General features: G+C 48.5%; 44 protein-coding genes and 1 pseudogene (1 of these 45 running past the window's edge). 14 read left to right on the top strand and 31 right to left on the bottom strand.

The annotated features are described in order from the left end of the window. Positions 1-179 precede the first annotated feature (179 nt). Positions 180-1,484: pseudogene (locus BM184_RS12200) on the top strand (6-phospho-beta-glucosidase); the annotation flags it as partial. Between the two features lie 118 nt (positions 1,485-1,602). Here the strand turns inward: BM184_RS12200 and BM184_RS12205 are convergent. The 10 genes from BM184_RS12205 to BM184_RS12250 form a co-directional block, all read right to left on the bottom strand. Further along, positions 1,603-2,601 (bottom strand): LacI family DNA-binding transcriptional regulator, encoded by a 999-nt coding sequence (locus tag BM184_RS12205; RefSeq protein WP_086942785.1) that lies wholly within the window; start codon positions 2,599-2,601, stop codon positions 1,603-1,605. A gap of 224 nt (positions 2,602-2,825) precedes the next feature. Then, positions 2,826-3,341, bottom strand: a complete 516-nt coding sequence (locus BM184_RS12210; protein WP_086942900.1) for an NYN domain-containing protein — start codon at positions 3,339-3,341, stop codon at positions 2,826-2,828. A gap of 43 nt (positions 3,342-3,384) precedes the next feature. After that, a complete protein-coding gene (rlmB, locus tag BM184_RS12215) occupies positions 3,385-4,101 on the bottom strand; it encodes a 23S rRNA (guanosine(2251)-2'-O)-methyltransferase RlmB (RefSeq protein ID WP_068561493.1) in 717 nt (238 codons plus the stop codon). 115 nt (positions 4,102-4,216) lie between these two features. Continuing rightward, entirely contained in the window at positions 4,217-4,642 is a 426-nt protein-coding gene (locus BM184_RS12220) for a Mini-ribonuclease 3 (protein ID WP_086942787.1), read from the bottom strand. Then, the gene (gene cysS, locus BM184_RS12225; RefSeq protein ID WP_086942788.1) at positions 4,627-6,039 is read right to left on the bottom strand and encodes a cysteine--tRNA ligase; all 1,413 of its coding nucleotides are present in this window, start codon (positions 6,037-6,039) and stop codon (positions 4,627-4,629) included. The genes BM184_RS12220 and cysS overlap by 16 nt, the downstream gene beginning before the upstream one ends. A 70-nt stretch (positions 6,040-6,109) precedes the next feature. Then, complete coding sequence (gene epsC, locus BM184_RS12230) at positions 6,110-6,640, bottom strand: serine O-acetyltransferase EpsC (RefSeq protein ID WP_086942789.1); 531 nt, start codon at positions 6,638-6,640, stop codon at positions 6,110-6,112. A gap of 77 nt (positions 6,641-6,717) precedes the next feature. Then, positions 6,718-8,187: a glutamate--tRNA ligase gene (gene gltX / locus BM184_RS12235; protein ID WP_086942790.1), complete on the bottom strand. Its 1,470-nt coding sequence runs from the start codon at positions 8,185-8,187 to the stop codon at positions 6,718-6,720. Positions 8,188-8,235: 48 nt separating this feature from the next. Continuing rightward, positions 8,236-9,330 carry a PIN/TRAM domain-containing protein gene (locus BM184_RS12240; RefSeq protein WP_086942901.1) on the bottom strand — a complete coding sequence of 365 codons (1,095 nt, stop codon included), beginning with the start codon at positions 9,328-9,330 and terminating at the stop codon, positions 8,236-8,238. A 26-nt stretch (positions 9,331-9,356) separates the two neighbouring features. Continuing rightward, positions 9,357-10,739 carry a DNA repair protein RadA gene (gene radA, locus BM184_RS12245; protein ID WP_086942791.1) on the bottom strand — a complete coding sequence of 461 codons (1,383 nt, stop codon included), beginning with the start codon at positions 10,737-10,739 and terminating at the stop codon, positions 9,357-9,359. A 104-nt stretch (positions 10,740-10,843) separates the two neighbouring features. Further along, positions 10,844-11,389 (bottom strand): dCTP deaminase/dUTPase family protein, encoded by a 546-nt coding sequence (locus BM184_RS12250; RefSeq protein ID WP_086942792.1) that lies wholly within the window; start codon positions 11,387-11,389, stop codon positions 10,844-10,846. 346 nt (positions 11,390-11,735) lie between these two features. On the opposite strand from BM184_RS12250, the gene BM184_RS12255 reads away from it, so the two are divergent. After that, the gene (locus tag BM184_RS12255; RefSeq protein WP_086942793.1) at positions 11,736-12,845 is read left to right on the top strand and encodes an ABC transporter ATP-binding protein; all 1,110 of its coding nucleotides are present in this window, start codon (positions 11,736-11,738) and stop codon (positions 12,843-12,845) included. A gap of 388 nt (positions 12,846-13,233) precedes the next feature. Here the strand turns inward: BM184_RS12255 and BM184_RS12260 are convergent, their stop codons facing one another. Further along, complete coding sequence (locus BM184_RS12260; protein WP_086942794.1) at positions 13,234-14,733, bottom strand: alpha-amylase; 1,500 nt, start codon at positions 14,731-14,733, stop codon at positions 13,234-13,236. Positions 14,734-15,002: 269 nt separating this feature from the next. Here BM184_RS12260 and BM184_RS12265 point away from each other — a divergent pair, with 269 nt between their 5' ends. Next, positions 15,003-15,992: a VOC family protein gene (locus BM184_RS12265; protein ID WP_086942795.1), complete on the top strand. Its 990-nt coding sequence runs from the start codon at positions 15,003-15,005 to the stop codon at positions 15,990-15,992. A 66-nt stretch (positions 15,993-16,058) separates the two neighbouring features. Here BM184_RS12265 and BM184_RS12270 read toward each other — a convergent pair whose 3' ends face one another. The 6 genes from BM184_RS12270 to BM184_RS12295 form a co-directional block, all read right to left on the bottom strand. Further along, positions 16,059-18,251, bottom strand: a complete 2,193-nt coding sequence (locus BM184_RS12270; RefSeq protein WP_086942796.1) for an alpha-galactosidase — start codon at positions 18,249-18,251, stop codon at positions 16,059-16,061. Between the two features lie 30 nt (positions 18,252-18,281). Beyond that, a complete protein-coding gene (gene gtfA / locus BM184_RS12275; RefSeq protein ID WP_086942797.1) occupies positions 18,282-19,721 on the bottom strand; it encodes a sucrose phosphorylase in 1,440 nt (479 codons plus the stop codon). Between the two features lie 48 nt (positions 19,722-19,769). Next, entirely contained in the window at positions 19,770-20,594 is an 825-nt protein-coding gene (locus tag BM184_RS12280) for a carbohydrate ABC transporter permease (protein ID WP_086942798.1), read from the bottom strand. Between the two features lie 12 nt (positions 20,595-20,606). Then, entirely contained in the window at positions 20,607-21,473 is an 867-nt protein-coding gene (locus tag BM184_RS12285; RefSeq protein ID WP_218151042.1) for a carbohydrate ABC transporter permease, read from the bottom strand. 139 nt (positions 21,474-21,612) lie between these two features. Further along, a complete protein-coding gene (locus BM184_RS12290) occupies positions 21,613-22,887 on the bottom strand; it encodes an ABC transporter substrate-binding protein (RefSeq protein WP_086942799.1) in 1,275 nt (424 codons plus the stop codon). A 480-nt stretch (positions 22,888-23,367) separates the two neighbouring features. After that, positions 23,368-24,210 (bottom strand): AraC family transcriptional regulator, encoded by an 843-nt coding sequence (locus BM184_RS12295; RefSeq protein WP_086942800.1) that lies wholly within the window; start codon positions 24,208-24,210, stop codon positions 23,368-23,370. A 216-nt stretch (positions 24,211-24,426) separates the two neighbouring features. Between BM184_RS12295 and BM184_RS12300 the strand changes: the two genes are divergently transcribed. After that, positions 24,427-25,188 carry a DUF6612 family protein gene (locus BM184_RS12300; RefSeq protein WP_086942801.1) on the top strand — a complete coding sequence of 254 codons (762 nt, stop codon included), beginning with the start codon at positions 24,427-24,429 and terminating at the stop codon, positions 25,186-25,188. 93 nt (positions 25,189-25,281) lie between these two features. Here the strand turns inward: BM184_RS12300 and BM184_RS12305 are convergent, their stop codons facing one another. From BM184_RS12305 to BM184_RS12320, 4 genes are read right to left on the bottom strand one after another with little or no spacing between them, the layout of a single operon-like run. Continuing rightward, complete coding sequence (locus tag BM184_RS12305; RefSeq protein WP_086942802.1) at positions 25,282-27,834, bottom strand: alpha-L-rhamnosidase; 2,553 nt, start codon at positions 27,832-27,834, stop codon at positions 25,282-25,284. Positions 27,835-27,836: 2 nt separating this feature from the next. Then, entirely contained in the window at positions 27,837-29,288 is a 1,452-nt protein-coding gene (locus BM184_RS12310) for an MFS transporter (RefSeq protein ID WP_218151040.1), read from the bottom strand. Positions 29,289-29,309: 21 nt separating this feature from the next. Further along, entirely contained in the window at positions 29,310-30,827 is a 1,518-nt protein-coding gene (locus tag BM184_RS12315) for an NAD-dependent epimerase/dehydratase family protein (protein WP_086942803.1), read from the bottom strand. Positions 30,828-30,834: 7 nt separating this feature from the next. Next, the gene (locus BM184_RS12320) at positions 30,835-33,291 is read right to left on the bottom strand and encodes a beta-glucosidase (RefSeq protein WP_177208654.1); all 2,457 of its coding nucleotides are present in this window, start codon (positions 33,289-33,291) and stop codon (positions 30,835-30,837) included. 144 nt (positions 33,292-33,435) lie between these two features. Here BM184_RS12320 and BM184_RS12325 point away from each other — a divergent pair, with 144 nt between their 5' ends. Further along, positions 33,436-34,611, top strand: a complete 1,176-nt coding sequence (locus BM184_RS12325; protein WP_177208655.1) for a helix-turn-helix domain-containing protein — start codon at positions 33,436-33,438, stop codon at positions 34,609-34,611. A gap of 110 nt (positions 34,612-34,721) precedes the next feature. On the opposite strand, the gene BM184_RS12330 is transcribed toward BM184_RS12325, so the two are convergent. The 5 genes from BM184_RS12330 to BM184_RS12350 form a co-directional block, all read right to left on the bottom strand. Further along, positions 34,722-35,696: an NAD-dependent epimerase/dehydratase family protein gene (locus tag BM184_RS12330; RefSeq protein ID WP_086942806.1), complete on the bottom strand. Its 975-nt coding sequence runs from the start codon at positions 35,694-35,696 to the stop codon at positions 34,722-34,724. 59 nt (positions 35,697-35,755) lie between these two features. Further along, the gene (locus BM184_RS12335; RefSeq protein ID WP_177208656.1) at positions 35,756-36,439 is read right to left on the bottom strand and encodes an alpha/beta hydrolase; all 684 of its coding nucleotides are present in this window, start codon (positions 36,437-36,439) and stop codon (positions 35,756-35,758) included. Positions 36,440-36,517: 78 nt separating this feature from the next. Then, on the bottom strand, positions 36,518-39,259 hold the full coding sequence (locus tag BM184_RS12340) for a family 78 glycoside hydrolase catalytic domain (protein WP_218151041.1): 2,742 nt from the start codon (positions 39,257-39,259) through the stop codon (positions 36,518-36,520). 22 nt (positions 39,260-39,281) lie between these two features. Continuing rightward, a complete protein-coding gene (locus BM184_RS12345; RefSeq protein ID WP_086942808.1) occupies positions 39,282-40,679 on the bottom strand; it encodes an MFS transporter in 1,398 nt (465 codons plus the stop codon). Positions 40,680-40,683: 4 nt separating this feature from the next. After that, the gene (locus BM184_RS12350) at positions 40,684-42,975 is read right to left on the bottom strand and encodes a glycoside hydrolase family 3 C-terminal domain-containing protein (protein WP_086942809.1); all 2,292 of its coding nucleotides are present in this window, start codon (positions 42,973-42,975) and stop codon (positions 40,684-40,686) included. A gap of 114 nt (positions 42,976-43,089) precedes the next feature. Here BM184_RS12350 and BM184_RS12355 point away from each other — a divergent pair, with 114 nt between their 5' ends. The 5 genes from BM184_RS12355 to BM184_RS12375 all read left to right on the top strand — a co-directional run bounded on the left by BM184_RS12355 (position 43,090) and on the right by BM184_RS12375 (position 47,501). Then, positions 43,090-44,277 (top strand): helix-turn-helix domain-containing protein, encoded by a 1,188-nt coding sequence (locus tag BM184_RS12355; protein WP_177208657.1) that lies wholly within the window; start codon positions 43,090-43,092, stop codon positions 44,275-44,277. 162 nt (positions 44,278-44,439) lie between these two features. After that, on the top strand, positions 44,440-44,811 hold the full coding sequence (locus BM184_RS12360) for a GntR family transcriptional regulator (RefSeq protein ID WP_232309336.1): 372 nt from the start codon (positions 44,440-44,442) through the stop codon (positions 44,809-44,811). After that, positions 44,804-45,493, top strand: a complete 690-nt coding sequence (locus BM184_RS12365; protein WP_086942810.1) for an ABC transporter ATP-binding protein — start codon at positions 44,804-44,806, stop codon at positions 45,491-45,493. The genes BM184_RS12360 and BM184_RS12365 overlap by 8 nt, the downstream gene beginning before the upstream one ends. Next, a complete protein-coding gene (locus tag BM184_RS12370) occupies positions 45,490-46,317 on the top strand; it encodes a hypothetical protein (protein ID WP_086942811.1) in 828 nt (275 codons plus the stop codon). Before BM184_RS12365 ends, BM184_RS12370 begins: the two co-directional genes overlap by 4 nt. Positions 46,318-46,331: 14 nt before the next feature. Continuing rightward, positions 46,332-47,501, top strand: a complete 1,170-nt coding sequence (locus BM184_RS12375) for a hypothetical protein (protein ID WP_086942812.1) — start codon at positions 46,332-46,334, stop codon at positions 47,499-47,501. 73 nt (positions 47,502-47,574) lie between these two features. On the opposite strand, the gene BM184_RS12380 is transcribed toward BM184_RS12375, so the two are convergent. The 4 genes from BM184_RS12380 to nrdD all read right to left on the bottom strand — a co-directional run bounded on the left by BM184_RS12380 (position 47,575) and on the right by nrdD (position 52,976). Further along, positions 47,575-48,498: an aldo/keto reductase gene (locus tag BM184_RS12380; protein WP_086942813.1), complete on the bottom strand. Its 924-nt coding sequence runs from the start codon at positions 48,496-48,498 to the stop codon at positions 47,575-47,577. A gap of 355 nt (positions 48,499-48,853) precedes the next feature. Next, positions 48,854-49,786: a nuclease-related domain-containing protein gene (locus tag BM184_RS12385; protein WP_177208658.1), complete on the bottom strand. Its 933-nt coding sequence runs from the start codon at positions 49,784-49,786 to the stop codon at positions 48,854-48,856. Positions 49,787-50,169: 383 nt separating this feature from the next. Further along, entirely contained in the window at positions 50,170-50,730 is a 561-nt protein-coding gene (gene nrdG, locus BM184_RS12390; RefSeq protein WP_086942815.1) for an anaerobic ribonucleoside-triphosphate reductase activating protein, read from the bottom strand. Between the two features lie 23 nt (positions 50,731-50,753). After that, positions 50,754-52,976, bottom strand: a complete 2,223-nt coding sequence (nrdD, locus tag BM184_RS12395; protein ID WP_086942816.1) for an anaerobic ribonucleoside-triphosphate reductase — start codon at positions 52,974-52,976, stop codon at positions 50,754-50,756. A 576-nt stretch (positions 52,977-53,552) separates the two neighbouring features. Between nrdD and BM184_RS12400 the strand changes: the two genes are divergently transcribed. The 4 genes from BM184_RS12400 to BM184_RS15315 all read left to right on the top strand — a co-directional run bounded on the left by BM184_RS12400 (position 53,553) and on the right by BM184_RS15315 (position 56,794). Then, positions 53,553-53,912 (top strand): hypothetical protein, encoded by a 360-nt coding sequence (locus BM184_RS12400; RefSeq protein ID WP_143091140.1) that lies wholly within the window; start codon positions 53,553-53,555, stop codon positions 53,910-53,912. A gap of 391 nt (positions 53,913-54,303) precedes the next feature. Then, positions 54,304-55,983: an ammonium transporter gene (locus BM184_RS12405; protein WP_086942818.1), complete on the top strand. Its 1,680-nt coding sequence runs from the start codon at positions 54,304-54,306 to the stop codon at positions 55,981-55,983. 165 nt (positions 55,984-56,148) lie between these two features. Beyond that, positions 56,149-56,628, top strand: a complete 480-nt coding sequence (locus BM184_RS12410) for a GNAT family N-acetyltransferase (RefSeq protein ID WP_086942819.1) — start codon at positions 56,149-56,151, stop codon at positions 56,626-56,628. After that, on the top strand, positions 56,621-56,794 hold the full coding sequence (locus BM184_RS15315) for a hypothetical protein (RefSeq protein WP_177208659.1): 174 nt from the start codon (positions 56,621-56,623) through the stop codon (positions 56,792-56,794). Before BM184_RS12410 ends, BM184_RS15315 begins: the two co-directional genes overlap by 8 nt. A 128-nt stretch (positions 56,795-56,922) precedes the next feature. Here BM184_RS15315 and BM184_RS12415 read toward each other — a convergent pair whose 3' ends face one another. Next, positions 56,923-57,671, bottom strand: partial view of an ABC transporter permease subunit gene (locus BM184_RS12415; RefSeq protein WP_086942820.1) — the 3' portion only. 73 nt of this gene lie beyond the right edge of the window; the window shows 749 of its 822 coding nt (coding positions 74-822); its start codon lies off the right edge, out of view; the stop codon is at positions 56,923-56,925.

The raw sequence follows: 57,671 nt of genomic DNA on the forward strand, positions 1-57,671 counted from the left end.
GTAAACATAGGTAGTGCCGTTCTTCTTGTTGGTTACATATACTAAACTCATAAAATCACGCCTTTCCACGTTATAATTATAACGTGGAAAGTGCGGAAATTCAATAGGAATAGCCAGAAAATTCCTTTTATATCAACGTTTTTTGCATTCCTCGTTATAATTTACACGGGAATGAAGGTATAACGGGTAAAATAAAACATTTAGAATTTGATGATGAGCACTTTTATCCAGCCAAAGAGGCCATTGATATGTACCATCACTATAAGGAAGATATCGCTTTGTTTGCCGAAATGGGTTTCAAAACTTACCGTTTATCCATTGCATGGACACGTATTTTCCCTAATGGAGACGAAGCGGCTCCAAATGAAGAAGGCATAGCATTTTACGAAGACTTATTCAAAGAGTGCCATAAGTACGGAATTGAACCTTTAGTAACAATTACTCATTTTGATTGCCCCATTCATTTAATCAAACAATACGGGGGATGGAAAAATCGCAAGATTATCGACTTTTACGAAAATCTTGTGCGCGTATTGTTTACAAGGTACAAAGGCCTGGTTAAATATTGGATAACGTTTAACGAAATCAATGTTATTTTACATGCACCATTTATGGGAGCTGGGCTCGTTTTTAATGAGGGCGAAGACAAAGAACTTGCAATGTACACAGCAGCGCATCACGAGCTTTTAGCATCTGCCTTGGCGGTGAAGATAGGACATGAAATTGATCCGGAAAACAAAATTGGTTGTATGATGGCAGCAGGTACGTACTATCCATACTCCTGTCATCCAAGCGATGTTTGGGCAGCTTATGAAGATGGCCGTAAGGAATATTACTTAGTTGATGTCCAGGCTAGGGGATCTTACCCTCCATTCTTTTTAAAACAATTAAAAAGCAAAGGATATGAATCCTTTATTGTAGAGGGAGATTTTGACTTTTTGAAAGAAAATACAGTTGATTTCGTTTCATTCAGTTATTACGCAACGCGTGTTTCCGTTGGGCAAGAAAATACTGAAGTGGAATATACTCCTGGCAATATCGTAAAGTCTGCCAAGAATCCCTATCTTGAATTAAGTGAGTGGGGTTGGCAGATTGACCCCCAAGGTTTCAGAACAACAATAAACAATTTGTATGACCGCTATCAAAAACCATTATTTGTTGTCGAAAATGGCTTAGGTGCAATTGACCTGCCGGATGCTGATGGCTATGTAATCGATGACTACCGAATTGATTATATGGCGAAACACATTGATGCTATGCGAGATGCTGTAAACATAGATGGTGTGGAGATTTGGGGTTATACCTCTTGGGGATGTATTGATCTAGTTTCTGCAGGAACTGGTGAAATGAAAAAGCGTTATGGTTTCATATATGTTGATCGGGATAATGAGGGAAACGGAACTTTGAAGAGAACGCCAAAAAAATCATTTAATTGGTATAAAAAGGTAATTGCAAGTAACGGTGAAGACACCTCCAATAACTGAATGCACGTTTAAAGTATATCCATTGTTTCAGCGATTCATTTGAGAATCACCAATAGCCAGATACACTGCTTTTTATTGCAGGTATCTGGCTATTTTCTTTATTTGTTTGGCGCTATGGTCAATCCTGTTCTATGTAATCATTTATTTTTGGAGTCGTTTTACGCTCAATCAACTTATATTCAAGGTGATGTTGTGGGATATTGGTGTTGTTCAATTGATTATATAGATGAACAAAAGAATTCTCGGCTTGAAGATTTGCGGAATAATCAACAGTTGTTACATGCATCAATCTACTGATATCACTATTATCAAAACCAATCACAGCGACATCCCGGGGGACATTATATCCTAAGTTCTGTAATTCGGAAATAAATTCAACGGCAATAGAATCCGAATGACATGCAAGAGCTTCAGGCTTATCTGTTGCATGATGAAACCAATGCGCAAGTTGGTTGCCATTGTTTTCGGTTGACGTTTCACAGAACAGCCAGTCAACATTCAATAATAATCCGTTACCCTGATAAAAACTATTGATGGCCTTGATTCGAGCTTTAGTATTCCTGTTCTCGGGATTGCCCATAGAGTGGGCAATTTTTTTATATCCCTGCTGATACAGGTAGTTTAAAGAAGCTAAATAGATAGGATAATGATCGATGTGAGAAGAATAAATCTGTTTAGAATTGATTCTGTACCTAGTAGCAATTGGTCCATATGCTGTATAAGACTCAAATACACTCCATTCATTTGATCTGTTAAATACAAAGATACCATCCAGCTGACGATGTTTCATTTGATTCAGAACATCGATTTCTTTGTTTTTATCACCATTCGTAAAATATAAAGTCACATAGTAATCATGCAAATTCGCAATAGCAATAAACGTGCCTAAAAAAGAATTTGGGAATCCGAGAGGGCTATTTGTTATGAATCCGATCGTTTGGGTTTTACCGCTTTGTAAATTTCGAGCGATCAAATTAGGAGAATACGCTAATTCCTGAGCGGCTTGTAAAACCTTCTTTTGCGTTTCTTTACTGACATATCCCTTTCCGGAAATTACTCTAGAAACAGTGCTTACAGACACTTTTGCTAACTTTGCTACATCTGAAATAGTAGACATCGTTCTTTACCTCCAAGATTATATCGCTTTCAGTAAGTATATCGGATTAAGTGGATGAATTCATCCCAACACGACCAAAAGATTTTCTTGTCCGACAATCTGCGTATAGCCAAATCTATCTTCCTGCAATTTTCTTGATAGGCTTGTTCTTCTAAAAAGAAAATACAGCCCCAAAAGATTTCTGTACAAAGAATTCTTTTGGGACTGTATTTTTGATTTATGAACTAATCCAGCATATCCTTATAGATTTCCTTCAGGATCTCCAGTTGGTCATCCGACCAGGTGCCGCGCTGGCGTTGGTCGCGGAAGCGGCGGCTTTCGGTCTCCAAGGCTTTTTTGGAGCGCTTGATGTCCTTGTAGAGTTCGATGGCGGAGATGCGCTGGGCACCTTTCGAAAAGACGAGCTGCTGTTCGGCCAGGTCGCTGGTGGCGACATAGACTTCGGTCAGCACGTTGCGCAGTTTTTTGACGACGCCTTCGATGTAGGTGTCGGCGGTCTCCCCTTGCGCAGTGAAGATGACCTTCACGCGGTATTTGGAGTATTCTTTCGTGATGCCGGGTACGAACTGGGCGTCAAAGACACACCAGACTTCATTCCCTTCATAGTTCTGATAATCGGACAGCGCCTGCAGCAGTTGATCCCTGGCCTCTTCGATGAGGTCCTGGTTCTTCAGCTTCACCAGTTCCGGCCAGGCGCCGATCATATTGTAGCCGTCCACTATCAGGATTTCTTTCTTCAACATGGCCTTCACCTCGCTTCTTCTGGTTCGCAGACGCTACAGATCAAACGTGGCGTTTGCGGAAAACTTCGTACATCATCAGTCCGGCTGCAACGCCGGCGTTCAGGCTCTGGACATGGCCGACCATCGGGATGGTCAACAGGCCGTCAGCGGATTCCTTCAACAGGCGCGAAATGCCTTTGCCTTCGTTGCCGATGATCATCGCCAACGGCAAGGTTGTATCCCACTGGCGGTAATCTTGTCCTGACATATCGGTGGCGTAGATCCAGACGCCGCGTTCCTTCAGTTCTTCGATGGTGCGGTGCAGATTCGTTACGCGCACGACCGGCACATGCTCGATGGCGCCTGTCGATGCTTTGGCGACGGTCGCCGTCAAGCCGACTGCGCGGCGCTTCGGAATGATGACTCCGTGGGCACCGCAGGCATCCGCGGTACGCAGCACGGAACCAAGGTTATGCGGATCCTCGACACCATCCAGGATGATGAAGAACGGATCTTCGTTCTTGGCGGCAGCCGCTTCAAACAGATCATCGAGCACGGCATATTGGAAAGCGGCCGTAGCGGCGATGACGCCTTGATGGACGGCATTGTCGGACAACGTGTCCAGTTTGGACTTCGGCACCGCTTGGATCTGGATCTTGCGGTCTTTCGCCAGCTTGATGATGTCGCCCAATTTTTCTCCGCCCAATCCGTCTTGGATGAACAGTTTGTTGACGTCGCGATCGGAGCGCAGCAATTCCAATACCGGGTGGCGGCCCATCACGAAGTCTTCATTTTCGGGTGTTTCTTTTTCTGCGTCATCGCGTCGTTTTGGCTTTGGTTCCGGTCTGCCCTTTTTCGGTGCATTGCGGCTGTCTTTGAACGCGCGGTTCGGTTTATTTTTCATAATTATTTTCCTCGACTTCTTGGATACACCAACGGATCAACTCTTCAAGCCGTGCTTTTTGCCCGGAAAGATGCAGATAGCCCATCAACGACTCGAAGCCGGTCGCGATGCGGTAGGTCGTTACGTCCGCATTTTTAGCGATTGTATGGCTCTTGCTGTTGCGGCCGCGACGGTACATGTCCAGTTCTTCTTCGCTCAGGAAGCCCTCTTTGGCCAGCATCGCGTGCATCAGCTTCGCTTGGGCTTTAGCGGAAACGAAGAAAGTCGCCCGGCGGTGGAGCTGGTTGGGTTTGGTGTGTCCTTTTTCTAATAAATGCGTTCTGATATAGGTCTCATAAGCGGCATCGCCGACATAGGCCAGGGCAAGTCCGTTCAATAGGCTCCAATTTTGTTCTGTCACTATGCTCTTCTCCATCTGGTGCCCTGTGAAGTGTCATCCAGGATGATGCCCTGATCCTTCAGGTAATCGCGGATTTCATCACTGCGGGCGAAATTTTTGTCTTTTCGGGCTTGTGTCCGTTCATCGATCAGTGTCTGGATATCATCGTCCAGCAAAGACTCTTCCTCCAGCACGACGCCGAAGACGCCGACCATCGCCTTGTACAAAACAAGTGCTTCGTTGATGACTGCTTCGGAAACGGCTTCGCCTTCCGCGTAGATGTTCAGTTCCTTGGCGAACTGGTAAACGACCGACATGGCGTTGTCCGCCTGGAAATCGTCGTCCATTTCGGCGACGAACTGCTGCTGCAGATTCTGGAACAAAACCAGTTTTTCCGCATCATCCGGCAGTGCCGCAACAGCATCCTGCAGGCGATAATGCGCGTTCTGATAGGCAATCTTGACCTTATCCAGGTTGATTTTCGCTTCTTCGATGGCTTTGTCGCTGTACTTGACCGGACGGCGGTAGTGCGCTGTTCCGAGGAAGAAACGCAGCACCTGCGGATCGACTTCCTTCAGGATATCATGCACCGTCACGAAGTTTCCGAGCGATTTGCTCATCTTTTCAGCGTCTTCGCCGATCGTGACGAAGCCGTTGTGCATCCAATAGTTCGCGAAGGTTTTGCCGGTCTTGGCTTCACTCTGGGCGATCTCGTTCTCGTGATGCGGGAAAGTCAGGTCATGGCCGCCGCCGTGGATATCGATGGTGTCGCCCAAGTATTTGGTCGCCATCACGGAGCATTCGATGTGCCAGCCCGGGCGTCCCGGACCCCAAGGCGATTCCCAGGAAACTTCATCCGGCTTCGCTTCTTTCCAAAGCGCGAAATCAAGCTGATCCTCTTTCTTGATGTTCTCTTCCGAGTCCAAGCGTTCGCTGGCGCCGACGATCAGGTCCTTGATCGATTGGTCGCTCAGTTTTCCGTAGTCCTTGAACTTGCCAGTGCGGTAATAGACGTCCCCGTCAGCCGCATAGGCATAGCCTTTATCGATCAAATCGCCGATGAAGGCGATGATGTCCGGGATATTTTCCATCACGCGCGGATTCAGCGTCGCTTTTTCGACATGCAGAGCCGCTGTGTCTTCATAGAAGGCCGCGATGAACTTTTCGGCGACTTCCTTCGCGGAAATGCCCATTTCTTTTGCGGCGCGGATGATCTTGTCGTCCACGTCGGTGAAGTTCGAGACGAAATTCACGTCATAGCCGCGGTATTCCAGATAGCGGCGGACGGTATCGAAAGCCACTGTGCTGCGCGCGTTGCCAATGTGGATGTAGTTGTAGACGGTCGGACCGCAGACGTACATGCCCACCTTATTCTTTTGGATCGGTTGGAATTCTTCTTTTTCGCGCGTCAGGGTATTGTAGATTTTTAACATTGCGCACTCCTTTCCAGCTTCGAAAAAAGGGCTGACGCCCTTTTTCGTTTGCTGATTATTCAGTTTTTTTCTAGTCTTTCAGCTTATGGTTATGGTAACGGACGATTTTTGCCGGTATGCCGACCGCTGTGACATCAGGCGGAATTTCGCTGACGACGACAGCCGATGCCCCGATTTTGGCATTGTCGCCGATTTTGATCGGTCCCAACACCTGCACATGGGCGGAAAGCAGCACGTTATTCCCGATGGTGGGATGGCGTTTGCCGGTATCTTTACCGGTGCCGCCCAGCGTCACGCCATGGTAAATCATGACATCATCGCCTACTTCGGCTGTTTCTCCGATGACGATCCCCATGCCATGGTCGATGAACAGACGCCTGCCGATCGTCGCTCCGGGATGGATCTCGATTCCGGTCAAGAAACGCCCGAGATGCGAAATCACCCGGCTGAAGGTATACCATTTTCGCTTATAAAAAAAATGAGCGATATCATATATAAGGATGGCATGTAACCCCGGGTACGTCAGAACGACTTCCAACGTACTCCTTGCGGCCGGATCATGATCTTTTATGGTTTGAATCGTTTCGCTTAATCTATTCAAGTCATTTCATGCTCCTTTTTGGATTATCCATCTATTATATAGAATCAGCTCATTTTTGCTATACTTTTTTGTCGGTCCTACATTTTTTCCAGTACGCTGTTCAGGTGAGCCAAGCTCTTCTCTCTGCCCAGCACTTCGATGGTCTTACCGATTTCAGGCCCGTGCATTTGTCCGCTGACGGCGACACGGATGGCCATGTAGAGGTTCTTGCCTTTGATTTTGGTTTCTTTTTGGACTGCCTTGATGGCTCCCAGAATTTCGGCTTCTTCGAACGGCTCGATGGCAACCAATTGTTCCTTGAATGCGGCAAGCACGGTCGGCGCTGTTTCGGCAGCCATGATTTCCTGCGCTTCTGCGTCCAGGTTGATTTCATCAGCGAAGAACATTTCGGATAGCGCAACGATCTCAGCGGCATAGCTCATTTGCTCGTGGTACAGACCAATCAGCTTTTTCGCATACTCGCTGTCAGCTTCGCTAGGGTTTTCCGGCAATTTGCCGGCAGCCACCAAATGAGGCGCGGCCAAAGTGACGATTGTATCCAAATCGGCGCTCTTCATGTATTGGTTGTTGATCCATTCCAGTTTCTTCTGGTCGAAGGCGGCTGGCGATTTGCTCAGGCGTTCCGGATCGAACATCTTGATCAGATCTTCTTTCGAGAAAATCTCGTCTTCTCCGACCGGTGACCAGCCCAACAGCGTGATGAAGTTGAACATCGCTTCCGGAAGGTAGCCCAAGTCTTTGTATTGTTCGATGAACTGCAGGATCGTTTCATCGCGTTTGCTCAATTTTTTGCCTGTTTCGCTGTTGATGATCAGCGTCATGTGCCCGAAAACAGGCTCTTTCCATTCGAACGCTTCGTAGATCATCATTTGTTTCGGTGTGTTGGCGATGTGGTCATCCCCGCGCAGGACGTGGGTGATGCCCATCATGTGATCGTCCACGGCAACCGCAAAATTGTAGGTCGGGAAACCGTCGCGTTTGCGGATGATATAGTCCCCGCCGACGCTGCTGGCTTCGAATGTGATCGATCCTTTGACGATATCATCGAATGTGTAGGTGTTTTCGATCGGCACACGGAAACGGATGACCGGCGTAATGCCTTGTGCTTCTTTTTCTGCTTGTTGGGAAGGCGTCAAGTTTGCGCATTTTCCGCCGTAATGAGGCATTTCGCCGCGTGCTCTTTGCTGTTCGCGTTCCGTTTCCAATTCTTCCTCGGTGCAGTAGCACTTGTAGGCGCGGTTGGAAAGAAGCAGTTGATCGATCAACGGATCGTAGATATGCTGTCTTTCGGATTGACGGTACGGTCCGACATTGCCTGGTTTGTCCGGGCCTTCATCCCAGTCCATCCCCAGCCATTTCAAGTTTTGCAGTTGGCTTTCTTCGCCGTGTTCAAGGTTGCGCTTTTGGTCCGTGTCTTCGATACGGATGATGAACTCGCCGTCGTTATGGCGGGCAAACAGATAGTTGAACAATGCAGTACGGGCGTTTCCGATATGCAGGTTACCGGTTGGGCTTGGTGCATAACGTACGCGGATTTTCTTTGTCATATGAAGTATCCCCTTTTCTGTGAAGCTGGTTATGTCGTGCTGGATTTTCTATTTGATTCCTTTTTGTGAATGCGCAGGCTTCGCAAAGATCATGCGGCCGGCAGCTGTCTGCAAGGCACTTGTGACGACGACCTCGATCGTCTCATTCATGTAATGCTGTCCCTCTTCGACGACGATCATCGTGCCGTCATCCAGGTAGGCCACCCCTTGGTTACGTTCCGTTCCGACTTTGATGACGGTGACGACCATGTATTCGCCGGGTATGACGACCGGCTTCACGGCATTGGCCAAGGCGTTGATGTTCAACACCGGCACATTCTGGAACTCGCAGACTTTGTTCAAGTTATAATCGTTCGTGATGACAACACCATCGATCAGTTTCGCCAAACGGATCAGCTTGCTGTCGACTTCAGGAATCTCTTCGAATTCGCCATCGTAGCTTTCCACAACGATGTCCTCTTCTTTTTGGAGTTTGTTCAGGATGTCCAATCCCCGTCTGCCCCTGACGCGCTTCAGGCTGTCAGAGGAATCCGCGATATACTGCAGTTCGCGCAATACGAAGTTCGGAATGACGATGACGCCTTCCAGGAAGCCGGTTTTGGCGATGTCGTAGATGCGTCCGTCGATGATGACGCTCGTATCCAAAATTTTGTATTTGCGGAAAGTATCATCCGCTTTGCGGTCAAGCATCTGCGGCTCTTCCTGCTTTTTCGGTTTCGGTGCGAACAGTTTACGGAATTCTTCGATCCGGGTCGTTCCCACGCGGAATCCCAGATACGCCAGGATTAAGGACAGGATAGCCGGCAGCACGTCGTTGACGACCGGAATCCGCAGTGATGTCAAGGGGATGCCGATCAGCCAAGCCAATACAAGCCCGATGATTGTTCCGATCGAACCGAACAGCATGAAGCTGACCGATAAGGTACTGAAATAATTCTCTATCTTTTGCATGATATCCAAAATCAATTTCATCAATAAAAATGACAATAAATAAAATATAAGTGCTCCAACCCCAAAATTAACAAAAACATTATTGAAAAGATTGTTTCGTATGCCCGCTAATTCCCACAGGTAAGGCAGTGCTGTAATACCGGCGCTGCCGCCCACCATCAGGAAGACGGCCGTAATGATTTTCCGTTTCAAAGGCTTCCCTCTCTTTCCTTCTGTCATCAATTTTTATTCGGAAATACTTTGCGCAGTGTTTCTTGAAGCGTTGCGACAGGAATGATCTGGATGCCCTCCGGGTGCTTCCAGCCAGCCATGTTGTTCTTCGGCAGATATACCTTTGTGAAGCCCAATTTTTGGGCTTCGTTGACGCGTTGCTCGATTCGGCTCACCCTGCGGATTTCCCCGGTCAGGCCGATTTCGCCGATGAAGCACTCGGTCGCGGAAGTCTCGGTGTCCCAGTAGCTTGAAGCGATGCTGACCGCCACTGCCAGGTCGATGGCCGGCTCATCCAGCTTCACGCCGCCTGTCGATTTGAAGTAGGCATCCTGGTTCTGCAGCAGCAAGCCCGCCCGTTTTTCCAGCACGGCCATGATCAGCGAAACCCGGTTGTAGTCCAAACCGCTTGCAGTCCGGCGGGCATTCCCGAAGACCGTCGGCGTGATCAGACACTGGATTTCGGCCAAAATCGGGCGCGTGCCTTCGAGTGACGCAACGACTGCCGATCCGGATGCTCCGGCGAGCCGCTCTTCCAGGAACAGTTCGGAAGGGTTCCGCACCTCGCGCAGGCCGCCCTCGATCATTTCGAAAACGCCTATTTCATCTGTCGAGCCGAAACGGTTTTTGACGGCGCGCAGGATCCGGAAAGCATGATGACGGTCGCCTTCAAAATAAAGCACCGTATCCACCATATGTTCCAGCATCCGCGGCCCGGCGATGGCGCCTTCCTTCGTCACATGACCGACGATGAAGATCGCGATGTCGTTGCTCTTTGCGATCCGCATGAATTCGGCGGTGCATTCGCGCACTTGCGAGACGCTGCCGGCCGTGCTCGTGTTGTCCGGATGGATCATCGTCTGGATCGAATCCACGATGACGAATTCCGGCTTGATCCGCTCGATCGTGTTGCGGATCGCATCGATATCCGTTTCCGGGTAGATGTAGAAATCGGTGCCCTTGACGCCGAGCCGTTCCGCCCGCAATTTGATCTGACTTGCGCTTTCCTCTCCGGAGATGTAAAGGACGCGGTGGCCGCCTTGGTTGATCTGCGCCGAAACTTGCAGCAGCAAGGTGGACTTGCCGATTCCGGGGTCGCCCCCGATCAGGATCAGCGAACCGGGCACGATCCCTCCGCCCAGCACATGGTTGACCTCTTCCATCTGCGTTTTGACGCGCGGCAGGTTCTCGGTCTTGATGTCCTGGATGGCGATCGCCTCAGGAACATTCCCGCTGAAATTGGAACGTTGCTGTTGCTTCACGGCTTTCGTCGCTTCCTTTTCTTCCTCCATTTGGTTCCAAGTGCCGCAGTTCGGGCAGCGTCCCAGCCATTTCGGCGACTCGTATCCGCAAGCCTGACAAACGTATTTCACTGCATTTTTCTTTGCCAAATGAATCTCTCCTTCAAGTATGAACCTACTTATCCTATTTTATCACAAAAAAGCCTGCTCTACGTATAACAATCCGCAAATACCCGCGGATTCGGCTTTTCTTTTTAGGCCTGGCCTGACGAGCCGAAACCACCTGTGCGTTCCGATCCTTCCGCTTCATCCTGGTCGGCTTTCAGGAACTGCAGGAAGATGCCCTGGCCGATGCGGTCGCCCTTGCGGATGACTTTGTCGCGCAAGCCGAAATTCAGGAACTGGAAGTAGATGTGGCCTTCGTTGCCCTCGTTATTGTAATAATCCGCATCGACTATGCCCACGCCATTCGGCAGCACGATGAAATTTTTCAGCGGATTGCTGGAACGGTTCGTCAATTGCAGGTACTCATCTTCCTGCATGTAGGCTTTGATCCCGGTAGGCACCAAAAGCGGACGCAAAAGTTGCTCTTTCTTTTCGAGCGCCTCATCTTTGTCGCTGCCGAACAGTTCCGCCAGATGCGATCCCGCGCTTTGCACGACCGTTTTCCAGATCGCCGGCAAGACGATTTCTTCGGCTGCTTCAAAATCATATCCCGCTGCGTGTTTCGTTGCACGCTTGGGCAATTGGATGTTTTTATCGGCATAACTGCTGATGACTTCAAACCCTCTTTTGCTCATCTATCAAAACCCCTTTTTCTCTCTAGTATCGCTGCATCGATTTCTTATGCATCAAAGAACCATTTTACCAAAACAACGGCGGTTTTTCACGGTTTAGTTGTGCATTTGAGCTTTCCTGAAGCTGCCGGAGCGAGCGCTGTGCAAACTATAGCAATGAATTGAGACTTTTTCATGACTAATTCCTGAGGTTTTTCTAAAAGCTTTCCGCGCCAAGAAAGCGCCTTCGGCAAAGTGCACAAAAACCCGGCGCCTTTTTTGGGCAGTTTCCCGTGGTTATGGAATCCGCTTTCAAATAAGATAAGGACATAAAAGAAAACCAAAAAAATCAAAAGGCAGGTACAAATAAATGGTAGAGATCCAGTTGAACAGCATCCATAAAAAATATGACAATTCCCAAAATTACTCCGTTACAGATTTCAACTTGCATATCCAAGATCGCGAATTCATCGTCTTTGTCGGTCCTTCCGGTTGCGGAAAATCAACGACACTTCGTATGATCGCCGGTCTGGAAGACATTTCCGAAGGCGAATTGGTCATCGGCGATACCGTCATGAACGATGTAGCGCCGAAAGACCGCGATATCGCGATGGTGTTCCAGAACTACGCGCTCTATCCGCATATGACCGTATTCGACAACATGGCTTTCGGTCTGAAATTGAGAAAGTACAGCAAAGACGAAATCAAAAAACGTGTTGATAACGCAGCTGACATCTTGGGCTTGACGGAATACTTGGACCGCAAACCGGCAGCTTTATCCGGTGGTCAAAGACAGCGTGTCGCTTTGGGCCGCGCAATCGTGCGTGATGCAAAAGTCTTCCTGATGGACGAGCCTTTATCCAACTTGGACGCAAAATTGCGTGTGGCCATGCGTGCTGAGATCGCAAAATTGCACCGCCGCCTGAACACGACAACTATCTACGTAACCCATGACCAAACGGAAGCGATGACCATGGCGGACCGCATCGTCATCATGAAGGACGGCTTTGTGCAACAGATCGGCAGCCCGAAAGAAGTCTATGATACGCCAGTGAACGTCTTCGTAGCCGGATTCATCGGATCGCCTGCCATGAACTTCTTCAACGTTACGTTGCAGGATGGCGTCATCACGAACGGCGAAGGTCTTAAATTGACTTTACCGGCCGGAAAACGCAAAGTCCTGGAAGAACGCGGCTACAACGGCAAAGAGTTGATCTTCGGCATCCGTCCGGAAGACATCCAAAGCGAGCAGATCGTTCTGGACACGAACCCTTCATGGGCCGTCAAAGCGGAAGTGGTCGTATCCGAATTATTGGGTGCTGAAACCATGCTTTACAGCAAAGTCGGCAGCACTGAATTCATTTCCCGTGTGGACGCGCGCGATTTCCATTCGCCGGGCGAAATCATTGATTTGGCCTTCAACATGAGCAAGTCCCACTTCTTCGACAAGCAATCCCAAGACGTGATCGCCATCCCTTAACCAGAGGATGGTCAGCATCACCTGAAACACACTTACCAGTTCTAACCTACCCTCCCCCCATAGAAAAAGGCGAGCCTCCATTGGCTCGCCTTTTTCTTATGGATGCAGTTGCGTATTTTGGTCGGAGGAGGGTGCCGGAATATGGGCGCAGCTCCGGCGAAGGACCTTCCAACAGGAGCACACCGGCAATAGTCGCATTCAACTACGGCGAAGCTGCCTTCATCGGAAAACACAGGCAGAATGTAGCAGAACTCCGGCGAAACCTCCGTTCACGGGAGGAGAGAGCTCTCTACCAACAATGAAGGAGGTGCCTCCATGAGACACCTCCTTCATTGTGCAGCTACTATTTTCGCTTCAATCTATTCGCCCGCATTCATTCGGTAAGAAGTTATTCTTCCACCGCGTCTTTATCAAAGGCTTCAGCTGGTGAGATGCCGTCCTTCACCCAGACCGAAATCGAACCGGCATTGACAGGGAAACGCCCGTTGCCGTCCGCACCGATTTCGACTTTGTCTTCGCGGTTGCCCGTGTAGTCGGCGAAAGTCTGGCCGGCGTACTGCTCACCTACATACATGTCCTTGAAGCCTTCTTCGCTGTTGGAAAGCACAGTCGCCAAACCGTAAGGATGCTCCTCGTTCCCGAGACGGGTCCAGCCTACGCAGTTGCCGTGGTCGAAGTAGTCGCGCTGTTCGCCGTAAGCATGGTTGGCGCGCAGATAGAGCAGTTTATCCAGGAACGTTTGCTGGCCATCGACCGGATGCGGGCCTTTGATGCCGTAGTAATCTCCATAGAACAAGCAAGGGAAGCCTTGTTCGCGCAAGAGCGTCACGCCGTATGCCAATGGCGTAAACCAAGGCTCAACATAGGACTGCAGGGCTTGACCCGGTTGCGAATCGTGGTTATCGACAAACGTGACCGCATGGGTCGGGTTCTTGGCGACCAACGTCTGATTGAAAAGATTCCGCAGATCGTAATCCTTGCCTTGTTGGGATGCGACGTGGAAATTTTGGTGCAGGGCGACATCAAAAAGGTCGAATGTGAAGTCGGTCGCTTCCAAGTATTCCTTGATGGCACCGTAACGGTACTTCCAATATTCGCCGACCACATAAAAATCATCGCCATGCTGCGCGCGGATCGTCTGCACGAAATCCTGCACGAACTGGTCATTGATGTGTTTGACGGCATCCAAGCGGAAGCCGTCGACGCCGGTTTCCTTGATGTACCAGTCCGCCCATTTCTTGACTTCCTCGACTACCGCGGGATGGCTGTAATCGATGTCCGCATACATCAAGTAATCGTAATTGCCGTACTCGCTGTCGACGCTCTCGTTTTCCGCCCAGCCTTTTTCGAAGCCTTTGATCATGTAGATGGCTTCCTTGCCGTTCTCGTTGTTGAAGTCCGTCCCGGTGAAATGTTCCCAAGACCATTTGAAATCGGAATATTTGTCGCCGCGGCCCGGGAAAGTGAATTTCGTCCAGCCTTCGATTTCGTATGATTTTGACTCCTTTTCCTGACGATTGTCGGGATTCACTTCATAAGCAAGGAAGCGTTCCGTCTCGTCCGCGCCGGCTTTATGGTTCAGGACGACGTCGGCATAGACGGCGATCCCTTCCGCATGCAAGGCTTCGATCGCAGCCAAGTACTCTTCCTTGGTTCCGTATTTTGTGCGGACGGCCCCTTTTTGGTCGAATTCACCCAAATCATAGAGATCGTAGACGCCGTAGCCTGTGTCATTCGTCCCTGTCGCTTTGTAGGCCGGAGGAGTCCAGACAGCCGTGATGCCCAATCCCTTCAGATGCTTGGCATCCTCCTTCAGGCGATTCCATAATTGACCATCATCATCCAAATACCATTCAAAATATTGCATCATCAATCCATTTCCTGCCATGCGATCACTGCCTTTCATCTCTGTTTAATTTTGTTGTGGTCCACAAAATGCTTTTTGATAAACTCATTATACATGCTTCCCTTCCGTTTGCCTTTTGGGAAGGCTCAGGAGCATTGCATTTTTTGCCGCCGAGACGAAATGCTTGCATCTTGAATCCGGCGCCGGTATACTGACATTAAGTTAGCTGATTGCTGATTTCTTTTTTTGGCCATATATCTCGAATTAGGAATATACGAAACAGAATACATTATGAAATGAGGAACCGATTCATGAACACATTAAGAGGAATCCACCACGTCACCGCCATCACAAGCAGCGCCGAAAAGAATTACGCCTTTTTCACGAACATCCTGGGCATGCGCTTGGTCAAAAAAACCGTCAACCAAGACGACATCCAGACTTATCACCTTTTCTTCGCCGATGACCGCGGTAGCGCCGGCACCGACATGACTTTCTTCGATTTCCCGGGCATCCCGAAAGCCGTCAGAGGGACCAACGAAATCTTCAAGACCGGTCTGCGCGTCCCTTCGGATGAAGCACTGGACTACTGGGTGAAACGTTTCGACAAATACAACGTCACGCATTCCGGTATCTATGAGCAGTTCGGCCGCCGGGTGATCGATTTCCAGGACTTTGACGAGCAGCTCTATCAGTTGGTTTCCGATGAATCGGATACCGGCGTGGCTCCCGGGATTCCGTGGCAAAAAGGTCCAGTTCCGAATGAGTATGGCATCCGCGGCTTGGGACCGATTTTCGTCCGCATCGCTGATTTCAATTTCTACAGGCAAGTATTGGAGACTGTCTTGGGATTCCGCCATGTGGCAACCGACGGCGACGTCCATCTCTTCGAAGTGGGCGAAGGCGGAAACGGCGGCCGCATGATCGTGGAGCACAACGCTTCGATGGGCCAAGCCCAGCAGGGTTTCGGCAGCGTCCACCACATGGCTTTCCGCGTGAAGGACCGCAAAGAATTGGAAGAATGGATCGCGCACATGGGCTCTTACCGCTTCCCGATTTCCGGCTATGTCGACCGTTTCTACTTCGAATCGCTCTACGCCAACATCGCTCAGGGCATCCTGTTAGAATTTGCGACGGACGGCCCGGGGTTCATCGATGATGAAGAGCCTTACGAGACATTGGGCGAACGCTTGGCCTTGCCGCCGAAATTCCGCAACAATCGCGAAGAAATCGAAGGCTTGGTCCGTCAATTCGATACCGTACGCAGCACGAAGACTTTCGCAAAAGAATATTTGGACTGAGAACAAAAAGCAGGAGCCGCCTCGAATCAACGAGACAACTCCTGCTTTTTTTGCGTTTTAAACAGATTATGCTTCCTTCAGCACCAGACAGACGCTCTGATAATCCCCTTGCAGGGCATCCTTCAGGTAGAGTCCGCGGTTCATCAGCTCATCCCCGCCGATTGCCCCTTCATACCCGCTGACGGTGTAGAATTTAACAGGGTCCAAGCCTTTGAAAAGCACTTTTTTCTTCTTCAGGTTGGCCCGGTCGAGAACGCGGTAGTAGAAATAGAGCGCCTCGTCCTGCTCGGGGCTCACAAAGATCCAAGCGGCCTCGTTCTGCGTTTCGAAAGGACTGAGGATGCGGTGGAAAGTCCCGTACTGAATCAGTTTGCGGTATTCCTTGTAGAAGCTGATCTGCTCCTTCATCTCCTGTTTCTCGGCCTCGGACAGCGTCGTCACGTCGAGTTCGTAGCCCAAATTGCCGGCCATCGCCACATCCCCGCGCATCTTCATCGAAGCCATACGATGCGTCTGATGATTCGGGATAGCCGAGACGTGCGAACCCATACTTGAAATCGGCATGACAAGGCTGGTGCCGTATTGGATTTCCAGTCTCGCCACCGCATCGGTGTTGTCACTGGTCCAAGTCTGCGGCATGTAGTAGAGGAAACCAGGGTCGAAGCGTCCGCCGCCGCCCGAGCAGCTTTCAAAGAGGATATGCGGATATTTCGTCACCAATGCCTCCATCACTTCATAAAGACCCAACATGTATTTGTGCAGCACTTCCCCCGGCAGCGTGCCTGGAGCGGCAGTTCCGATTTCGGTCATGTTGCGGTTGTAGTCCCATTTGATGTAGTCGACCGGCACTTCATCCAAGACTTCCATCATCTGCGCCAGGATATTGTCGCGAACTTCCTTGCGGCTGAAGTCGATTACGTATTGGCTGCGGCTGAGCGATTTTTCCCGGCTCGGCGTATGAATGCACCAGTCCGGATGGGCGCGATAAAGCTCGCTGTCTTCGGAAATCATTTCCGGTTCGAACCATAAGCCGAACAGCATGCCCTTCGCTTTGATGTTCTCAGCGAGTTGCTTCAAGCCGGACGGCAATTTCGCGGTATGGACATGCCAATCACCCAGCGAAGAGTAATCATCGTCACGTTTGCCGAACCAACCATCGTCCAGCACGAACAGTTCGATCCCCAAAGTGGACGCTTCATCAGCCATCGCTTCGATTTTGTCAGCTGTGAAATCGAAGTAGGTGCCTTCCCAGTTGTTGATCAGGACCGGTCGCTCCGCAAATTGATGTTGCCCGCGAATCAGATGTTTCTGGTAGAACGGATGCAGCGTCTGCGATAGGCCATTCAACCCGTTTTCGCTGTATACCAATACGACTTCCGGTGTCTGGAACGCCTCTCCAACAGGTAAATGCCATTGGAAGTGGGTTGGATTGATGCCCATCTGGACGCGTGTCTGCGCGTAAGTATCGACTTCGACATTAGCTCGGAATTCGCCGCTGTAGACGAAATGGAATCCGTAGACCGCTCCTTGATCTTCCGTCGCCGTTTTATCGGCCAAAGCCACGAACGGCTGATAGGCATGGCTCGTGGTTCCGCGTTTGCTGTCGAGCGTGTGGATACCGCGGACAAGCGGCGTGCGCACGATTTGGCGTTCCCTTCCCCAGGCACCCGGCAATTGGATCATATCAAAATCAGCATCCGGGAAATCGATGGACATGCTCAAGGCTTTGTTCAGGTGGATAGCTTCAGCTCCGTTGTTACGGAAGCTGGCCGAACGCGTCAGCACCGGATAGTCCTTGAACAAGGTGTAGCTCAAAACGACTTCCACCTTCGTGACGGTATCCTCTAAAGTCAGCAGCAAGGTTTCCGCCGGTTCTTCCTTTGTCTCGTAGGTTTGCGGCAACCCTTGCAGCGGCTGTTTGCCTATCACGATGTCATGGCTCTTGTAGGTCAACAAGCTGACGGTCGTTTGATCGGGATACAGACATTCGAATGCCGATTCGCGGAAATCACCGCTGCCGTTACCCGGGAATTCCTGCGGCAATGTCGCCAGCGAAAATATACGGCCAGGCACTTCGAATGGATTGGGTGCAAAAGCATTGTCTTGGCGCGGATAATCAGCCACCTGGGAAAAGCTGTTGAGCCGCTTTCCCCAATACTGATGGGACACATATTTTTCTTCCTCCAGCGCAATCACATAGCTCACTGATTCATTCTTCAGGTGGAAATATTTCTTTTTTTCATCAAATGTTATCGTCACAGTCATCACTCCTTGGATCTCTTCGTTTTACTAAAATATTTGTTCGTCTCCTGCCGCAGTGCGGTGCAGGACCGAGAATTTGTTCGTAGCCAGGTCGACAGATAGGCTGGCCGATTCTTCGGCAGTGGCCCACGTCAAAGTGAAGGCCCCTTCGTCGAGCATCGTTATCTCCAAGTCGCCGTCGAACGCTTTGGCCGTGTTGCGGAAAGCCAGCAAGCGGAAAAGATCTTTTACGACCGGACGTTCGATTTCCTGATTGATTTCATCCAGGCTATAGTAGTGACGGTTGATGTTGCGGCCTTCCTTGCTGTTCTCCAGCAGTTCCAGATCGTTTTCGCCGGCCAGCAAGCCCACGTAATAGATCTGCGGAATGCCCGGAGTGAAGCACTGGATTGCCCGCGCCAACAGATAGGCGGCATCGTTGTTGCCCAAAGCCGAATAGTACGTGCAGTTGATCTGATAGATGTCCAGGTTGTTGTAGGCTTCCGAGCTATAAATCCGCTTCAAGTTAGCGCCCTTTTCGTAAAGGGCTTCGACCGCGAAGTCCACTTCTTCCTGGGTCAGCAGATCCTTCACATCAACGACACCGATGCCGTCATGCGTGTCCAAGGTGGTGAATTGGTTGCGCGGACAGATTTCCAGCCAGTGCAGCAGCTTCTCGGCTTTGCCGCTGTAAAGGGCGTGCAGCACCAACATCGGCAAGGCGAAATCGTAGACCGGATAGCCTTTTTCCGCGATTTTTTGTTGGATTGTGTAATGCTCATGGATTTCCGGAAGCACCGTCACACCATATGGCTCCAGGATTTCCACTGCGTATTCCAGCATCTCCCAAATTTCCGGTTCAACGAAGAAGCAATTCGTATCCAATTCTTTGATGGCATAGGCGAATGCGTCCAAACGGATGATCGAGGCTCCTTTGTCCGCCAGGAAACTCAAGGTATCCTTGATGAACCGGCGCGTCGCTTCAGTCTTCACATTCAGATCGATTTGCTCTTCCGAGAACGTGCACCAAACTTTTTCCGTCGTACCGTCCTTGAAATGGGCGTCCACGAAAGGCGCTTTGGGTTTGCGTTTATAGATCAGATCGATGTCCGCTTCAGTCGGTCGGTTCTCCGGCCAATAGTCGTTGTAGCGGATGAAGTAGTCTTTGTAGGGAGACTCTTCTTTTTTCTCCAAAAAGTCCAAATAATAGGGCGATTGCGCGGAAATGTGGTTCAGCATGAATTCATACATCATGTAGTATTTTTCGCTGATGCGTTTGATGTCCTCCCAACCGCCGAACCGCTCATCCACTTTCGTGTAGTCCATCGGCGAAAAGCCGCGGTCGCCGGATGACGGGAAGAACGGCAGAATATGCACGCCGCCGACGACCCCTTTCAGATGGGTATCCAGCACATGTTCCAAGTCCTTCAGGTTATTTCCCAGACTGTCCGGATAGGTGATCAGCATTGCTTCGTTTTTTATCTTCATTACAGTTACCTCATTCTCAAATATCGTTAAATTGCGTTCCGTTTTTCCTTACTTCCCACCTGTTGTGGCGATGCCTTCGATGAATTGTTTTTGGAATATGATGTAAAGGATAATCATCGGGATGATCGCGATGACCGAGCCGGCCATCAGCTGCGGGTAGTTGGTCGTAAATTGTCCTTGCAGGCTGGCCAATCCAGCCGAAAGCGTCATTTTATCCTGAGACATGTTGACGACCAAAGGCCACATCAAATCCTTGAAAGCGAACAGCGACGTGAAGATGCCCAAAGCCACCAAGCCGGAACGCGCCAGCGGCATATAGATGCGGTAAAATACTTGCCAGGTAGTCGCGCCATCAATCGTGGCAGCTTCCATCAGTTCGTCAGGCAATTTTATGAAGAACTGGCGCAACAGGAAGGTCCCGAAAGCGGAGACGATGCCCGGGATGACCAAAGCCGGGATTGAGTTCAAAAGACCCAGATTCTGGACCAACAAATATTGCGGCGTCAGATAGATCTGTGAAGGGATCATCATCTGCGTCAGGACGATGCCGAAAAACAGGTTCTTTCCGGGAAAATCCAGTTTCGCAACCGCAAAGGCAGCCATCGCGCTGAAGAGCGTCGAAGTCAACACCCTGAAGACAATCATCAAACCGGTGTTGATGTAAAAACTGACGAACGGCAAGGAATTCCATACCGCTTTGTAGTTCTCGATCTGGAACACTTCCGGGAAAATTTGCGGCGGAATCTGCGTGGATTCGCTGATCGTTTTGCCTGAGGTCAGGACCATCCATAAGAACGGCACGACCATCAGCAAAGATCCGATGATCAGCACGATGTGGATCAGTGCTATCGTTTTATTCATTTTTGTCTGCATGTTTATTCACTCCTAGTCGTAGGTGACCCATTTTTTCTGCGCCAATAGCTGGATGCCGGTAAGCGCCATGATGATCAGCACCAGTGAGATGGCGACTGCTGAACCGTAGCCTTTGTCATTGAGCACGAAGGATTCATTGAAGAACATGTACACCAGTGACTGTGTGCTCTTCAGCGCCAAATTCGTGCGGTCGAACATCATGAAAATGATGTCGAACACCTGCAGCGCACCGATGACGCTCGTCACGGAAACGAAGAACAATTGCGGTGAAAGCAACGGCAGTGTGATCGAGAAAAATTGTTTCAAAGGTCCGGCGCCGTCGACGACAGCTGCTTCGTAATATTCTTTCGGTATTTCCTTCAGACCCGCCAACAGCAGGATCATGTTGTAGCCGACATTCGTCCAGATTCCGACGATGATGATCGACCAGATCGCCACCTCGGGATCCGTGATCCATAAGATGGAGCCGGAATAACCGAGTTTATCCAGCACCGCGTTGAGCAAACCGTATTCCGAATTGAACAACCAGCGCCAAACCATCGCCACGGCAGCCGGGGCGGCAATCATCGGCAGGAAGAAGATGGTCCGGTACAGTCCGACCGCTTTTATCTTCGTGTTCATCAATACCGCAAAGAACAGCGACAGGACTATTGTGATCGGCACTTGGATGGCGGCGTAGAAGAAGGTGTTTTTCAATGATTGCCAGAATTCAGGATCTTGCAGCATCTGCAGGTAGTTATCCAGCCCGACAAAGGTTGAGGTGCCGAACGTACTCACGCTCTGGAAACTCATGTAAAGCGACTGGAACAACGGGATAACGTTCAGGATCAAAAGCCCGATAAAGGTTGGAGCGATAAAAAACCAGCCCCACAGCGCCATTTTTCTTTTGCGTTCTTTTGCGGTCACAGTGCGGAGCGTTTTTTCTTTAGGGATTGTTACATCCGATTTCATCATATTTCACCTCTATAGAATTGAAAGCCACTTATGGGCATATCCCCATAAGCGGCCTTCTATTTTGTTATTTTTCGTTCGCCAAGACTTCTTCAACACCAGCGACGATGTCTGCAGCCACATCTTTAACAGTCGTTGTACCGTCAAATACCGGCATCAAAGCACTGTTTTCAACATCTTCCCAACGGGCTGTCTCTGCTGAATAAGGCTTGATGTATGCATTTTCCATTTGGTCCACATAGACCTGCATATTGAATTGGCTGTATGCTTTTACGAATGTCTCTTCTGTTCCTTCATAAGCCGGGATAGCTGCGCCGTTCTCGCCTTGCAGACGCATCGCTTCCTCTGTTCCCAAGAATTCCACAAATTTCAAAGCCGCTTCTTCATTTTCTGTTGAAGCTGCAACGGAGTTCGCCAAGCCATTAAATAGTGTTGCTGCTTGTTTGCCTTTCGGTAATGGTGCAACATCAGCATTTGCAGCCGTATAGTCGTTGTTGGCCATTTCCCCAGTCATCCAAGATCCGAAGAAGCCCATTGCGCCGCGTCCTGATTGGAAGAAGGAAAGGTTCGTATTTTCAGCAAATTGGCTTTGTGTCGGCGACACGCCATGTTTCACGCTCAGATCCGCGTACCATTGCACGGCTTCGATTGTTTCATCCAAACGGAAACCGGATTCGGTTTTGTCATCGGACAATACGTAGCCGCCGTTCTGGAAGATGAAGTTGTGGTAGCCTTCCTGTCTGTTCAATGGAGCCAGGATACCGTAGACGCCGTTATCGGGATCGTTCAACGTTTGAGCGGCTGCCAGCATTGTGTCCCAAGTCCAAGTTTCATCCGGATAGGCAACGCCGGCTGCGTCGAACAATGTTTTGTTGTACCATAGCCCGATTGTGTCATAGTCTTTCGGGATGCCGTAGAGAGCATCATCAGCGGAATACAATTCGACCAATTCTTCCGGGAAATGATCCAAGGAAGTTAGTTCGCTGTTTGCGTAGGTTTCCGACAAATCCATTAGGACGCCACCATTAGCATATTTCGCGATTTCGTTGGAATGCATCCAGAATACATCCGGCATACTGTCACCTTTTGCGCCTGCTTCCAATTTGGTCCAGTATTGGTCCCAAGGCGTCACTTCCACTTTTACATCAATACCTGGATTCTCCGCTTCGAAAGCTTCTGCGATCGCTTCCATTCCCGGTTGTTGAATTTTGTCCCAGATGCTGTAAGTGATGGTCACATCACCGGAACCGCCTTCCCCATCGGAACCGTTTCCGCATGCACCTAAAACAAGTCCTGATAACAATACTGTAGCCAATGATACTTTCTTCCAATTCTTCAACATCTCTTCTCCACCTTTTCTTTAATCAATAATATTGTATAGTCGGAAACAAAGGAACTTCCAGATAACTGAGCAAAAACACATGAAATGTTCAAAAACAATCGATTTGTAAACGTTTACTTGTTTTGATGTCTTAATAATACCAAATACGGGAGATGACCGATAGATATTCAGCCGTACAAAAACATACCTTTTTGTTGATTTTAAAAACTGCCGTTAAAGATTATAATTGCAACCATCCCTTTACCTGTTTGAACGCCGCATACAGCATCTCCTCACGGATTGACCACTCCTTTCGCCTTCTTTAAGCTGGCTTGTTTTAAATTATAGGCACTTGAAAGCGCATTCCATATAGTGCAATGTTTTAAATATCAGTCAAAATGTTGGATGCTGAATAGATAAGAAAAGGCTGGACCTGCCCGGAACCGATGCAACACCGGTTCCAAGCGGCCCGGCCTTTTTTTTCCGACTTGCCTGATTGCCTTATTTGGTTTTGATTTTCTTGACGTACGCTCGCGGAGAGATCTGCATCTTGCTTTTGAAGATGCGCGTGAAACTCAAAGGATTCTGATAGCCGACCTTTTCGGCGATTTCAGCGATGCTGAGGTCCGTCGTTTCCAGGTATTCCCGGCTTTTCTGGATGCGGAAATCGATCAGATACTCATGCGGTGTCCGGTTTGTCGTTTTATGGAAAACGGCGGTCAAATAGGAGTCGTTCAGAGACAAGTCCTGGCTGATGTCGCCGATCAGAAATTCACTGTCCTGATACCTGTCTTTGATGATTTCGATTGCCCTTTTTGTGTATTCGACACCTTTATTGATTTTCTCGATTTGTTTGATTTCAGCGCCATCCAGATCATGTGCCAGCATGCTCAAAAAGAGGTAAAGCTGCCCTTGCAGACGCAGCCGGGACAACGTATCGAAAGGATTAGCCGCCATGATTTCCTGCAGCATCGCCTTCACTTGCCCGAAGTTCTTCACGTTCCCTACCGGGTGCGAGACCTGGAAACCGATGGCCGTCAGCAACGCTTTCAGATGTTCGCCCCTCATGCCGATCCAGTAATATTCCCAAGGATCCTCCTCATCCGCTTGATAATAAGTCATCACGTTCGGATAGATGATGAAGAATTGGCCTTCCTTCAGATTGAACCGGCTATTGCCAATCTCGAAGTAGCCTTTTCCCTTCATAATGATATGAATCAAAAAATATTCCCGGACGGTCGGGCCGAAACTGTGGTTGGGAGCGCACTGCTCTTTTCCTTTGGTTGTGTAATAAAGATCCTTATAATAGATTTCTTCCTTGAAAAAATCCTCATCCATTTCCATCACCTCGGTCCCTTTTTATTTTTCCTGTTACTCCCATTATAGAAGGCCCCTTCGGCAATGGCAAACCCACGCTTGCCGCAACAACTCTCCTGATAAAAATCCGCCCTTTCGCATTCAACGATTGTTTTGTACAATGGGAAAAGCCGGGCTGATTCGTTCAGCCCCTAAAAACCTGAATAAGCCCATACCTTTACTACAGATTTGGAGGCACCACCCTTGAAAAAAATCATCCTATCTGCGCTGCTCCTTCCGCTTTTCCTGCTTTCCGCCTGCGCGACCGCACTGCCGGGGGAAGAAGTCCTACAGAACCTGATCAACCGTTCCGCCGACCTCGAAAGCTACCACCAGTTCGTCGCTTTCAGAACAACAACCACAAAAGAGGATCTGAATGGCGTAACAACCGTGAACGAGCAGTACACAACCGCCGACGCGACGCTGTTCCCGGAAGAAAAGACCGGCTATGGAAAGCGGATAGACAAAAACAACCCTTATCCCGCAACCAAATCCGAATTCTATGTGACCCCTGAAGTGGGTTACGTCCGGACCGACGATGCCGACTGGACCGCTTATGCCACGCCAGATGTTCCGTTGGCCAGCCTGCAGGTCTATCCGCTGGAGACGTTTATCGAATTGAGCCAAATCATTGAAGAATACGGCACCCTCGAACTCAAAGGGGATGAGTATTTGCTGAGCTTTTCCGGCAGCGATGACGCTCTGAACAAAGAGCTCAACTACCTGTTCCAAACACTGCCAACGGAAAAGACCGATTACGAGATCACTATCCATTTGGATGCCGAAAGCTTTTATTTGACCGATTTCCGTTACCGTTCCACAGCCATTCATCCGGATCAGAAGACGACCGTCACGACGGAACTGACAGGCGAGTTCGACCTGTACGATCAAGCCCAAAAACTGAAGCCCGTGCCTGATTTTGATGCCGCAGATACGACTGCCGCGACGACGGATTCCTCATTTTGACTATCCGAATCTTTCTTGACCAATCGAATAGGACCAATGATGAGTGCGCATGACGCCCATTATTGGTCCTATTGTTATGTAAATGATTGATAGTTATTGACCATACGGCTCGCATATTTCATGATATCCGCTCTTTAACGCAATCTGCTCTCCGGATGGGAAAACTACTTGACATGTTGTGGAAACGGGCACATCGACTGCAATCGTCAGGCTATTTCCTTCGATTTTCCATTCCACTTCGATTTTTCCATAAGGAGTAATAGTGGATCCTTTCGCCCAAGTGATTCCGCCTCCGATCATCGGCTTCACCTGGAAAGAGCGGTAGCCACCCGTTACTGGTTCCAGCCCCAGCAGCCGTTTGTATAGCCAATCCCCTACCGCTCCATTCGCGTAATGATTGAAAGAAACCATGCCTCCTGCCGACTCTTCATTGGACTTTTTCCCTGACAGTTCCTCGATATTCACGGTTCCATCCGGGCGCAAAGCATCCCAACGTTCCCAGATTGTCGTCCCGCCGGCTTTGACTGCGTACAGCCAGGACGGGCACGTTTCTTGCAGCAGGAGCTCGTAGGCTTCCTCCAGCTTACCGTTGTCCGATAAAGCAAAGAGAATGTAGGGAGTGCCTGTGAAACCAGTCGTCAGATGATTTTCCGCCTCTCGGATAAGCCGGCTCAAATTGGCCGCCATCTGCAAAGATTCTTTTCCGTCGACCATATCGAAATGCAACGGCAGAACATATCCTGTCTGAAATTCCTGTTTCAGGTTTCCCTTCTCATCCGTAAAAGCTTTCCGGTAGGCAATGATGATTTTTTCTCTCAACGCTTCATAGTACGCCTGATCTTCTTTCCGGTCCAGCACTTCTGCAATTTGGCCCATGATACGGCAAGAGTTGGCGAAGTAGGCGGTGCCGATCCACTTCCCCTTCTTCAGCCAATCCTTCACTTGTCCCTCGGGAGCAGCCCAGTCACCGAAGTGGAACGGAAACTGCCAAATATGGCTGTTTGTCGGTGAAGTGGCCAAAAACGAAGCCCACCACTTGGCAGCTTTCAAAAATCGTTGCATGGAAGCGTAATGCTCCTCCAGCACCTCCACTCTGCCTCCGGAAAGATACGCTGCCCAAGGAACGAGGATCGCACTGTCTCCCCAACACGAGCTGGCCATGGTCGGCCAATGATCCCCTGCCTTGGGGATCACCATCGGATAACCGCCTCCGCGACCTTGCTCGGAGCGCATATCCACCAGCCATTTATCGAAAAACCTGCTCATATCAAAGTTGTAGCAAGCTGTGGAAGCAAAGACAGCGATGTCTCCCGTCCATCCTTGGCGCTCATCCCGTTGAGGGCAGTCAGTAGGGATGTCCACAAAGTTGGATTTCCCGCCCCAGCGGATATTGCTTTGGAGCTGGTTCAACAACGGATTCGAGCATGCGAACTGTCCGATTTCTTTCAGATCGGAGTGCAAAACAAAAGCTTCCAGCACAAGATCTTCTGGCGCGATACCGGACACGCCAACATAACGGAAGCCCATATAGGTCAGCTTAGGCGAATAGTGCTGCTCCCCATCCTTGCAGATGTAGGTGGCCGTTGCCTTGGCGGTGCGCAGCGATTTGACGAACAGTTCCTGTTCGACAAGCACTTCCGCGTGCCTGAAGACCAGCTTTTGGCCGTCTACCCCTTTTATCCTGGCGGAGATCACGCCCGCAAAATTTTGACCGAAATCATAAATCCATTCCCCGCTTGGTGAGCGCTCCAGGCTGATGGGCCGCATCTTTTCCTGCCTTCTGACCGGCAATCCGTATTGGGCGATGATTTTGGGATCTTTGCGCGGCTTGGTGATGCCGGCACTTTTCCAACCGATTGCGTTTTCGCTGATGCGCGCATCATAAGTCTCTCCATCGTACCATTCGGCCATCCGGTAATTCCCTTCCAGGCTGACCATCCAAGTATCATCGGTAGCGACTGTCCGGGAAGAACCATCTTCATATTCAAGATGGATTTCAGCGAGGAGGGCCTGCCGGTCTGCACTGATTTTATTTTTGCGGATGTAGTTGAAGGCTCCTACTGCCCATCCGCCAGCGACAACAAAGCGGAGCTCGTTCGTCTCCTCCAACAATCCAGTGATTTCATATGTTTGGTACTGGATCTGATTCAAGTAGGAAGTGAATCCTGGTGCAAAATAATCTTCCCCCACTTTCTTCCCGTTGAGACTCACTTCATAGACGCCCAAAGCGGTGCAGTTGATCCAAGCTCTCTTGATTTTCCCGGCAGCCTTAAATGACTTCAAAAAATTCATCGGGAGGGGGGACAATTTTTCGGGAACTTCATAGTCAAGATCCGTAATCCATTTGCCCGACCAAGGCGTATGCAGTCTTCCGGTCTGAAACACGGTAGCTGCCTTTGCGGATGCTCCGGACTTTGTATAGGCTGTCACTTCGACTGTATATTCGGCAAAAGGTACCAAGGGCCCATCGTACCGGTTGTTGATTTGGTCTTTTGTGTTTACCTCCCAATCGTTCACCTTTATAAGCGCATGCGCAAATGCTTCCCCCGGTACATCGGAATACAAGGAAAAAGATAGGATAGGCGCCTTGTCGGTCACGCAACCCTTTTCCAAACCTTCAACTGTCAAACTGCTGATTCGTAGCATCTTTATTGCCTCCTTTCCTCAATCATTTTTTGTTTTTTGGTGATGTCTTTCTCCACGTCAATCAGAAACAACAGAAGAATCATGATGACGCCGGTAACGGTCTCCAGTCCCACAAAACCGAATGTAATGGCATCTTTTACGCCCTCATTCTGGGTCGCCACCAGTCTGCCGAGCTTATCGTAATGAGGAGCGACATAGCCGGAAGCCGAAAGCAGCGCGTTAAAAATGCCCAGGCATATCCCTCCCATGGTTACAGCAATGATGTTATAGACAGACATCGCCACACCATCGCATCTATTGTTTGTCTTCCACTCGAGGTGATCCAAAACATCGGCAAATAGTGCCATGAACGTATAACTTACGGGCAAGACCCCGATATTTTTGATGACCTGGCCTGCCAAAAAGATCGGCATATTTTCCGGGAATGCCCAGCAGATTGCCCCTCCCGCCACAAAAAGGACGGAGCCTAAAATCATCGCATTTCTTTTGCCCATTTTCGTAGCGATCGGCCAAACCACCAACACCCCGATGCCCATCGGGATGCCGCCCAACAAGGAAATCAGCATCTGGGTCTTTCCGTCATTGTAGGTGCCCAGTACATAGTTGCTGAAGTAAACTAGGCTCATATTCTTCATCAAGGCTCCTACCGTAAAAACCAAAAACAACAATAGCGTCGCCAGCATAAATTTGTCCGAAAAAATGGCCTTCAGCTGATCCTTGTAAGAACCCGGGACGGACTGCGATTTGGCCGCCTCCTCGGTGACGCGTTCTTTCGTGAAAAAATACTCCGTCACCGTCAGCGGCAAAGCCAAGATGGAAAGGATACAGATCAGCAGGATCCACAGTTCCCTCTTCAGCCCGATCAGCGGCATGATCACCATCGGGAAAATGAAAGCAACCAATATTCCCGTGATCATCACAGCCGTTATTTGGTTGAAGACAGACAGCTTTCCTCGCTCCGCTGAATTTCGGGTGGAAAGAGGCGCCATCAGGTTATGACTCATATTGAAGATGGTGAACGCGCAGGCATAATAGAGATTGTAAGAAAAAATTATCCAAATCACTTGGACCGTAAGACTGCTCTGCGGCACGACGACCAAAAGGATGCCCGATAACAGCAAAAGTGGCGCCGAAACCAAAAGCCACGGCCGGGCTTTACCTTGCCTGGTCTTCGTCCGGTCGATCCTGTAGCCCATGTAGATATTCACAAAAACATCAAGGGCTTTCGATGCAATCGGAAAAACGACCAGGAACAAGCCTCCCCAAACAGTGGTCAGCTGCAGAACGTCCGTATAGAAAACATTCAAATAGGTAGCCAACACAGCGTTCAGAAGGAGTGCCCCGGCCGGTCCGATAAGGTAGCCGAGAAATTGCTCCTTTTTGCTGATCCGCTCTGTTTTGATTTTGGAATCCAAACCAGGATTCTGGAATAGGCCCAACAGTTTATTCATCATCGTCCTTCTCCTGTATCACTGTCATACTTCCAGCTCGGTCACAACTTTTGGGTACACCCTATCCTCGGACTCATCATGCAGCGGTGTCCAGACTTGTGCAAAAAAAGGATCCACTTTTGCGCGTTCGGCGTAGTTCCAGCTCTTTCTTTCGCAATCCGGGCACCAGTGGCCGGCTTCAAGCACCAGTTTTGGGCTCGCCTCGAATACATGCCCAGAGGCACAACGGAAGGTAAGCTTTTTCTGCCAATCGCCAGTATCCATCTGCGTCGAGAGACAGCTGCCGCCCCTGAATACAGCTGCGCCTTTGACATCATACAAGTCGAGCATTTCCGGTTCCTTTTCTTCGTTATATCCATGATCCAGTTTTATGACATGGTCCCAATCCGTGAAATGCTTGAACGCGCTGAGCTTGGCGGGTATTTTTTCCCATTTGCTCTTGCCGCCCCAGTAAGCATCAATGTGGTCTTCCACGTCTTCCTCGATGAAGCGCACCGTTCCATGCTCGCTGGTGGCCTGCTTCCTCAGCATCTTTTTCATGATGCTTCCCATCATCTTTTCACCGCCGGGAAGGCTGCACATAATCTTGGCTGCTGTCGTTTGCATGCCGAGGTTCTCCAGGTAGCATTTGTAGAAATACTCCATTCCGTCCTGCCGGAAATGCAGATAGTCCTCCAATTTGTCGGAATCCAGATAATATTGGCCATGAAAGTTCCTGGTCGCATACCACTTAGGATCGATGACATGGTCGAGATTTTTGAAGCCGATCGCACCATAAAGAACTTGATACATTTCATAGGTGCTGACCCGACAGGACTCCCCCCCGCCGATATTATAGACATGGTTCCAGAAATGCTCCGGCAGTTCTCCCTTGAACTCGTAGCGGCAAAGGTTGCCCATTAGCCTTCCGGAATCACGGTCTGAGACATACTCCAACACATTGTCGAGACAATTATGGAACATGATGGCATCGACGATTTTACTCATCGCCGGCCCCATGATGCCGGTCTGGCGCAAACTGACCCAGTATTTCAGACCGGATTCTATGACCAACCGCTCCGCTGCTATCTTGGAGACTGCATAATAATCGAATATGCTTGGCTTGAGCGGATCCCCGACTCGTCCCCAGTGAATTGGCGGCATGCGATCGCCCGTTTCCGCGACGGTCCCGATATTGACCAACTTCGTGCGCTGTTCCTGCCCTAATTCAAAAATGGCTTTGATGATGTTCCGTACCGATCCGTAGTTGATTTCCATCGCTTTTTTCGGATAATAGTCCGCAGCTGGAGAGACAAATGCCGCTATGTGGAGAATCATATCAGCTCCTTTGACGCATTTCTTCACCAGTGCGTAGTCCAATAGATCCCCGTAATGGATCGTGACTTCCTTATAGGCAGCATAAGGCTGCAGCGCTTCCCGATCTTTCGGAGAGTCAACGGACAGAATGGTGATGTCGTACAGAACTCTATCGTTGATCATCTGCTTCAGGCTTTGCTGCCCCATGCCGCCGGAAGCGCCTGTGATAAATACTTTCTTTTTCATTGCGTGTTCATCCCCTGTTCTGATTTCTTGGTAATTCGGGCACCTTTATTTTGGTGGCGATTTTCTTTATCCCTTTCAGATACTGACCGTTCAGGATATCGACCAATCCTTGCGCAAGATTATAGCTGAATTTTCCGGAACTGCTGACCGACATCGACCGCAAGCTGTTGTTGGGCATCATCTTCATGATGAACATCCCATTTTTACGGTTCATGTCCTTTTTGGGCGACTCCGGCATTTTCAGTGCTTGTTCATATTGCTTTCTCCCGACGCCGACAACGGCTTTGTGGAATATCCGACCAACGAAAGAATCCTGAAGTTCATCCAGTTTCGATTCGATCGTATAGGCTTTTCGTCCCCCAGTTGCCGGCTCCAATTTCTTGCCCAACAAACACTCAAACTCTTCCCTAGTGACCAAGGAAAGCTTTTCTGCTTCTTGATAATGCGGCAATTGTTCCGTTGCATAGGGCGATGGAACATCTTTCTGATCGGTTATCTCAAAAGCCAGTTTATGGCGGATTTCTGTGCTCGAACTGGCGAGGTACACCGTATAGGCGCCATTCTCCACAACCCAGTCGCCGATTCCGATATTGTAATAAGCCAGCTCCTTCAGCGAAATCCGGAAGGTGACGCGATCCGCTTCCCCCTTGGCAAGATACACTTTGCGGAAGCCGCGCAATTCTTTGAGCGGCTTAAATACAGCCGAACGCGGATTGCCGATGTAAAGCTGCACAATCTCCCCACCATCATAATCCCCGGTATTCTTTATGGTGCAGGAGACGATGATGTGGTCCTTTTCTCTGGTCAACTGTGGCTCCGCATAGGCAAAGGTGGTGTAGCTCAAACCATGTCCGAAAGGATAAAGGCTGTTTTCCGCAGGCAGCTGATCATAGTAACGGTAGCCGACAAACACAGACTCTTTGTAGCAGTCCTCTTTCGAAGTGACATATTCATCTCCGAACGGCACGGCAGCATAAGTCTTCACCCATGTCTCCGCCAGTTTTCCGGACGGCGTTTTTTCCCCGAAGAGCAATTGAGCAGTCGCTTCCCCGCCGGCCTGTCCAGGCAGATACATATTCAGCAAAGCGGATAGTCCGTCCGCAAAGGGCAGCTCGACCGGCGAGCCCCCATACATCACAAAGATGATCTTTTTTCCAGCCCGGAGCAGACGTTCAATCAAACTTGCCTGATTAATCGGCAAGAGGATATTCGGTCTGTCGTAGCCTTCACTTTCGACACAATCGGTCTGCCCTCCGAAAAAGAGAATCTTTTCGTAGTTCTCGGCCCTCATCAGGACCTCTTTTTCCAGCTCAGGTTGAGCATCTGTATCCTCCTCCCGATAGCCTTGCACATATTCAAAGGCAATCTTCCGGGATCGGAAGGCCGCTTCAGGAGTGGTCAATTTGGTAGGATTGATCAAAGAACTGCCCGCTCCTTGGTAGCGCATTTTTTTGAACAGATCTCCCACCACCAAGAAAGATGCCTTCTTGTCCAGCGGAAGGATGCCGGCATTCTTCATAAGGACTGCCCCATCGACGGCGATTTCCTCGGAGATGCGGTTGTGTTTCTCCTCATCAAAATCGGGTTGCACTCCGACAATCTTTGTATCTCCAATCATTTTTAAGATCCGTTTTACGGATTCGTCCAGCACGGATTCCGGCAAACTGCCGTTTTTCACGGCATTCAGAATCTGATTCCTGAAGTAGGCACAATCCCCCGGCATCTCCAGATCCATACCGGCTTTGAGACTGGCGATCCGATCCGACACACCGCCCCAATCACTGATCACCGCCCCCTCATATCCCCATTCGTTTCTTAATATTTTCGTAAGCAAAAGATGATTTTCCGAACAGTAGACGCCGTTCACTTTGTTATAGGCGCTCATCACGGTTGTGGGTTGGCTTTCTTTCACGATTGTTTCGAAGGCTTTCAGGTAGATTTCCCTCAAGGCGCGTTCATCGACGACCGCATCGCCCATGAAGCGATAATCTTCATTGTTGTTTACAGCAAAGTGTTTTACAGAAGTCCCTATACCCTTTTCCTGCACCGCCAAAACAAATGCTTTGCCCATTTCTGCGGAAACCAAGGGATCCTCTGACAAGTATTCAAAATTTCTGCCGCAGCGCGGATTGCGTTTGATATTGACTGCGGGCCCCAAAATCATATTGACGCCAAAAAATTTGGACTCTTCGGCAACGGCTTCACCCATCTTCCGCATATTTTCCGGATTCCAACTGGACCCGAATGTCGCGCCGGTCGGGAAAGATGTCGTTCGTTCACTTTCGTTCAGACCCAGATGATCTCTATTCTCTCCCTGTTTCCTCAATCCACAAGGGCCATCCGTCATATACATCGATGGAATGCCTAGCCGCGGAATGGCATTCGTTTCCCAGAAATCCACACCGCTGACGAGGGCAGCTTTTTCTTCGAGAGTCATTAGCTGCACTTTTTCTTGGATATTCATTAAGCGTATCGCCTCCTCTTTATTTCTCTCCATTATAGAGAAACCGCCAACAACAATATTTCTTATTTGTTTCTTTTTATATATTTTTGTTTTATAGTTGAGAAAAAGACCATTATGTCCCGCACACTCGAAAGGAGTCCGTTTATGCAAAAAATACTGTCAGCATTGAAACATATCCACCAAATGTCAGGTGTCCCGATTTATCTTTATTCCGGCACTCGTATTCTGCATTTCTTTAGCTATGATGGATTCCCTTTTCTGCCATCCAAGCAGTTCATTGACTATTTCCTGCGCAACGACAGAGAACTGGATTACCATTCCACGGACTTTTTCGCCTATTTCGGTTCGGTGAAGGTCCAGCCTGAGCCCGATCTAAGGATCATCATCGGCCCGGCTTTTCAAATGTCCGCTCCGCAGCAAAGTTTCGAGCAGTTGAAAAAAAGCTATGTCGTATCCAAAGAAGAATCCGAACCCTTTTTGGCAGGCCTGGCCCATTTCCCAGTCGTATCTTTCACGCAGTTTTTGAACATTCTGAAGTCCATTGCTTTTTTCATCAATGAAACGGAAATCCATACCCGTGACATACTGAAAACGAAGGATAAGCTGCTGATCGAGTATCAAGCTGCTGTCCGGACTTTCGAAAATCGTGAAAATCTTCATTACAACAATTCTTATGCAGTAGAAAGCCGCGTTTGCCGCTATGTGGAGAACGGCGAGCTGGAAAAAGTCACGGCATTCATCGAAGAATCCTTTGAAATCCATGAAGGGAGAATGTCTCCGGATGAATTGAGGCAAGCCAAAAACACCGCGATCGTGTTCATTACGCTGATCACGCGGGCGGCAATCCGTGGCGGCAGCGATATGGACAGTACTTTTCAATTATCGGACCGCTTCATCCAGCAGATTGAAAGCTACAGTTCCCGCGAGCCTATCCAGCATCTGATGCAGGAGGTTTTGTTCGAACTGACGGATCGAGTGCGAAGGATCAAGATGGGGGAAGTCAACGATCCTGAATTCACGCCATTGATCCGTTATATCAAAAAGAACATCAATCAGCCGCTTTCTGTCACGATGCTGGCCGACGAATTCGGCTACAGCCGCAGCTATCTTTCCACCCTCTTCAAGAAGAAAAACAACATGTCCTTACAGGCCTTCATCACAAAGTGCAAGATTGATGAAGCCAAACAACTTTTGACTTGCACAGACAAACCCATCAGCACCATCAGCAATTACTTGTGTTTTTCCAGCCAGAGCCATTTCCAGACCGCTTTCAAAAAAGCGGCCGGCATATCCCCGGCCAAATATCGTCGCGGGATGTAACTGAATCCGTCCCAATCATTTGATACTCATACACAAAAGAACTGCCCCACTAGTCTGAGGCAGCTCTTTCCCTTCATTTTTCAGTTGTCTTTTGAGGATACAAGTACGTCCTATGACTCTATACATTTACACAAAGTCTCTCTGATCGACTCCAATACATCATGGTTTTTGATTCCCAGTACCGACATCGTTTCTGCAGGATCTACATAAAGGTTTTCCGTTTGGAGTTTCGAACTGACTACCATATGAATGCCGTGCTCCAGGCCAGCTCTTGTGGCATGCTCGTCCAGATTTTCGTAGACTGCCTTCATCTGCTCATAAGGTACGACCGGCACCTGTGTCGATTGCTGCTGCCCCAAGGCATCCACAATCATCTGATAAAATTCCTGGAATTTCATATTTTTTGCGCTGATCGGATAGCTTGTCCGGTGCATTCCTTTTTCCATGGCACCGACAGCCGCTTCCGCAACTTGCTCCACCGTGACCATTGCGGTCCCTCCCTCAAGCGCAGGGAAAATCGGCTGTCCCTTTGCCTGATCCACAAAAACGTTCCAGAGCGGCACTCGACCGGGCATCGTTCCGAAAATATACGGCAACCGCAGAGAAGTGACGGTCATGCCGCCTTCCCCTTCCGCAAAAGCAACCTGCTCCTGCAACAACCGCATATTCGGATAAGCCTGGCTTCTTAACTTGTATTCCGGGAGCCTTTCTGCAAATTCCGCAAAATAGGAGCCGAACAGCACGAATTTTTTTACTCCGGCCAACTTCGCCAATTTTGCCAAGCGCTGCGTGGGCAGGACATTTGCTTCGTAGAAAAATTTCATAGCCGGCTTTTGCGGAACGGTCCGTTCATCCGCCCCCGCGGCATAAATGAACCCTTCACAATCCGATAGGATGCCTATGATTTCTTCATCCTCCAATGCATTGATGTCCCCTAAGGTGCAGTATACTTCTTTTGGTAATAAATCTTCAGTTGGCAGAGGCGGCAAAGCCATCGTTTTGACTTCGTAGCCTTTCGACAGCAGCTCTTTAATGGTGTGATATCCCAGAAATCCCGTCCCACCCAGCACAAATACTTTTGACATAGCAGTATCTCCTCAACAATTTTTTATGGTCAAACAGCTTAATCGGGCAACTCATGCCTTCAAGCCATATATTTGTTCATGAAGCTGACCGCATCATCAAACCAAGATTCCGCCAGCTCGCCTCGGGAGAACCCGCTTCCATGATACCCTTCCGAATATTGGCAAAATTTGCAGGGAATGCTTTTTTTGCATAATACTTCAAAAAGAGCATGACAGTTCTCTGGCGGAACAACTTCATCAGTCACGCAGTTCCATACAAAAGTCGGCGGATAACCAGAATCCACCTGGCTTTCAATGGAATAAGCAAGCTTTAAGGCATGATCAGCCTCCTTACCCAACAACCTTTCCCTGCTCCCTTGGTGTCCAAGAGAGTCTTGCATTGATATGACCGGGTAGGCCAACACGAGGACACTGGGCTTCGGAAACTTATAGTGCTCATAGCCTAGTGCCTTGGTTCCGAACGAGGCTGCCAGATGTCCACCAGCAGAGGGTCCCCAAACCGAAAATTGCTGCCTATCTACGTTCAATTCTTCCGCATTATCAAGAATATATCTGATGGCTCTTGCCAAATCATCCATAGGCTGTGGGGCTTGAGCACCCGCCTTTGTGTGGTAGTACAAGACAAAGGCTGAGTACCCGAGAGCATTTAGCTTCTTTGCATAGGGATCGCCCTCTATTCCGGCAGCAACCATTTCATATCCACCTCCGGGGCAAATAACCACAAAAGGTGATTTCTTTCCCAAGATGTAACTCCTCAATTCATATTTACTTTTCAGCATTAACATCAAGAAACATTTGCCATTGCTCTTCTTCCGTCAGGTTCACGCGATTTCCCTTTCTCTCTCATTTAATTTATTGATGACGAAATGGTACAATTCTGCTCCTTCCGGAGGCATGACGGCTGTCAGCTCCGTGATTGTCATCTTGTGCGCAAACGAAATCAGCGGGTTTTCCAGCATTCCGGGCGCTAACTGATCAAACAATTCAACAGCATAAGCATCAGAGAGAATAAACTCCAGTGTGCTCTCCAAACTGTATTTAGCAATTCTCAAGTCCGTTTCGGTCGCATACTCATAATGATACTTTCCGGAACCCAGTTCTAATTGGTCTGCTTTTTCGGGAAGAATGACCACCGCTGTCGTATTTGCAGGTATTTCGATATCGATGGAAATCATCCCGCTTTCACATTTCCATGCGCTTCTGACTTTGCCATAGGCCGTGTTATAGGAAGCATCCAGCCACGTCAGACCTTTTGTGAGCATTGGTGCGATTTTGATTTTTTTATAACCGGGTGCCAACGGATTGATGCCTGCCAGTTTGCGGTACATCCAATCGCCGATCGATCCGTATGCATAGTGGTTCAGCGAATTCATCCCTGATTCATCAAAACTGCCATCAGGCAAAATGGAATTCCAACGTTCCCAAATGGTTGTGGCTCCCTTATTCACCGCGTACAACCAGGAAGGATAGTCTTCCTGCAGAAACACTTTGGTTGCCAATTCATGTTCACCATTTTCGGACAACACGTGGCAAAGATACGGCGTGCCGACAAAGCCCGTGGACAAATGATTTTTATGCTCAGCCAAGTTGACGATGAGTGTCTTTAATATGCGGGCACGATGTTCTTCTTGGATAAGATTGAAATGCAGCGCCAATACACAAGCTGTTTGCGTTTCGCTCACCAACCGGCCAGTTTCGGTAATATATTCGCTCTGGAATTGCGCCAACACCTCGTGATGAAGGCTGTCATAGTGTTCGGCGTCCGTCTCTTCGCCAATGATCGCAGCTGCTTGGCGCAAGATATCCAGGGAATGAAGATAGTAGGCATTTGCCACAAAGTAACGATCCGTCGCCCCGGTACGGTCTGAGCTCTCTTCCTTATCCAGAGCGAGCCAATCTCCATACTGGAAGCCTGTCTGCCAAAGCCCATTGGCACTTACTTTGGAGGTGATGTAATCCACCCATCCTTTCATGCTGGCGTACTGTTGCTCCAAAACCGTCTTGTCTCCGTAGTTCAGGTACAGATTCCACGGTATGATGGTGGCTGCATCGCTCCAGGCGGCAGCCCCGTCCTGATTACCCAAAATATTCGGTACCACATGTGGTACGCCATGTTCCACAGTTTGCTCGGAAGCCAAGTCCCTGAGCCATTTCTGGAAAAAGCGTTGGGATTGGAAGTTGAACATCGCTGTGTTGGAAAAAATCTGCGCATCCCCCGTCCATCCCAAGCGTTCATCCCGTTGCGGGCAATCGGTCGGGATATCCAAGAAATTGCCGCGTTGTCCCCATTCGATATTGCTTTGCAGCTGATTAATCCCGGCATGCGAACAAGCAAACGTGCCGGTCTGCTGCATATCGGTGTGCATGACGCAGGCGACAAAATCCTCTTTCACGATGTTGTCCAAGCCTTCGATCGCTATGTATCTGAAACCGTGGAAGGTGAAATGCGGACACAGCGTTTGCAGCTCTCCGTTCAAAACGTAAACATCATGGGATGTGGCCTGCCTTAGGGTATCCGGATAGAAGTTGCCGTCTTTGTCCAATGTTTCCGCGTGTTTGATCGTTATCTGCTGGCCTTTTTCCCCTTTAACTTTGAAGGAGACGAAGCCGGACAGATTCTGGCCGAAGTCCAATACCTTTTCGCCCTTCGGTGTTTCAATGTAGCTGACTGCAGGGAACCGTTTCGTTATCCGGACAGGCTCCGATTCCTGCGCAACCATGTTTTCCCTTGGATACTCCGTGATCCGGGCAGTTCCGGCGAACGTTCTCTGGAAGGTAGTGTCCTGCACTTCCCCCAGATATATTTCGCTGCTTCGGATGGAGCCGTATTCTACTTGCCACGTCTCATCCGTTCCGATTATTTCCTTGGTGCCGTCCTCATAGTTCAGGTGGATTTCAGCCAATGCCGCCACCTGATTGCCATAGATGTTCGGCTGCATCGTAAAGCCGAAGATCCCTTTGTACCAGCCGTTCCCGACTGTCAACTCGATGCTGTTTTCTTCATCGAGGAGATCCTCCAAGCCATAGGTTTGATATTGGAGGCGCTTATGGTAATTCGTCCAGCCGGGTGCAAAATAGTGATCCCCCACTTTTTGGCTGTTCAGCTTGATTTCATAGACCCCCAAGGCGGAAGCATAGACGCGGGCACTCGTGACTTTTTTCGGAGCATGGAATTTTTTCCTAAACACCGGACATGCTGTCTCATCATCTTGCTGGTCAAAAGTGATCCAGCGTGCTTGGAAGTTTTCCCCGGACAATAAACCGGTTTCAAACCATGCATTGCTGACAGCCTGGTTGCCATGATTGTCCCAAACCGTCACACCGACTCGATATCTGGTGCTTGGCTCCAACGCAACACCCGCATAAGCAATAGCAACAGAATCAGCAGACTCAACCCTGCCGCTGTCCCAAACTTCCTGATCGTTATCTTCCACAGTAATTTGATAAGCCACTTGCACGGTTTGCTTTTCATCCGCAGACAGCCTCCAATCAAAGGTTGGGCGCCGCGTATCCATTCCGATAGGGTTCATTTGATTTTCAACATATACCTTGTCAATTCTCACCTTTTTTACCTCCCGATTCCGCTTACTGATTTTTTCGATCAGCCAGTTCCGCAATGATTTGTGGATACATTTTCTCTAGTGATTCATATTTTTTGGCAAATATGAATATGATGATGTAAAGAACCAAAGGAATGTAGACAGCTATCGCATAGATGGCATTTATTGCACTTGTAGGTTGCACTGAAAGTGATGCATTATATGCACCCAGCGCCAGTACCCAACCAGTAAGGGATGCTCCTAGACCCACTCCCACTTTTCCGCCAAATCCGGTAACACTGTTGGTCATGCCAAGCAGGCGTTTCCCTGTTTTCCATTCATTGTAATCAACGCAGTTATTCGTCATTACTCCAACCAGTGACATAATCGGAATCATCCCGAATGTAGGTAAAAGCCCTGCAGTGACGGTCAATATAAAGCTTCCGGGTGCAAAGGCACGGATAGCGGTTCCTAGGATGGCGATGGCCATAGATACATAGACTGTTTTAGTTACACCAAGTTTCTTCACCATAGGTCCCACTAATAGAAAACCTGCAAAAGTAGGAATCAAGCCTATCCCTCCAAGAAGGGCCACAAGATTATCATCCCCTAATACCCATTTCGCATAATATGCTCCTGTAGCTCCTGATAACCCAAAGCTTAGCTGACTGAATAGGCTGACCATTAACATGTATACCCAATACTTATTCCGGAATAGGATTTTCACCCCTTCTTTAAATGAAACTTCTTCCACTTCTGAATTATCCTCACTTGAAACGATTTCATTTTTATTGCTGGTTTCTCTTGATTTGTGATAAAGAATCCAAAAAGATAAACAAGCGATTCCGCCAAATATGATTCCTATCTTTATCCACGCTTGCTGATCGCCCCCAAACATGTTAGTCAATGGGATAACCATAATTGCGATAACCATCCCCGATACATATCCTAGAGCAGCACGGAAAATCCCCATTTTACTGCGCTCTTCTTGACTTTTTGTGCGCAATGCCATTATAGCTCCATAAGGAATTGCGACAGCTGTGAAGACAATCGCACTCAACAAGACATTCGTGATTAATACAAAGGCAAGCTTCCCATTTACATCCAATCCAGCTGGGATCATGAACAACGCAGGGATAAGTACCAAGGCCGGAAAAGCCATACGTAAAAACCAAGGACGACATTTGCCCTTTGGAGACTTTCCGTTATCCATTATTTTGCCCATTATTAAATCCGTAAAAGCATCAATAATTTTTGAAATCAAGAGCATGGTAGCGACTGCCCCCGCAGCCAAGCCTACTTTATCTGTATAAAAATAAATTAATTGCCCAATCAATCCACTGATTATATTCAAACCTAATTGCCCTAAACCATCTGCAAGATAATCACTCAGTACCATTGTTTTTTCTATTCCCATACGATCATGCTGTATTTCTGCTGCCATGCTTTTATACCTCCTGATATATTTTTTCGTTCAATTGATTCACTAATTCATTCAACTTACCCCGCGTGACACCCGGCATGAAACTCGCCAACTGCCTCAGCGGCATGTCCGCCATCATGGCAGCGATCATTTCGCTGGAAATGGCTGAATTTTCATGAGTGGCTTGATTCTCACTTGCATTGTCTGCTACAGGCACATAGAATCCAGCCAATGCATTTTCCAAAATCGCTCCGGTATGTGCGTTCTTCATGATGTCGCCCATCCGCGAGTTCAGATGATAGACAACCGGAATTTCGACGGATGACTGCACTTCCACATTTTCAGAAAGCACTGTTTCTTTGGCCGATTTCCCGATTTGAACTTCATAAGCGCCGCTTTCTGCGTACCAATCGTTAATTTCCGTATTCCAATAGGCAAAGCTTCTTTTGTTCAATGTAAACGTCATTGTCCGCTTTTCGCCGGGCTGAAGTTCGATTTTTTCAAAGCCTTTCAATTCTTTGGCTGGACGGACAATCGTATTTGATTTTGGCGAAACGTAAAGCTGGACCACTTCTTTCCCGACTCTTTCACCCGTGTTCTCCACATCAACGGACACGTTTAATTCTTCGCTGTCCAGCATTGTCGTTTTATCGAGCTTCAGATTCGAATATTGGAAAGTTGTATAGGACAGGCCGTGTCCGAATGGAAACAGTACCTCCATCGCTTTGCTCTCGTAGTAGCGGTACCCGACGAATACACCTTCGCTGTAGTCCACTTGCTCGTTATCCTTGCCGAAGGAAAGATAAGACGGATTGTCTTCCAGGCGCAGCGGAAAGGTTTCTGCCAAACGGCCGCTAGGATTAGTTTTGCCGAAAAGAATGTTGACGACCGCAGCGCCCACTTCTTGACCGCCTAAATACGCTTCCAAAACAGCCGATACGGATGCGATCCAGGGCATCTCCACTGCTGATCCGTTGTGGAGCACGACTACGGTATTCGGTTGGACATGGCTGACGGAGGCAATCAGTTCATTCTGCCAATCAGGCAAGTTCATATGCTTTCGGTCATACCCTTCCGATTCGAAACTGTCCGGTAAACCTGCAAAAATGACCGCCACTTCGGCCTGCTGTGCTGTTTCAATGGCATTCCGGAGCATCTTTTCATCCGGTCCTTCATCCGTGAATCCTGGTGAATAGAGGATGTTGGCATTTCCGGAGACAGCATCCAGTGCGGAAGTGACCCGATAGCTGTTGATGTTGGAGCTTCCGCCGCCTTGATAGCGTGGTTTCGCTGCATATTTTCCAATAAAGGCGATTTTCTTGTCCGCTGACAGCGGCAAGAGCTCCCCTTCATTCTTGAGCAGAATGATCGATTCTTCAGCAATTTCTCTGGCTATTTCGCTGTCCTTCTCGCGATCGAACACAGCCGATTCGTTGCGGTTTTCCGTGTAACGGAAAATCAGTCCCAGAATGGCGGCGCAGCTACGATCGAGAATCGCTTCATCCAGAAGCCCTGATTCGACGGCTTCAACAATCGCTTGGTCATTCTCTTCTGCCGGTCCGGGCATCTCGATGTCCACTCCGGCTTTCAAACCGGCAACCCGCTCATTCATGGCTCCCCAATCGGTCATCACCAGACCGTCGAAGCCCCATTCCTTACGCAAAATGTCCGTCATGTATCGTTTGTTTTCTGAAGCGAATACGCCATTGATCCGGTTGTAGGCGGACATCATTGTCCATGGCTTCTGTTCGATGACCATGCCTTCGAAGGCCGCAAGATAGATTTCCCGCAAGGTCCGCTCATCCACTTCCGAAGAACTTGTTGTTCTACGGGTCTCCTGATTGTTTGCAAGAAAATGTTTCGGCGAAGTCCCGATGTTTTGGCTTTGCACACCTTCAACAAAAGCACCAGCCAATTCCGTAGTCAAAAGCGGGTCCTCTGAATAATATTCGAAGTTGCGGCCGCACAACGGCGAGCGCTTGATGTTCATCGCCGGACCCAATATGGTACTGATGTTTTCCGCTTGGCATTCATTGCCTAGCGTTTCGCCCAATTTTTTTAGTAATCCGCGATCAAAACTGGCAGCCGAAGCGCAACCAGCCGGAAAGCAGACAGCCGCAATGCTTTCGTTCAGGCCCAAGTGGTCTCCGGCAACCTCTTGTTTCCGCAATCCGTGCGGACCGTCCGCGACCATGACTGCCGGAACCCCCAATCTCTCAACGCCTTTCAGATGCCAGAAATCCTGCCCGCTGCACAGGCTGGCCTTTTCTTCCACTGTCATCTGAGCAATGATCTGTTTAATTTTATCTTGTTGCATATTCCCGCTCCTCTCAATTCCTTACGCTCTCATTGTACCGGGAATGTATCCGCTTTTATTGCACATTTATTCGTTTCATTGTATATTTGTTGTATCTTGAAAGGGTGTGCAACGATGAACCATAATCTACTGACGCATTGCAAATTTTTTTATGAAGCCTTCTTTATTCCCATCTATATCCACCAGGAAGAAACTTTATTGGGCTGCTTTCCTGACCAGCATTCAGCTTTTTATCCTCCGGAAAAACTTGTGCAGGATATTTTATCTCATCCGGACACTATCGGCTATATTTCCGGCAGCGCCTTTTCTTATTACGGCTATCTGAAACTGAAAGATGCCCCCGAGTGCAGCATCATCATCGGCCCGATTTCCGGCGTACCTTATGAAAAATCCATGCTGCAGGCGCTCATCGATCACTACGGAATCCCAGAGGAACTCCATCCCGCAGCCGGCTCCTTTTTCAGAAACATTCCGTTATCTGACTTGTCCGCCTTTCTGGGAAAACTCGTACTGATGCATCATGTAATCAATCAGGAGGACATCTCGATTGACGCGCTGTTCCCGCTCAACGCCTTTCCCTCCGCCAAATCGATCCAGAAGAAAGGAACAGAAAACGTCTATTCCATCCGGGAGGAAAACCAGTTCAACAATTCCTACGAAGTTGAAAAACTAATTCTTTCTTTTATCGCGGATGGAAACCTTGAGGGCTTCGACACTTTTCTCAAAACGCCGATGCATGTGCAAATGGGCGCTGTAGCAAATGACAATATCCGTCAGCTCAAGAACACCTTCATCGTGTCCATCGCTCTTTTCACTAGAACAGCTATTCAAGCAGGTGTGGAAACGGAGATTGCTTTCCAACTCTCGGATCTTTACATAAAACAGGCCGAGCAATTGACGAATCCAGACCATATTCTTTCGCTGCAGGTGGAAGCCATCCATACGTTCACTTCGAAAGTGTCCGAGCATCGCCTCCCTTTTTTGAGCGACTCGGACATTAGGCAGATTGTCCATCATATCCAACGCCATATCGATCAGCCGTTGAATGTGGACACGATCGCAGAAGAACTGCGGTTCAACCGTTCCTATCTCTCCCATAAATTCCATAAAGAAACGGGAATGAAGTTGCATGCCTTCATCCAGGACTGCAAAATACAGGAAGCTAAAAGGTTGCTGACCTTCACTAACAAAAGTATCAGCGAAATCAGCAATTATCTTTGTTTTTCCAGCCAAAGTCATTTCCAGAACGTTTTCAAAAAAGTAATCGGAACCACACCGAACCAATTTCGCAAAAAAAACTAATTCCAAACCAAATTTGACTTTCGAACGCTCAGCCATGCCACCTCTCTGGGATTTTGGTTGACTTACAGGTGTATTATGCATATAATACACCTGTACATATATTTTTTAACCCAAGTGTATTAACCGTTTAATACACTCGATCGGAAAAGGCAGGTGGAAAAAGTGATTTTTGACAAAAGAAGTCCGGTCTACGAACAGATTATCGAAATGCACAAGCAGAAAATCGTAAGCGGCGCTTTCCAACCCGGACAAGAAATACCGTCGCGCCGGGAATTGGCTACACAATTAAAAGTGAATCCGAATACGGTACAGCGTGCTTATAAGGAAATGGAGGGGCTTGGTTTGATTTATACAGATGGAAATTCTCTCAGCAAAATAACGGAAAGCCAATCAAAAATCCAGACATTAAGACAAGAGCTATTGGACGAGGCCTTACAGGGATTCATCGAAACGGTACGCACAATCGGACTGGAGGATGAAGCGGTCCTGGACTTGATCAAAAAGCGCTTGAAGGAGGTGCACGTGAATGATTGAAATCAAGAATCTGGAAAAAAAATACGGCAAACGGACCATTTTGGAAGATGTCAGCTTTACCATCAAAAAAAATGAAGTGACTTGTCTGACCGGAATGAACGGCACAGGCAAAACGACCCTCATGAACTGTATTATGGGCTTAGCTCCACGCAACAACGGCTCGATTACGATCGACGGGCAAGACATTCATAAACAGCTATACGAAAAAATCTCCTATATCCCTGACTCACTGACGATGCCACGATGGATGACAATCGCGGAGTCGATGAAGTTTATGAGTATCTACTACCCGAATTGGAATGCCGCCAAAGCGGATGAACTACTTTCGTTTTTCCGTCTGGAATCGGATCTGCAACTGAAAAATCTCTCCAAAGGGAACAGCGCAAAGGTGAGTTTCTTATTGGGACTTTCTCTGGACGCGGATTACTATTTGATGGATGAGCCATTTTCCGGCATCGATGTCTTTGCCCGCGAGGATATTCTCGAGGTCTTCACGAGCAAATTCGTGACGGACAAGGGCGTCCTCATCGCCACTCATCATATGGATGAAGTCGAAATGTTGTTGGACCGGATCGTCATGCTGCGCAGCGGCCGTGTCGTCGAAGATTTTTACGCAGAAGACATCCGCCAAAACGAAGGCAAGGCAATCATTGATGTGATGCGGGAGGTGTATCAACCATGAAAAAATTTATGGAACTATGGACATTTGAATGGAATCGCGCGAAACGGTTCTATGGCTTCCTGTTGGCTTTTATGACGGCTTTACAGGCTTATGCAGTCTTCCACGAATACCATATCTGGAAAGACGGATATGAGAACTACCGGCAACAGAACTATGCTGCACTACCCGAACAATATCTGCAGGACTATGGGTATCTTACGTTGGAGGATGTGACAAACAACTCGTTCTTCGTTTTTTCGATCATGACAGCCATTTTCGCATTGCTGTTCTATGCCGTCTTTATCTGGTATCAGGATTGGTCTGGAAAAAACCGTTTCTCTTTCCGTTTGCTCAGTCTGCCGGGTAACCGTTTCGCTGTGTATGCAGCAAAATTCGCGACCATTTGGCTCCTGATTACAGGGCTGCAAGTTTGGCAAATCGGGCTTTTGTATCTTGAGGAGCTGGTCTTTTCCGGACTTATTCCGGCGGACATCTATCGGGAAATCCCCTTGCAGATGGCATCAACCAGCGCTTCTCCATTGGACTTGGCTTTACCAAGTCTCTTTTCCAATTATCTGCTTTTTTACACTATTGGCTATACAGCGCTCACTTTAGGGTACACGTTCATCCTGATGCACTTGAGCGGACGTTGGAAAGGGGTATTCTTGGCAGCTACTCTCGCAATCGTCCTCTTTGCCGCGATGCTTCTCTTCCTGCGTACCGGCATCACGACGCGTTTGTATGCGGAAGAAAAGTACTGGATGACGATTGCCGTGAGCCTTATGCTTTTGCTGTCCGGGACATGGGCTAATTATCGGTTGCTTGAAAAACGCATCAGCGTATAGAAGGAGGACAAAAAATGAGAAAACAAACGATTTTATTGCTGAGTCTCCTTTTGCTTGTCGTTCTCGGAGGATTCTACACACAGCCGCTGTTGGCAAAAGAAGAGCCTTTGCGTATCGGTATTGAGACAGTTTCTGGTGATGAAGCAGTTTTGGATGGCTTACTCTATTACGGAACAGCACACTCGCAATGGGAAACGACTACCCTAAGCTTTGACAGCTCCGGCTTGCGCCATTCCGAGACGCAACGTCAGGATGCATTCTTCCAAGACTACGCAGAAAGCGCTGTTCAGGTTTGGCGCGATGAGTATAAAGCGTTTATGCGTGGGAAGCGGCCTTTTGAAGGGAATTATGCCGAAACCGAAGGAAACTTGTACTATACAGCAGCGGATAATGACGGCTTCCTGATAGCGACACTGGATAAGGCTGACAAAACCGTTGCGGAAACGCTCCTCGCTTATCCGGAAAAAAAAGAAAAGACCTATTATAACGTCAATAGCACGGACTTCCTGGACGGTAAGCTGATTATCTCGTACAGCCGTTATGATGAGTATTCAAATGATCGTGGCACGGATATCCTGATTTATGATCTGGACAGTGGTATGCAGGAGGAACATTTTGCTTTCGAGATACCTGCGGATTTTACGGGTTATCAGAGTGTTACCACATCCGTGTTGACACAAGGCGATCAAAAAGCAATCTTCGTCATGGAGCGGCTCGAAGAAACTGATTCGGAAGCTACAGAATACGTTGCACCGGTTGTCTCACTATCCTTCAAGCGCTATGATTGGACAACGAAGGAATGGTCAACACTGGCTGCTGAAGAAGCATTGGTGGATGATTTATCTTACGCAATTAAGGATGGTATTTTCTATCAATTGCAGCACACGGATCAGGAATGGTCAATCCAACCTCTTGATCTGATGCAGGATCAAGTGCGCGATAAAATCATTCTCCAGAATACTGCTGATTGGGAAGAGACCGTCGATATGAATTGGCAAATCCTCGTTTCCGACAACCGCATCATACTGACGGAAAATTATCTGGAGCCTGACCGGGCTTCTCAACTGGCTGTTTTCGAACTCCAGTCCGGGGAAATGCTCTACAGCGGGGAAATCAACGCCACGTTCGCCGATACAAAAAAAATCGATTTGCTCTATTTTGATAAGATTATTTACGAACCCTAAAGCGAAAAAAGAACAAGATTCCAATTGGAGTCTTGTTCTTTTTTTATTTCTCTTTAACTGTTGCTGCCTTTCTTTAAGGCAACATTTTGCCTGCAGCCTTATAGAGTTCATACCACTCGGTGCGGCTCAGCGCCACATCGGAAGCTTTGCAGATGGCTGCAATACGCTCTGGGTTCATGCTGCCGACGATTGGCTGCATTTTAGCCGGATGACGCAACAACCACGCGATTGCGATTGCTTCCCGGGATACGCCTTTATCTTCCGCAATTGTGTTGATTTTTTCATTCAATTCCGGATAATCGGGATGGTCGAAGAACAGCCCTTTCTTGCCATTACCAGCTTGGAATGGCGACCACGGCTGGATCGTCATGTCCGAGATCCGGCTGTATTCCAGGACGGAACCGTCGTGCATGAATGAAGGATTGTTCATCATGTTCACGTTGAATCCTGCATCGATCATCGGTGCGTGGGTCAGACTGAGCTGCAGTTGATTGATCAATAATGGCTGTGTGACAGCTTTCTTCAACAATTCAATCTGCATCGGATTTTGGTTGCTGACGCCGAAATGGCGCACTTTCCCTGCTTTGTGCAGTTCATCGAAAGCTTCGGCGACTTCCTCCGGTTCCACCAACGTATCCGGACGGTGCAGCAGCAAGGCATCCACGTAATCGGTCTGAAGTCGTTTCATACTTCCCTCCACCGATGCGATGATATGTTCTTTTGAGAAATCGAACATGACACCCGGCACGATGCCGCATTTCGTCTGCAGCATCACGCTGTCCCTCGCGATGCCGAGTTCCTTAAAGGCTTTTCCGAAAATTTCCTCCGAAGTCCCTCTGCCGTAGATGTCCGCATGATCGAAGTAATCGATGCCGTTGTCCACTGCCGTGCGGATGACCACTGTCGCCTCTTCATGCGTCAAAGCGTTCATACGCATGATGCCGAGCGAAATTTCTGATGCTAACAGTCCTGAATTACCGATGTTTATTTTTTTCAATTGTCATACCAACTTTCTTATTGGGATTATTTGAAAACGTTTCAATAAAATTAGTATAGCATTTTTGATGTGTTTTTGGGTAATGAAGCGCATCAAAAAAATGCTGCCGGATACCCCAGTCCCAGTAAGCTGAAATTCCCGGTTGGGACGTTTTTTCCCGGCGAGGACTGTCTCACCGGGTTTTCGGTCGGCCGTGAGCCGCTATTTCCCGGCGAGCACCGCTTCACCGGGAATTCGGTCAGCCGCGAGCCGCTATTTCCCGGCGACCACCTTCTCACCGGGTTTTCGGTCGGCCGCGGGGCGCTGTTTCCCGGCGACCACCGCGAAAGTAAGCTGGGATCCGGCCCCCAAAATTTCAGACATAATAACGGCCATGCGCATTTCCTTTAGGCTGATAGTTTTCTCTGAGAATCCGATATATGCGGTCCTTATCACCTGAACCGCACCAATCCAGCATACGATTGGTAGTCACTTTTTCATCAGGGAACAAAAGACGAAAATCCTCAATATTTTTTTTGATTGCTTTTTTGACATTCATTCTTTCACCACATGTCTGACACTTTATGAAATGTCCCTGGAAAGCTTCCGCAACCGTACCGCACGCCGGACAACTGATCCCTTTACGTAAGTCTTCATAACAATATACTGGTTTCGTGTGCGATGGATAATCCGGATTATGCAGCTGCAGCAATCGCTCAGCCAACCGTCGCTGCTCAAAAGAGGGTGTCTCTTTCATTGGCAAACTTCGAAAATGAAGGGGAACCTGACTAGGCAGAAGATGATTCCCGTCACCTTTCGCCTCCAACAAAGTGAATTCAGGATTGATATAGACAACATAAGCCTCCACCTTCATTTGACACGACAGGGACTGAAGCAGCAATTCCAATTTCACTTTAGTCCGCTGCAATTGTACCCACGGGTTTTCCAGATATACACCGGTCGATTTAAGTAATTTATCATCCGCCCATGTATGAACTCCCTCGTAGTTCTTCACTTCGTACAGTCGTATTATGTCAGTACAAATCAAAAGTGTATCGACTTGAAAAGAGGATTTTCTGAATTCCAACTGCAAATCATTCAGTACCAAACAGTATGAAGATAATGGTTCGGTAAGTCCATCTAATCCGTATTCCCCATCGAACCCTTTATCTAGATGAAGGTGGTAAAAATGATCCTCATTGCTTAGGATCATGCGATTGGACAGTACCTCATAGATGCGGAGAAGCTTTGGTTTCGTGCGTTCCTTGTATGCGATAGCGCTCACTCCATTATAGTTATTTACTACCATAAACATACGCAGATTTTGGATAATTGCATCACAGAGGACGGTTGATTCCTAGTTTTGATTTCTTCCTGGGTCAAAATAGCCGGATTGAAACATTCATTGGAGAAAAATTCCCGATGAGGGCCGGCTCGCCGGGAATTCGCCCATGGTTGGGACGTTTTTTCCCGGTGAGAACCGCTTCACCGGGAATTCGGTCGGCCGCGAGCCGCTGTTTCCCGGCGAGGACTGTCTCACCGGTAATTCGCTACCTCTTTCCCCTTTCCGACCTCGACTGCTCTAAAAGGAGGGATAACTCGCGTATATCCATCTTTCCTGCCACTCCGGAAAAAGTCGGACGCACAAAAAAGTGCTGCCTCGAAGTGAGGCAGCACGATATGTTTTAACATTCAAGCGTAAGCATTGGCCCAGAGAACCTTTTCTCCGGCTTCAAGCGATTTTTGCACATCGATGATGGTCTGGTTGGAGCTGCCGCGGAACTTCAATGTCAGATCCCGTTTTGACAGTTCGAAGCGGCCGTCGACGAGTACATCCATCAAGCGCAGCAATTCCTGCTTATCCTCGGATTCTGAAGCCAGTTCGTCCCAGTAGTAGCCGGTCCAGCCCCAGATGTCCTTGGTCCGGCCGAACTCTGCCCGGATCCGCTGCGCAAGCCGCAGCGCGACCTTCGTGTTGAGGAACGGTTCGCCGCCCAAAAGTGTCAAGCCTTGCACATACGGTTGGCGCAGATCGGCCATGATCTGTTCCTCCAGCTCGTCGGTGTAGGCAATCCCGTAGTCGAAGTTTTGGACAATCTTGTTGTAGCAGCCTTCGCAGGCAAACAGGCAGCCGCTCAGATAGATGCTGCAGCGCACGCCTTCGCCATCGACAAAGTTGAACGGCTTGTAGTCCGCCACCTTGTCCTTGCTGTATTTCTCTGCCAACCATTCTTGCGGTTGCGGATTTTTCACTTCACATCACCTAACTGTTCTGATTACTGTTCTGACTTGCAATCCGCATGCAGATGTTTGACGCGGGCGGAAATTTCTTTATGGCGACCTTTCACCATCGGACGGATCTGCGGATTGCCAAGGTAACCGCATGTGCGTTTCACGACGTCGCATGTCTGCGGATCGGTATTGCCACATTCCGGGCATTGGAAACCGCGCTCGGTCGGATTGAAGTCCCCTTCGAAACCGCACTCCAGACAGTGGTCGATCGGCGTATTCGTTCCCAAGTAGCCGACCTTGTCGTAGGCGAAATCCCAGACTGTTTCCAACGCTTTCGGATTTTGCTGCAGGTTCGGGTATTCGCAATAATGGATAAAGCCGCCTGAGCAATATTGCGGATATTCCATTTCGAAGGCGATCTTTTCGAAAGGATTCGGGTTCTTGCGGACATCATAGTGGAAACTGTTTGTGTAGTATTCCTTATCCGTGATATCAGCGATGATGCCGAATTTCTCTGTGTCCATGCTGCAGAAGCGATCGGTCAAACTCTCGCTCGGAGTCGAGTAGACGCTGAAATGATAACCGTATTGGTTGCCCCAAGCATCCGTTTTTTCCTTCATCTTCTTGACGATGTCCAAAGTGAAGGCTTTTGCTTCCGGATTCGTTTCCCAATCCGCTCCGTAGAAGACGGTAGCCGCTTCATACAGTCCGATGTAACCTAAGGAGACAGTTGCGCGTTTGTTTTTGAACAACTCATCAACCTGATCCGTTTCACCCAGACGTTTCCCGAAGGCCCCGTGCTGATACAGGATTGGTGCGTTCGTAGGCGTCGCTTCTTTCGTGCGCTCGACACGGTAGACGAGGGCATCCTTACAGATGGCCAAACGTTCCTCAAAGATGTTCCAGAATGCTTCCGGATTCCCTTCCGATTCCAAGGCGATTCTCGGGATGTTCAACGTCACGACCCCAAGATTCATCCGACCGGAATTGACTTCGTTTCCGTTTTCGTCTTTCCATCCCTGCAGGAAGGAACGGCAACCCATCGGTGTCTTGAAACTGCCTGTCAATTCAACGATCTTATCGTACATCAGCACATCCGGATACATCCGTTTCGTGGCGCAAGTGATGGCCAATTGTTTGATGTCATAGTTTGGATCTTGCGTCTCCAAGTTTGTGCCTTTTTTCAAGGCGAAGATCAATTTTGGGAAGATCGCTGTCCGTCTTTCCTTGCCCAATCCTTTGATGCGCACTTGCAGTACGGCTTTTTGGATTTCGCGCGCAAACCAATCAGTTCCCAAACCGAATCCGAGTGTGGTGAATGGTGTCTGTCCGTTTGAAGTGTAGAGTGTATTGATTTCGTACTCCAGGCTTTGCATGGCATCATAGATGTCTTTACGGGTTTTTTCTTCAGCATAAGCAATCTGTTTCGCTTCGCCATCCACCCATTCTTTAGCCGTTTCCAGATGCTTCTCATAGTTCAGGCGTGCGTAAGGTGCCAGCACTTCGTCAACCCGGTCCGCACTGCAGCCGCCGTATTGGCTGGAAGCGACGTTCGCAAAAATCTGCGCCATTTGGGCAGTCGCAGTGTTGACCGAACGTGGGCTGTCCACTTCAGCATTGCCGATTTTGAAACCTTCACGGAGCATGTTCTGGAAATCGATCAGAACACAGTTCGTCATCGGTGAATACGGCTGGTAATCCAGGTCATGGTAATGGATATCGCCTTTCATATGCGCATTTGAAACGTGTTTCGGCAACATTCTCAAGCCGATCGCTTTCGCAGCCACACCTGCCGTCAAGTCACGGATCGTATTGAAGACGCGGCTGTCTTTGTTGGCATTTTCGTTGACGACGCTCTGATCGGCATTCATCAAGCTCTGGATGCGCAATTCGATGTCCTGTTGCTGCAGTTTTTTGACTTTTTTCGTCAATTTGTAGGTATTATAAGCTTCGGCTAACGGCAGATTTCCCATTTCAGCAAGCGTCGCCTCAACTTGATCATGGATATCATCGGTCGAAACGCTGTCAGTCTCTGAAGCGATCAGTTTGTCTACGACCAATGCCACGACAGCATCCACATCGTAATCTGCAGCCCCTTCGTTCTGTTCAGATAAAAAACGCTCTGCTTTCTTTATCGCTTTATATATTTTCTTGGCATGAAAAGGAACAACCCGTCCATCCGCCTTCAACACTTGGATATTCACTTCTGCGTCATCGACTTGAAGATTCGTGCTTTCATTTAAGAAATCCGTTGGTAATGAAGCCATATTTTTCCCACTCCTTAGTTAAAAATTAACCGAACATGCAAAAAAAGCTAATAAAAAGTAAGAGGTCGTTACAAAATGAGCAAGCTTTCCTTGCGGGACGCGCTTCTCAAGTCATATACCTCCACTTAAAGTAGTCTCTGTTTCGATTCACTGTATATACTATATATCATCCACACATAAATTTCCACCACAATATATAGTGTTTGAAACCAAATTCCATCTAGAGCAGGCAGACACATTTTGTTCTTTTGGTCAATAAGAAAATGCCCTGAAAATGAATTGCTTGCTATTTCCTTAGCAGACTCCCGCATACATAGTCAGAACAGAAACAATGGCCAATTAAACTTAAGTAATCTGTTTCGATTCCCGAACGATGGCCCTAATATTAAAAAAAATGTTAAAAAACATATAAAGTACATAAAATCAATAGAATCTACTGTACTTTGTAAAAAAAAGCAGTTATACTATGACTTGTCATAAATGTAAGCGATTCATTCTTTTTTTCGGATCCTTTATCCGGTTTTTATGCCGCAGGGATGTCAAAAGAATGAGGAGATAAAAAGGGGGGAAATGCTAGTGTGGAAAAATAGAATGTTGCCTGAAATATCCAGAATTGCTAAATTTAGAATACCGGTCGGAGAAGGCCTATTTTTGAGACAGTGCGCTTCTTGGCAAAACCTTTTCCATCTGCCTTCATCTTATCGCTACCCGACTGGAAGCATCCAGGGCTACATTACACGATTGAATTGGACCGATGAATTTATCATTCTTGAAAAAGAACATAATGAAGCATTCGAATATTTTATTATCGATAGAAGAATTGAATCTGTAAAAGGCCCTTTTACCAAGGAAGGGTTCGAGAAGGCACTAAAAGAGGAAGCGATCGAGTTGCCGTTGATTGAATTATCGGAAATGGACTGGATCATCAACTTTTAGAAGATACTAAAAGAATACATAGAGCCGTAAGGAAAACATGTTCTGCATGCTTCCCTTACGGCTTTTTGCTGCATATTCTCTCTTTTCCTTGAATATTCCTGCTGATGTGACCTTTTCCTTGTCACTGATTCTGACATCCGTCATATTCCCTACTCGCTCATGTCAGATTTATTTTAATCATATTGACCAAAAAAACACAATTGCATCCAACATTCCTGCAATTCGATGAGATTAAGCATTGAAACTCTCACCGATTTCACATTCAAACGCTTGCAAATGTTGATTTGGAAGCTTTGTCACATTTTGTGACATAAGGAGTAAGAAGGATATAGCAACATTAAAATTATTTCTATACACTAAGACTATGCTAAAACAAAAGGAGGAATAATTTATGTTTTCATCAGTAGATACATTATGGACCTTGCTGGGAACGGTATTGGTATTCTTCATGCAAGCCGGATTCGCGATGGTCGAGACGGGATTCACTCGCGCCAAGAACGCGGCGAACATCATCATGAAAAACCTTATGGACTTTGTGCTTGGATCGTTGGGATTCTTCCTTATCGGATACAGCATCATGTTCGGAGATGATATCGCCGGCATCATCGGGACACCTGCATTATTTATGGATGGACTTGATTCAACCATTCCCGGGACCGTACATTTCATGTTCCAAAACGTATTCGCGGCAACTGCAGCCACTATCGTATCCGGAGCTGTTGCGGAACGGACCAAATTCAGCTCTTATCTCGTGTATTCTTTCATCATCTCCTTGTTGATCTATCCTATCTCAGGTCACTGGATCTGGGGCGGCGGCTGGTTGGCTCAAATGGGCTTCATTGACTTTGCCGGATCCACTGCCGTGCATATGGTCGGAGGCATCGCTGCCCTTGTTGGTGCTGCTATCGTCGGACCGCGTATCGGAAAATACAAAGATGGTAAAGCACAAGTCATTCCTGGACACAATTTGACGATCGGTGCGCTTGGCGTCTTCATCCTTTGGTTCGCATGGTTCGGATTCAACGGTGCTTCAACCGTTGCGGCAACAGGGGACGAAACGCTTGCCTTGATCGGTACTATCTTCTTGAATACAAACTTATCCGCTGTCACAGCAACCCTGGTCACACTCTTATTCACTTGGAAAAAATATGGTAAACCAGATGTGTCCATGACACTGAATGGTTCATTGGCAGGTCTGGTAGCCATCACTGCAGGCTGTGCGGTCGTCTCCCCTTTCGGCGCTATCGCCATCGGATTCATCGCCGGCTTTGCCGTTGTCCTTGCTGTTGAATTCGTCGATCAAAAATTGAAGTTCGATGATCCTGTCGGTGCTTTCAGTGTACACGGCGTGAATGGTGCATTGGGAACAATCTTAGTCGGTGTTTTCGCAACAGATGGTGGATTATTGTACGGCGGCGGATTCAACCTGCTGGGGGTCCAAGCTTTGGGTGTCACTTCTGTGGCAGCCTACACAGCCGGTTCCATGTACGTAGTTTTCAAGGTCATCCAAAAGACAATGGGTCTCCGCGTTACTGCTGAAGAAGAAATCGTCGGCATGGACGTCGCTGAGCATGGCTTGACTTCAAGCTACCATGACTTTGTAGCAACGACCGCTTTCGAAGATTATGTAACAGACAACAACAAAACAGTTGAAGTCCCTGCTGTTCAAGAAGTGGATCTCAGTAAAGTTGGAGCCTTCAAACTGGCTGATTCAGGCTACACGATGAACAAGGTCGACATCATCGCCAATCCAGATAAACTGGAGCGCTTGAAGGCGGAATTGAACGCTATCGGCGTAACCGGCATGACGGTCACATCGGTGCATGGTTATGGGCTCCAAAAAGGCCAACAAACTTTCTATCGTGGTGCGAAGGCTGAGGGCAATCTTTTACCGAAAGTCCGCATCGAAACGATCATCAGCGAGGTGCCTGTCGAAGAAGTCATCCGCGCTGCCCGCCGAGCATTGTACACGGGTCATGTCGGTGACGGTAAAGTCTTCGTCTCCCCTGTTGCCGATGCCTTCCGCATCAGCAACAGCGATTCAGGCCCTGCTGCCCTGAAATATTATTAAACCGAATAACGAACACCAAAAGAAGCCAAGGAGCCGTCTCAATATGAGAAAGCTCCTTGGCTTCTTTTCTTTGCAGCAAAAGATTTCCCGGTTTTTTGTTTGCTTGCACTTTGCTATAATGGACTGTGATGGTGGCTCTCCACCAAACGAGGAGGCGGAAACCATATGTGGGTCATCAAACCTTTTGAAGAACTGACAGCGAGGGACTTGCACCTCATCTACAAAGAGCGGGTCGCTGTTTTCGTCGTCGAGCAAAATTGCCCTTATCAAGAGGTGGACGACACCGACCTCGTCAGCATCCACTTCTGGAAGCAGGCGGAAGATCGGCTGCTGGCCTATGCCCGGCTGATTCCGGAACCGGATCATGTGCGCATCGGACGCGTCCTTGTCCCGCAAGGCGAACGCACCCATGGCTACGGCCAGGAGTTGATGCAGATCGTGTTGGAGTACGCAAAGACGCATTTTCCGGAACTCCCGATCCATGCGCAGGCACAAGCCTATCTTCAGGATTTTTACGCCTCTTTCGGATTCCGGCCCGTATCGGATATTTATCTGGAGGATGATATCCCGCACATCGATATGATCATCGATCCGCAGAATAACCAAACAGAAAAACAAAACCGACAGGAGGAGCACCGTGAATAAATATCTTACAGCCAGCATATTAGGCATCATCAGCATCGCGATCAACGTCTGGATCATGTACCAGACGCGCTACGACAAAGGCCTGAACCCGATCACAAAGAAAAATCTGGAGAAATTATCCTACGCCCTGATTGTCGCCGCAGTACTGTTCATGACATTCGGGTAGAGGGTGCGATGAATCTCCCCTGCGGATCAGAACACGTTTATGAAGAGTGTGATGATTCGCGTTTACAGCAGTCCATCAAAAAAAGCCCGCAATGGGCTTTTTTTGTTTATTCCTGTTGATGGACAACGCTACACTTGAATCCGCAGATCTTTCCTGCCATAGATCAGATAGCTCAACCCCAACGCCAGCAGGCTTCCAACGATGCAGATGACCATGTATTCCCAAGAAACGCCTTCCTCCAGCAAGGCAGCTGGATGTGCATATTCGATCGGCGACAAAACACGCAGGAATTCGTAGTCCTCGACCATCTTGGAGACAAGGCCAATCATGTAAGTGCTGAACACCAGCAATAAAGCGACTCCGCTGGTGGAACGGCTGCTCGCAATGAATGTCGAGAAAAGGAACCCGATCGAATAAAAGAACAACAACACCAACGACTCCGCACCGAACATCAGCGTGATATCCTTTATGATCTCCACAAAATCGGCTCCATCCTCCTTGAACAAATAGATGAACAGCAAGGCAGCTCCGTAAAGGACGATCCAAAAGATCATCAGCAGCACCAGATTAGCGATGTATTTGCTCGTTACGATGGCTTTTCTGCTGATCGGCTGTGCATATAGGTACTCGATGGTCCCGTTCGTTTCTTCCTTGATCAATGCCTGAGCACCTTTCATTGTTGCAAAAATACAGGCAGCCAAAAAGAGGTACTGAAAAATATAGGCAAAAAATCCGGTAGCCTGCAGCAAAATCGCGCCGTTCGTGAGCGAGAAGGCCTCCAACATCTCAGGAGGCATCGCATCGAGCTTGGTCGTCAGGATGTCCTCCATCCCCTGATTCGCCATGACGGGAAACATCGCCATCATCAGCCCCATGA

This window comes from Trichococcus pasteurii (assembly GCF_900112935.1).
Taxonomy (GTDB): Bacteria; Bacillota; Bacilli; order Lactobacillales; family Aerococcaceae; genus Trichococcus; species Trichococcus pasteurii.

Bases quoted from the DNA above. Each gene is read 5' to 3' on its own strand.
- rlmB (WP_068561493.1), bottom strand. From the start codon at position 4,101: ATGGGCCGCCACCCGGTATTGGAATTGCTGCGCTCCGATCGCGACGTC.
- BM184_RS12375 (WP_086942812.1), top strand. From the start codon at position 46,332: ATGAGAAAACAAACGATTTTATTGCTGAGTCTCCTTTTGCTTGTCGTT.
- BM184_RS12250 (WP_086942792.1), bottom strand. From the start codon at position 11,389: ATGAGCAAAAGAGGGTTTGAAGTCATCAGCAGTTATGCCGATAAAAAC.
- BM184_RS12355 (WP_177208657.1), top strand. From the start codon at position 43,090: ATGAACCATAATCTACTGACGCATTGCAAATTTTTTTATGAAGCCTTC.
- BM184_RS12370 (WP_086942811.1), top strand. From the start codon at position 45,490: ATGAAAAAATTTATGGAACTATGGACATTTGAATGGAATCGCGCGAAA.
- BM184_RS12405 (WP_086942818.1), top strand. From the start codon at position 54,304: ATGTTTTCATCAGTAGATACATTATGGACCTTGCTGGGAACGGTATTG.
- BM184_RS12410 (WP_086942819.1), top strand. From the start codon at position 56,149: ATGTGGGTCATCAAACCTTTTGAAGAACTGACAGCGAGGGACTTGCAC.
- BM184_RS12255 (WP_086942793.1), top strand. From the start codon at position 11,736: ATGGTAGAGATCCAGTTGAACAGCATCCATAAAAAATATGACAATTCC.
- BM184_RS12295 (WP_086942800.1), bottom strand. From the start codon at position 24,210: ATGGAAATGGATGAGGATTTTTTCAAGGAAGAAATCTATTATAAGGAT.
- BM184_RS12305 (WP_086942802.1), bottom strand. From the start codon at position 27,834: ATGCTACGAATCAGCAGTTTGACAGTTGAAGGTTTGGAAAAGGGTTGC.
- BM184_RS12290 (WP_086942799.1), bottom strand. From the start codon at position 22,887: ATGTTGAAGAATTGGAAGAAAGTATCATTGGCTACAGTATTGTTATCA.
- BM184_RS12325 (WP_177208655.1), top strand. From the start codon at position 33,436: ATGCAAAAAATACTGTCAGCATTGAAACATATCCACCAAATGTCAGGT.
- cysS (WP_086942788.1), bottom strand. From the start codon at position 6,039: ATGTTAAAAATCTACAATACCCTGACGCGCGAAAAAGAAGAATTCCAA.
- BM184_RS12285 (WP_218151042.1), bottom strand. From the start codon at position 21,473: ATGGCGCTGTGGGGCTGGTTTTTTATCGCTCCAACCTTTATCGGGCTT.
- BM184_RS12345 (WP_086942808.1), bottom strand. From the start codon at position 40,679: ATGGCAGCAGAAATACAGCATGATCGTATGGGAATAGAAAAAACAATG.
- BM184_RS12205 (WP_086942785.1), bottom strand. From the start codon at position 2,601: ATGTCTACTATTTCAGATGTAGCAAAGTTAGCAAAAGTGTCTGTAAGC.
- BM184_RS12260 (WP_086942794.1), bottom strand. From the start codon at position 14,733: ATGGCAGGAAATGGATTGATGATGCAATATTTTGAATGGTATTTGGAT.
- BM184_RS12265 (WP_086942795.1), top strand. From the start codon at position 15,003: ATGAACACATTAAGAGGAATCCACCACGTCACCGCCATCACAAGCAGC.
- BM184_RS12320 (WP_177208654.1), bottom strand. From the start codon at position 33,291: ATGAATATCCAAGAAAAAGTGCAGCTAATGACTCTCGAAGAAAAAGCT.
- BM184_RS12350 (WP_086942809.1), bottom strand. From the start codon at position 42,975: ATGCAACAAGATAAAATTAAACAGATCATTGCTCAGATGACAGTGGAA.
- BM184_RS12330 (WP_086942806.1), bottom strand. From the start codon at position 35,696: ATGTCAAAAGTATTTGTGCTGGGTGGGACGGGATTTCTGGGATATCAC.
- BM184_RS12365 (WP_086942810.1), top strand. From the start codon at position 44,804: ATGATTGAAATCAAGAATCTGGAAAAAAAATACGGCAAACGGACCATT.
- BM184_RS12315 (WP_086942803.1), bottom strand. From the start codon at position 30,827: ATGAAAAAGAAAGTATTTATCACAGGCGCTTCCGGCGGCATGGGGCAG.
- BM184_RS12220 (WP_086942787.1), bottom strand. From the start codon at position 4,642: ATGGAGAAGAGCATAGTGACAGAACAAAATTGGAGCCTATTGAACGGA.
- nrdD (WP_086942816.1), bottom strand. From the start codon at position 52,976: ATGGCTTCATTACCAACGGATTTCTTAAATGAAAGCACGAATCTTCAA.
- gtfA (WP_086942797.1), bottom strand. From the start codon at position 19,721: ATGAAGATAAAAAACGAAGCAATGCTGATCACCTATCCGGACAGTCTG.
- gltX (WP_086942790.1), bottom strand. From the start codon at position 8,187: ATGACAAAGAAAATCCGCGTACGTTATGCACCAAGCCCAACCGGTAAC.
- BM184_RS12310 (WP_218151040.1), bottom strand. From the start codon at position 29,288: ATGATGAATAAACTGTTGGGCCTATTCCAGAATCCTGGTTTGGATTCC.
- BM184_RS12280 (WP_086942798.1), bottom strand. From the start codon at position 20,594: ATGCAGACAAAAATGAATAAAACGATAGCACTGATCCACATCGTGCTG.
- BM184_RS12385 (WP_177208658.1), bottom strand. From the start codon at position 49,786: ATGGTAGTAAATAACTATAATGGAGTGAGCGCTATCGCATACAAGGAA.